Source organism: Streptomyces sp. NPDC017202 (assembly GCF_044331705.1).
GTDB lineage: Bacteria > Actinomycetota > Actinomycetes > Streptomycetales > Streptomycetaceae > Streptomyces.
Genome location: NZ_JBIRNP010000002.1, coordinates 328,624 through 381,693, shown reverse-complemented (window position 1 = coordinate 381,693; position 53,070 = coordinate 328,624). Strand labels below are relative to the sequence as shown.

At 72.1% G+C, this 53,070-nt stretch carries 47 protein-coding genes and 2 pseudogenes (1 of these 49 only partly in view); 28 read left to right on the top strand and 21 right to left on the bottom strand.

Going from position 1 to position 53,070, the window contains the following annotated elements; all coding sequences use genetic code 11:
- Positions 1-451 precede the first annotated feature (451 nt).
- Together ACH4N1_RS05955 and ACH4N1_RS05950 are read left to right on the top strand one after the other, a co-directional pair.
- Complete coding sequence (locus ACH4N1_RS05955) at positions 452-1,078, top strand: PadR family transcriptional regulator (protein ID WP_398094790.1); 627 nt, start codon at positions 452-454, stop codon at positions 1,076-1,078.
- A 20-nt stretch (positions 1,079-1,098) separates the two neighbouring features.
- Positions 1,099-2,064 carry a hypothetical protein gene (locus ACH4N1_RS05950; RefSeq protein ID WP_398095259.1) on the top strand — a complete coding sequence of 322 codons (966 nt, stop codon included), beginning with the start codon at positions 1,099-1,101 and terminating at the stop codon, positions 2,062-2,064.
- 132 nt (positions 2,065-2,196) lie between these two features.
- On the opposite strand, the gene ACH4N1_RS05945 is transcribed toward ACH4N1_RS05950, so the two are convergent.
- Positions 2,197-2,610, bottom strand: a complete 414-nt coding sequence (locus ACH4N1_RS05945; protein WP_398094788.1) for an ATP-binding protein — start codon at positions 2,608-2,610, stop codon at positions 2,197-2,199.
- 181 nt (positions 2,611-2,791) lie between these two features.
- Between ACH4N1_RS05945 and ACH4N1_RS05940 the strand changes: the two genes are divergently transcribed.
- Together ACH4N1_RS05940 and ACH4N1_RS05935 are read left to right on the top strand one after the other, a co-directional pair.
- Positions 2,792-3,649, top strand: a complete 858-nt coding sequence (locus tag ACH4N1_RS05940; RefSeq protein ID WP_398094786.1) for a helix-turn-helix domain-containing protein — start codon at positions 2,792-2,794, stop codon at positions 3,647-3,649.
- A gap of 8 nt (positions 3,650-3,657) precedes the next feature.
- A complete protein-coding gene (locus ACH4N1_RS05935; protein ID WP_398094784.1) occupies positions 3,658-3,846 on the top strand; it encodes a DUF397 domain-containing protein in 189 nt (62 codons plus the stop codon).
- Here the strand turns inward: ACH4N1_RS05935 and ACH4N1_RS05930 are convergent.
- Positions 3,843-4,637 carry an MOSC domain-containing protein gene (locus tag ACH4N1_RS05930; protein WP_398094782.1) on the bottom strand — a complete coding sequence of 265 codons (795 nt, stop codon included), beginning with the start codon at positions 4,635-4,637 and terminating at the stop codon, positions 3,843-3,845. The genes ACH4N1_RS05935 and ACH4N1_RS05930 overlap by 4 nt on opposite strands.
- A 165-nt stretch (positions 4,638-4,802) precedes the next feature.
- On the opposite strand from ACH4N1_RS05930, the gene ACH4N1_RS05925 reads away from it, so the two are divergent.
- Positions 4,803-5,558, top strand: coding sequence for a DUF4142 domain-containing protein (locus tag ACH4N1_RS05925; RefSeq protein ID WP_366059134.1), 756 nt, complete (start codon positions 4,803-4,805; stop codon positions 5,556-5,558).
- 23 nt (positions 5,559-5,581) lie between these two features.
- Here the strand turns inward: ACH4N1_RS05925 and ACH4N1_RS05920 are convergent, their stop codons facing one another.
- A complete protein-coding gene (locus ACH4N1_RS05920) occupies positions 5,582-7,288 on the bottom strand; it encodes a glycoside hydrolase family 13 protein (RefSeq protein ID WP_398094779.1) in 1,707 nt (568 codons plus the stop codon).
- 289 nt (positions 7,289-7,577) lie between these two features.
- On the opposite strand from ACH4N1_RS05920, the gene ACH4N1_RS05915 reads away from it, so the two are divergent.
- Positions 7,578-8,552, top strand: a complete 975-nt coding sequence (locus ACH4N1_RS05915; RefSeq protein ID WP_398094777.1) for an LAETG motif-containing sortase-dependent surface protein — start codon at positions 7,578-7,580, stop codon at positions 8,550-8,552.
- A 140-nt stretch (positions 8,553-8,692) separates the two neighbouring features.
- On the opposite strand, the gene ACH4N1_RS05910 is transcribed toward ACH4N1_RS05915, so the two are convergent.
- Both ACH4N1_RS05910 and ACH4N1_RS05905 read right to left on the bottom strand, forming a co-directional pair.
- On the bottom strand, positions 8,693-10,225 hold the full coding sequence (locus tag ACH4N1_RS05910) for an ATP-binding protein (RefSeq protein ID WP_398094775.1): 1,533 nt from the start codon (positions 10,223-10,225) through the stop codon (positions 8,693-8,695).
- 117 nt (positions 10,226-10,342) lie between these two features.
- Positions 10,343-11,305: a nucleoside hydrolase gene (locus tag ACH4N1_RS05905; RefSeq protein WP_398094773.1), complete on the bottom strand. Its 963-nt coding sequence runs from the start codon at positions 11,303-11,305 to the stop codon at positions 10,343-10,345.
- A 254-nt stretch (positions 11,306-11,559) separates the two neighbouring features.
- Between ACH4N1_RS05905 and ACH4N1_RS05900 the strand changes: the two genes are divergently transcribed.
- On the top strand, positions 11,560-12,330 hold the full coding sequence (locus ACH4N1_RS05900; RefSeq protein ID WP_398094772.1) for a hypothetical protein: 771 nt from the start codon (positions 11,560-11,562) through the stop codon (positions 12,328-12,330).
- Between the two features lie 90 nt (positions 12,331-12,420).
- On the opposite strand, the gene ACH4N1_RS05895 is transcribed toward ACH4N1_RS05900, so the two are convergent.
- From ACH4N1_RS05895 to ACH4N1_RS05875, 5 genes are all read right to left on the bottom strand, one after another.
- Positions 12,421-13,152 carry a GAF and ANTAR domain-containing protein gene (locus ACH4N1_RS05895; protein WP_398094771.1) on the bottom strand — a complete coding sequence of 244 codons (732 nt, stop codon included), beginning with the start codon at positions 13,150-13,152 and terminating at the stop codon, positions 12,421-12,423.
- Between the two features lie 106 nt (positions 13,153-13,258).
- Positions 13,259-13,546 carry a hypothetical protein gene (locus ACH4N1_RS05890; RefSeq protein ID WP_398094770.1) on the bottom strand — a complete coding sequence of 96 codons (288 nt, stop codon included), beginning with the start codon at positions 13,544-13,546 and terminating at the stop codon, positions 13,259-13,261.
- Between the two features lie 181 nt (positions 13,547-13,727).
- The gene (locus ACH4N1_RS05885; protein ID WP_398095256.1) at positions 13,728-15,080 is read right to left on the bottom strand and encodes a helix-turn-helix domain-containing protein; all 1,353 of its coding nucleotides are present in this window, start codon (positions 15,078-15,080) and stop codon (positions 13,728-13,730) included.
- 489 nt (positions 15,081-15,569) lie between these two features.
- Positions 15,570-16,856 carry a hypothetical protein gene (locus ACH4N1_RS05880; protein ID WP_398094768.1) on the bottom strand — a complete coding sequence of 429 codons (1,287 nt, stop codon included), beginning with the start codon at positions 16,854-16,856 and terminating at the stop codon, positions 15,570-15,572.
- Positions 16,857-16,919: 63 nt separating this feature from the next.
- Positions 16,920-18,221: a PP2C family protein-serine/threonine phosphatase gene (locus ACH4N1_RS05875; RefSeq protein WP_398094767.1), complete on the bottom strand. Its 1,302-nt coding sequence runs from the start codon at positions 18,219-18,221 to the stop codon at positions 16,920-16,922.
- Between the two features lie 146 nt (positions 18,222-18,367).
- Here ACH4N1_RS05875 and ACH4N1_RS05870 point away from each other — a divergent pair, with 146 nt between their 5' ends.
- On the top strand, positions 18,368-18,826 hold the full coding sequence (locus ACH4N1_RS05870) for a transglutaminaseTgpA domain-containing protein (protein ID WP_398094766.1): 459 nt from the start codon (positions 18,368-18,370) through the stop codon (positions 18,824-18,826).
- Positions 18,827-18,929: 103 nt separating this feature from the next.
- Here ACH4N1_RS05870 and ACH4N1_RS05865 read toward each other — a convergent pair whose 3' ends face one another.
- The gene (locus tag ACH4N1_RS05865) at positions 18,930-19,592 is read right to left on the bottom strand and encodes an SH3 domain-containing protein (RefSeq protein ID WP_398094765.1); all 663 of its coding nucleotides are present in this window, start codon (positions 19,590-19,592) and stop codon (positions 18,930-18,932) included.
- A gap of 177 nt (positions 19,593-19,769) precedes the next feature.
- On the opposite strand from ACH4N1_RS05865, the pseudogene ACH4N1_RS05860 reads away from it, so the two are divergent.
- A pseudogene (locus ACH4N1_RS05860) lies at positions 19,770-20,672 on the top strand (hypothetical protein); the annotation flags it as partial.
- Here the strand turns inward: ACH4N1_RS05860 and ACH4N1_RS05855 are convergent.
- Positions 20,587-22,008: a PLP-dependent aminotransferase family protein gene (locus tag ACH4N1_RS05855; protein ID WP_398094763.1), complete on the bottom strand. Its 1,422-nt coding sequence runs from the start codon at positions 22,006-22,008 to the stop codon at positions 20,587-20,589. The pseudogene ACH4N1_RS05860 and the gene ACH4N1_RS05855 sit on opposite strands and share 86 nt — an antisense overlap.
- Positions 22,009-22,135: 127 nt before the next feature.
- Here ACH4N1_RS05855 and ACH4N1_RS05850 point away from each other — a divergent pair, with 127 nt between their 5' ends.
- The 3 genes from ACH4N1_RS05850 to ACH4N1_RS05840 all read left to right on the top strand — a co-directional run bounded on the left by ACH4N1_RS05850 (position 22,136) and on the right by ACH4N1_RS05840 (position 24,371).
- Positions 22,136-22,966, top strand: coding sequence for an alpha/beta fold hydrolase (locus ACH4N1_RS05850; RefSeq protein WP_398094761.1), 831 nt, complete (start codon positions 22,136-22,138; stop codon positions 22,964-22,966).
- 93 nt (positions 22,967-23,059) lie between these two features.
- Positions 23,060-23,410 carry a hypothetical protein gene (locus ACH4N1_RS05845; RefSeq protein WP_398094759.1) on the top strand — a complete coding sequence of 117 codons (351 nt, stop codon included), beginning with the start codon at positions 23,060-23,062 and terminating at the stop codon, positions 23,408-23,410.
- 1 nt (position 23,411) lies between these two features.
- Positions 23,412-24,371, top strand: a complete 960-nt coding sequence (locus ACH4N1_RS05840) for an endonuclease/exonuclease/phosphatase family protein (protein ID WP_398094757.1) — start codon at positions 23,412-23,414, stop codon at positions 24,369-24,371.
- A gap of 218 nt (positions 24,372-24,589) precedes the next feature.
- On the opposite strand, the gene ACH4N1_RS05835 is transcribed toward ACH4N1_RS05840, so the two are convergent.
- On the bottom strand, positions 24,590-26,674 hold the full coding sequence (locus ACH4N1_RS05835; protein WP_398094755.1) for a PhoX family protein: 2,085 nt from the start codon (positions 26,672-26,674) through the stop codon (positions 24,590-24,592).
- Positions 26,675-26,926: 252 nt separating this feature from the next.
- Between ACH4N1_RS05835 and ACH4N1_RS05830 the strand changes: the two genes are divergently transcribed.
- The 5 genes from ACH4N1_RS05830 (at position 26,927) to ACH4N1_RS05810 (ending at position 32,916) form a co-directional block, all read left to right on the top strand.
- Positions 26,927-28,816 (top strand): VWA domain-containing protein, encoded by a 1,890-nt coding sequence (locus ACH4N1_RS05830; protein ID WP_398094754.1) that lies wholly within the window; start codon positions 26,927-26,929, stop codon positions 28,814-28,816.
- A 119-nt stretch (positions 28,817-28,935) separates the two neighbouring features.
- Positions 28,936-30,666, top strand: a complete 1,731-nt coding sequence (metG, locus tag ACH4N1_RS05825; RefSeq protein ID WP_398094752.1) for a methionine--tRNA ligase — start codon at positions 28,936-28,938, stop codon at positions 30,664-30,666.
- 240 nt (positions 30,667-30,906) lie between these two features.
- The gene (locus ACH4N1_RS05820) at positions 30,907-31,824 is read left to right on the top strand and encodes a hypothetical protein (protein WP_398094750.1); all 918 of its coding nucleotides are present in this window, start codon (positions 30,907-30,909) and stop codon (positions 31,822-31,824) included.
- Between the two features lie 148 nt (positions 31,825-31,972).
- Positions 31,973-32,461, top strand: a complete 489-nt coding sequence (locus ACH4N1_RS05815; RefSeq protein WP_398094748.1) for a hypothetical protein — start codon at positions 31,973-31,975, stop codon at positions 32,459-32,461.
- Positions 32,462-32,550: 89 nt separating this feature from the next.
- Positions 32,551-32,916, top strand: coding sequence for a PH domain-containing protein (locus tag ACH4N1_RS05810; RefSeq protein WP_392242038.1), 366 nt, complete (start codon positions 32,551-32,553; stop codon positions 32,914-32,916).
- A 13-nt stretch (positions 32,917-32,929) separates the two neighbouring features.
- Here the strand turns inward: ACH4N1_RS05810 and ACH4N1_RS05805 are convergent, their stop codons facing one another.
- Both ACH4N1_RS05805 and ACH4N1_RS05800 read right to left on the bottom strand, forming a co-directional pair.
- Entirely contained in the window at positions 32,930-33,139 is a 210-nt protein-coding gene (locus ACH4N1_RS05805) for a DUF397 domain-containing protein (protein WP_398094746.1), read from the bottom strand.
- Positions 33,136-34,011, bottom strand: a complete 876-nt coding sequence (locus ACH4N1_RS05800) for a helix-turn-helix domain-containing protein (RefSeq protein ID WP_398094744.1) — start codon at positions 34,009-34,011, stop codon at positions 33,136-33,138. The genes ACH4N1_RS05805 and ACH4N1_RS05800 overlap by 4 nt, the downstream gene beginning before the upstream one ends.
- Before the next feature lie 154 nt (positions 34,012-34,165).
- Between ACH4N1_RS05800 and ACH4N1_RS05795 the strand changes: the two genes are divergently transcribed.
- The 6 genes and pseudogenes from ACH4N1_RS05795 (at position 34,166) to ACH4N1_RS05770 (ending at position 39,097) form a co-directional block, all read left to right on the top strand.
- The gene (locus tag ACH4N1_RS05795; RefSeq protein WP_398094742.1) at positions 34,166-34,597 is read left to right on the top strand and encodes an ATP-binding protein; all 432 of its coding nucleotides are present in this window, start codon (positions 34,166-34,168) and stop codon (positions 34,595-34,597) included.
- A 291-nt stretch (positions 34,598-34,888) separates the two neighbouring features.
- Positions 34,889-35,835, top strand: a pseudogene (locus tag ACH4N1_RS05790) (helix-turn-helix domain-containing protein).
- Between the two features lie 89 nt (positions 35,836-35,924).
- On the top strand, positions 35,925-36,272 hold the full coding sequence (locus tag ACH4N1_RS05785; RefSeq protein ID WP_398094741.1) for a hypothetical protein: 348 nt from the start codon (positions 35,925-35,927) through the stop codon (positions 36,270-36,272).
- A complete protein-coding gene (locus ACH4N1_RS05780) occupies positions 36,269-36,526 on the top strand; it encodes a hypothetical protein (protein WP_398094740.1) in 258 nt (85 codons plus the stop codon). Before ACH4N1_RS05785 ends, ACH4N1_RS05780 begins: the two co-directional genes overlap by 4 nt.
- 5 nt (positions 36,527-36,531) lie before the next feature.
- A complete protein-coding gene (locus tag ACH4N1_RS05775) occupies positions 36,532-36,873 on the top strand; it encodes a hypothetical protein (protein ID WP_398094739.1) in 342 nt (113 codons plus the stop codon).
- Between the two features lie 262 nt (positions 36,874-37,135).
- Positions 37,136-39,097, top strand: a complete 1,962-nt coding sequence (locus ACH4N1_RS05770) for a pentapeptide repeat-containing protein (protein ID WP_398094737.1) — start codon at positions 37,136-37,138, stop codon at positions 39,095-39,097.
- A gap of 152 nt (positions 39,098-39,249) precedes the next feature.
- Here ACH4N1_RS05770 and ACH4N1_RS05765 read toward each other — a convergent pair whose 3' ends face one another.
- The 3 genes from ACH4N1_RS05765 to aspS all read right to left on the bottom strand — a co-directional run bounded on the left by ACH4N1_RS05765 (position 39,250) and on the right by aspS (position 43,291).
- Entirely contained in the window at positions 39,250-40,593 is a 1,344-nt protein-coding gene (locus ACH4N1_RS05765) for a polysaccharide lyase family 1 protein (RefSeq protein WP_398094735.1), read from the bottom strand.
- Positions 40,594-40,790: 197 nt separating this feature from the next.
- Positions 40,791-41,219, bottom strand: a complete 429-nt coding sequence (locus ACH4N1_RS05760; RefSeq protein WP_398094734.1) for a hypothetical protein — start codon at positions 41,217-41,219, stop codon at positions 40,791-40,793.
- Between the two features lie 308 nt (positions 41,220-41,527).
- The gene (aspS, locus tag ACH4N1_RS05755) at positions 41,528-43,291 is read right to left on the bottom strand and encodes an aspartate--tRNA ligase (protein WP_398094733.1); all 1,764 of its coding nucleotides are present in this window, start codon (positions 43,289-43,291) and stop codon (positions 41,528-41,530) included.
- A gap of 144 nt (positions 43,292-43,435) precedes the next feature.
- Between aspS and ACH4N1_RS05750 the strand changes: the two genes are divergently transcribed.
- Positions 43,436-45,640, top strand: coding sequence for a SpoIIE family protein phosphatase (locus ACH4N1_RS05750; protein ID WP_398094732.1), 2,205 nt, complete (start codon positions 43,436-43,438; stop codon positions 45,638-45,640).
- Here ACH4N1_RS05750 and ACH4N1_RS05745 read toward each other — a convergent pair.
- Positions 45,544-46,656 (bottom strand): AI-2E family transporter, encoded by a 1,113-nt coding sequence (locus ACH4N1_RS05745; protein ID WP_398095254.1) that lies wholly within the window; start codon positions 46,654-46,656, stop codon positions 45,544-45,546. The two genes, ACH4N1_RS05750 and ACH4N1_RS05745, sit on opposite strands and share 97 nt — an antisense overlap.
- A gap of 191 nt (positions 46,657-46,847) precedes the next feature.
- Here ACH4N1_RS05745 and ACH4N1_RS05740 point away from each other — a divergent pair, with 191 nt between their 5' ends.
- Positions 46,848-47,783 (top strand): Bro-N domain-containing protein, encoded by a 936-nt coding sequence (locus tag ACH4N1_RS05740; RefSeq protein ID WP_398094730.1) that lies wholly within the window; start codon positions 46,848-46,850, stop codon positions 47,781-47,783.
- A 75-nt stretch (positions 47,784-47,858) separates the two neighbouring features.
- Here the strand turns inward: ACH4N1_RS05740 and ACH4N1_RS05735 are convergent, their stop codons facing one another.
- Together ACH4N1_RS05735 and ACH4N1_RS05730 are read right to left on the bottom strand one after the other, a co-directional pair.
- Positions 47,859-48,836, bottom strand: a complete 978-nt coding sequence (locus ACH4N1_RS05735) for a pirin family protein (protein WP_398094729.1) — start codon at positions 48,834-48,836, stop codon at positions 47,859-47,861.
- A gap of 184 nt (positions 48,837-49,020) precedes the next feature.
- Positions 49,021-49,488: an SseB family protein gene (locus ACH4N1_RS05730; protein WP_363087637.1), complete on the bottom strand. Its 468-nt coding sequence runs from the start codon at positions 49,486-49,488 to the stop codon at positions 49,021-49,023.
- 178 nt (positions 49,489-49,666) lie between these two features.
- Between ACH4N1_RS05730 and ACH4N1_RS05725 the strand changes: the two genes are divergently transcribed.
- The 3 genes from ACH4N1_RS05725 to ACH4N1_RS05715 all read left to right on the top strand — a co-directional run.
- Positions 49,667-51,493, top strand: coding sequence for an acyl-CoA dehydrogenase (locus tag ACH4N1_RS05725; RefSeq protein WP_398094728.1), 1,827 nt, complete (start codon positions 49,667-49,669; stop codon positions 51,491-51,493).
- Between the two features lie 165 nt (positions 51,494-51,658).
- A complete protein-coding gene (locus tag ACH4N1_RS05720; RefSeq protein ID WP_398094727.1) occupies positions 51,659-52,957 on the top strand; it encodes a M18 family aminopeptidase in 1,299 nt (432 codons plus the stop codon).
- Between the two features lie 102 nt (positions 52,958-53,059).
- Positions 53,060-53,070 carry the 5' end (the start) of a DUF6458 family protein gene (locus ACH4N1_RS05715; protein ID WP_366062451.1) on the top strand. Its footprint extends 241 nt past the window's final position, so the window shows 11 of its 252 coding nt (coding positions 1-11); the start codon lies at positions 53,060-53,062; its stop codon lies beyond the right edge, outside the window.

Here is a 53,070-nt window from a genome sequence, read left to right as displayed (position 1 = left end):
CGTCACCGCCATCAACCGCAGCACCGGCGACCTCTACCTCTACACCAGCAAGAGCAACAGCCTCAACAGCGGCACAACGATCGGCCACGGCTGGGGAAGCCAGCAGCACTTGATCTGACCCGGCCAGGCCCGGGGACCCGGCCCCAGGAGCTCACCGTCAGACCGGTCACGGCACCACCACCGTCACCGCAGCCCGCTCGGCGGAGGCCCGAAGGCCTCCGCCGAGTTCTTGTGTCCCGCATCGCCGACGCGCCGGGGCTACGTGGTGGACCGGTACCACTGACCGGACCCGGACGTGAGCGGTCACGCGGAACACCGGGCCGGCTTCCGGCCGCTCGTCCGAATCCGGCGGTACCGGCCTCCGAGCCGCCGGGTCCTCCGGCACGGTTCCGGCGCGACTCCGGCTCCTACAGGCGGTTCAATAGTTTATTTAGACTGATAGAGTTCGACTATGCCACGTCGCGCTCTCGACAACCCGATCGTCCTGGCCGTGCTGGGTCTCCTGCTCGAACAGCCCTCGCATCCACACCAGATGCTTGCCGAACTGCGAGAACGCAGCGAGAACCATGCCGCCGCGATCACGCGGGGCACGCTCTACAACACCGTTGCCGTCCTGACCGAAGCGGGATGGGTCGCCCCACAGAGTCGGCAGCGCTCGGGAAACCGTCCGGAGAGGACCGTCTACGCCCTCACGGAGGAGGGCCACGACGAACTCGTACGACGGCTGGACTCCCAGATCCGCAACCCGGAGCGCGAGTTCTCGCAGTTTCTGGGAGCTGTCACCTACCTCGGTGCCCTCGGGACGAGCGGCGCGGTGGCGGCCCTGATCGAGCGCGCCCAGCGCCTCGGGCAGCGCACGGCCGCCGACGAAGAACGCCTTGCGGAGGCACTGGCGGCCGGCGTACCCCGCCTGCACGTCATCGAAGCCGAATACGCGTTGTGCCTCGCTCGCGCCGAGGTGGCATGGATCGGCTCGGTCATCGACGACCTCCGTACCGGCTCCCTGACGTGGCCGACCGACACGGCGACAACCTCCGCACCCCCTGCGACGCCGGACCAGAAGGAGTCGAACGCGTGACACCGACAGCGCATGACGGCATGCTCTTCGGGATCTACCCGGGCGGAGTCGCCGGTGACGACACCGGGGGCCTGGCCGGTGGCCCGCCCGACGACCCGGCCCTCGTGTCGAGTGCGCTCGACCGCCTCCAGGGCCGACCGGGCCGCCCGTTCCTGGTACGCGCCTACACGGGCTTCGACGACACCACCCGCCTCGGCGAGCCGCACGCGACCGCGGCGCCGACCACCGCGGCCCAATACGCTGTCCGGGGGCGCCGCTTGGACCTGGTGGCGCAATACCGGTCCACAGCCGGAGACGTCGACGGCTTCTGCGACTTCCTGCGCGAGCTGGTCGAGCAGTACGGCGCGATCACGAGCACATTGCAGGTGACGGAGGAGCCCAACGTCACCTCGAACCCGACGCTGGACGGCTACTACCCGGCGGTGCGCGAGGCGATCGTCCGCGGGGTTTCCACCGCCAAAACGCGAGCACGTGAACTCGGTCACGCGGACCTCCGGGTCGGATTCAACACCACTCCGCTCTTCGGGCCGGCCACCTCCTTCATCACCGATCTGACCGACCTCGGGGGAGAAGACTTCGTCACCGATCTGGACTACGTGGGCCTGGACTTCTTCCCCGACGTCTTCCAGCCCGTCGACGCGTCCGAACTCGCGGACGCCGTCGAGGGGCTGCTGCGTCATCACCGTGACTCGGTGCTGACGCCCTCGGGCCTGGGACACCTGCCGCTGCACATCACCGAGCACGGTTGGCCCACCGGCCCCGAGCGCCCCCCGCACCGGCAGGCCGACGTCGTCGAGACCGTGGTGAAGGTGATCGCCGCCCGGTCGAAGCAACTCCACCTGAGCGGCTACACGCATTTCGCCCTGCGAGATGCCGACAGCACCCGAACGGGACTGTTCCATCAATTCGGGCTCACCACCGACGACTACTCCCCCAAGCCCGCCTTCGACACCATGAAGATGCTCGTCGAACGCTTCAGCATCTGAAAGGAACGACGAGTGGGGCAGGCCGACTTCGCCGCCCTCCCGCAATGCGGGATCCTTCTGGAAGATCCGGTGCATGGCCTCGTGCGACGAGCCGACCATCGGCTCTCCTTTCTGTGCGATCAGCTCAACGAGCTATGCCGCCGGCACGTCACACCACACGTACTTGCCCCGGTGCCCGAACCGGGACAGCGGGTGCCAGCCCCACACCTCCGCCAGCGCCCGCACCAGCGCCGTGCCCCGGCCGTTCTCGGCGTCCGCCAGGTCCGCCACCTCGCGCGGCGGGTCGGGCGGCTCCGGGTCCGCGTCCCACACCCCCACCCGCAGCACACCGTCCGCCCAGCGGACGCGCAGCGCCGCCGGACCCTTCGTGTGCAGGACGGCGTTGGAGACCAGCTCCGAGGCGATCAGCTCCGCGGTGTCCACCCTGCCGATCAGCCCGTGCACGGTCAGGATCAGACGCAGCGTGCGGCGACAGACCGGGACGGCTCTGACGTCGTTGGGGATATGAAGGGAGTACTCCCACGTGTCGGGGGTGCTTTCGGGCATGCGTCAACTCCGTCTGAGACAGGGGTGGGTGAGGGCGCGGTGGCAGTGCCGCAGCCGTCCGGGCAGGACGGCGCGGTGCGCTTCCGCAACGTGTTCAACGCATCACTGACGGTAGGGCCACAATTTGGGACCGCGCAAGCCGTTGCGTAATCTGCTCCCCGAACGAGTCAAGGAGGACGTCGTGGCCCGCAGAACGTACGTGACTGCTCGCCAGGCCCGACTGGGCGCCGAGCTGCGAAAGCTTCGCGAAGCCGCCGGGTTGAAAGGACGTGAGGCCGCCGCGCTTCTCGGCACGGACTCCGCGCAGATGAGCCAGATCGAGTTCGGTACCGCAGGCGTCAGCGAGGCACGCGTTCGGCGGCTTGCGGCTCACTACTCGTGCACGGACGCCGATCTCGTCGAAGCACTGGTGGCCATGGCCACGGACCGGACGCACGGTTGGTGGGAGGAGTACAGGGGCAAGTTGCCCACTCCGTTTCTCGACATCGCCGAACTGGAGCATCACGCGGCGCACCGGCTCGATCTGGAGTTTCTGAATATCCCGGGCCTTCTCCAGACCGAGGACTACGCCCACGCGGTGTTCTCGTACCGAGTCCCAGAACTCCCGGAAGATGACACGGAAATGCGTGTGGAGCACCGCATGCGACGAAGGGCGGTCATCGCGGAGGGGCCCGCGCCCATCCCGTACGAAGCGGTAATCCACGAGGCAGCACTGCGCATCAGGGTCGGCGACCGCGCCGCCACACGTGTTCAGCTCACGCGCGTCCTGGAACTGTCGGAGGCCGACAACGTCACCGTCCGCGTCATCCCCTTCGACCTGGACGGTTTCGCCGGGGCGTGGAGCACGATGATGTACGCGGGCGGCGCCGTCCCCAAACTGGACACGGTCGTGCGCGATGTCACGACCAACGGCACGGCCTTCGTGGACTCCGAGGCACAACTCGGCGCTTTTCGAACGCTCTTCCGTAAAATCGAGGCAGTGTCACTCGATCCCGATCGTTCGCGTGACTTCATCCATCGACTTGCGAGGGAACTGTGAGGCACCCCGTGACCGCTCCGGACAACTGGCAGAAGTCGTCCTACTCCGGCGGCGGAGACGGCTCCAACTGCCTCGAACTCGCCGCCACCCCCACCACCCTCCACCTCCGCGAGAGCGACGCCCCCACCACGGTCCTCACCACCTCCCCCGCCCCCCTCACCCACCTCCTCGACGCCATACGCACCCGGGTCCTTTAACCCTCCACGGCCTCCAGGACCCGCACCGCGTCGCCCACCGTCACCTTCCCCTCCCGCACCACCCTGAAGTACGCCCCGAAGACCGTGCCGCCGCCGTCCTCCGCGCGGCGGTGGTCCGCCAGGGTGCGCAGGGGTTCCGGGCCGGCCCGGCGGCCCGTCTCCTGGTCGACCATCGTGATCGCGCAGCGGACCGTCAGCTCGGTGAGGGCCAGTTCGGTGTCGCCGATCAGGAGGCGGGCGGCGGTGTCCTCCGTGTGCGGGGTGTCCCAGCCGTCCACGACGAGGTTGGGGCGGAAGCGGTTCATGGGGAGCGGGGCGACGCCGCGCCCGGCCAGGTGCCGGTTCAGCAGGTCCAGGCTCGCGCGCGAGACCACGTGCAGGCGGTTGTCGTTGGCCGCGGTGCCGCCGGGGGCCGTACGCACACGCAGCAGCCGGCTCGGGCGGCCGAGGACCCCGGTCACCCACGCGGCCGCCTCCTCGCCCTGGTCGACGGCGCCGTACGGCTGCCCCGGCACCTTCGTGACCTCCTCGCCCTCCCCGGTCACCCGCAGGGCGGCCTGGCCGGGGGCACGCAGGGTCAACCCGGCGCCCTCCTCCACGAGCCGGGGGGTGATCAGCGCCATCCGGGGGTCGCCCCCCTGCCAGCGCGGTCCGCCCGTCTCGTCGGTGATCACGTACGCCCGGTCGTGCGGCAGCCCGTCGGGCGTGATCAGCACCTCGGACACCGTGATGCCGGCGCAGCTCTTCACCGGGTAGTACGTCAGTCCGGTCACCTTCGCCTGTCCTGGCACGGCAACTCCCTCCCCCGTCAGCCGATACGACAAGTTTTGCCGGAAGCGGTGAGTTCCGGCGGGCGTTCGTCCGTACTCCTTTGTGTTGGACCCCGCCGGGCGTGAACGAGCACGGGCGGTGTTCCCGATCAGGCAGGAGGAACGGTGCGCTTTTCGCGGAACGCGATGGGAACTGCCTTCGTGGGCGGCGCCCTGAGCTTGACCCTCGCGGCTCTGGCCTATCCGTCGATGCTGGGGCTGGACACGGTGTCCACCTCGAACGACCGGATCATCGCCAACACCCAGTGGGGGCCCCTGACGGAGGGCGACCGGGACTTCGTGGTCAAGGTACGGGCGGCCGGGCTCTGGGAGTACCCCCTCGGCGTGATCGGGCTGCAGAAGGGGCAGAGTCCGGCGGTCAAGACGGCCAGCGAGCACCTGATCGACGGTCACGCCGCCCTGGACACGACCTGCCGCAAGATGGCGCCCATGCTGAACATCACCCTGCCCAACGTGGCCAGTCCGCAGCAGGTGGCGTTCGTCAACCAGATCAACGCCAAGACGGGCAAGGACTTCGACACCGACTTCGCGAACATCCTGCGCATGACGCACGGTTCGATCTTCAACACCATCGCGAAGGTCCGTTCCACCACCAAGAACACCCTCATCCGGGCGCTGGCCGACCAGGCCAACGACACCGTCCTGGACCACATCACGGTGATGGAGAAGACCGGCCTGGTCGACTTCGAGCAGACCCTCTTCCAGCAGACCACCCCGCCGAAGCTCCCCTCGTCGGACCTGACCCCGCCGCCGCCGCCCGCGGGCCAGCCGATGGTCGTGCTCACCCCGCCGCCCACCGCCACGGCCACCCCCGTGGACATCGACGCCGCGGCGGCGGGAGCCGGGGTCGCTCCGGCGCCCGCCCCCACGCCGACGGGGTGAGCCCGGCCGGCCTCAGGCGTCGGCTACGCCAGCCAGACCGTGGTGTCCGGGCCGATCCGGCCGTCGCCGGACGGCGGGGCGCTGCTCAGCAGCACCTCGCCCGGCGGGCACGGCACCGGCGCGTCCGACAGGTTGGTGACGCACCGCCAGCCGGCCGAGCGGGCGAAGTCCAGCACGCCGGGCGGGGTGTCCTCCGCCCAGGTGAGGCCCTCGCCGTCCAGCAGCTTGCGGCGCAGGCGCAGGGCGGTGCGGTACAGCTCCAGGGTCGAGCCGTCCGTGCCGTCCTGGGCCTGGACGGCGTACCGCGCGAAGGACTCCGGCTGCGGCAGCCACGCGCCGCCCGCGCCGAAGCCGTACGAGGGGCCCGTGGTCGTCCACGGCAGCGGCACCCGGCAGCCGTCGCGGCCCTTGCGGACCCGGCCCGTCTGCTCCCACAGCGGGTCCTGGAGGACCTCCACGGGCAGGTCGGCGACCTCGGGCAGGCCGAGTTCCTCCCCCTGGTAGACGTACGACGACCCCGGCAGCGCCAGCATCAGCAGCGTGGCCGCGCGGGCGCGGCGCAGACCGGCCTCCTCGTCGACGTGCGGGGCGCGGCCGCCGGACAGCAGCCAGGCGTTCTCGTCCGTGCCCGGCGGGAGCATCAGGCGCGAGGCGTGGCGGACCACGTCGTGGTTGGAGAGCACCCAGGTCGCGGAGGCGCCGACCGCGCGGGCGGTGGCGAGCGAGGACGTGATGACCTCGCGGATCGCCGCCGCGTCCCAGGGGGTCTGCAGGTACTCGAAGTTGAAGGCCTGGTTCAGTTCGTCGGGGCGGGCGTACAGCGCGCGGCGGGTGCCCGGCACCCAGGCCTCGGCGACCGCCGTGCGGGGCGGGGAGTAGGAGTCCAGGACGCGGCGCCAGTCGCGGTAGATGTCGTGGACCTCGTCGCGGTCGTAGAAGGGGTGGCTGCCGGGGGTGAGGGTCACGAGCACGTCCTCGGCGGCCGCCCCCGCGGCACCGAGGTCGCGGAGCGGCTCGCTCAGGTCCTTGGCCAGGGCGTGGGCCACGTCCACGCGGAAGCCGTCGACGCCCCGGTCCGACCAGAAGCGCAGGGTGGTGCGGAAGTCCTCGCGGACCTCGTCGTGGTCCCAGTTGAGGTCGGGCTGCTCGCGGGCGAAGAGATGCAGGTACCACTGGCCGTCCGGGACGCGCTGCCAGGCGCTGCCACCGAACACCGACTGCCAGTCGGTGGGCGGGAGTTCGCCGTGCGCGCCGCGCCCGTCGCGGAAGACGTAGCGCTCGCGGGCCGGGGAGCCGGGACCGGCGGCCAGCGCCTCCCGGAACCAGACGTGCAGGTGCGAGGTGTGGTTGGGGACGATGTCGACGATCACCTTCAGCCCGAGGCGGTGGGCCTCGGCGGCCAGCGCGTCGAAGTCGGCCAGGGAGCCCAGGCGCGGGTCGACGTCCCGGGGGTCGATGACGTCGTAGCCGCCGTCGGCCAGCTCGGACGGGTAGAACGGGCTGAGCCAGAGCGCGTCGACGCCGAGCGCGCCGAGGTGCGGGAGGCGGCCGGTGATCCCCCTCAGGTCGCCGAGGCCGTCGCCGTCGGCGTCGGCGAAGCTGCGCGGATAGACCTGGTAGACGACGGCCTGGCGCCACCAGTGGGGGTCGTGGGCGGAGAAGTCGGGGACGGGCGGCTGGTCTGTCCCGGGTGCGGGGGTCGTCCCGGGTGCGGGCGCGGAGTCGGTCACGCCCACAAGTCTGTCCACTTTGCCGGGAAGGCGAACATCCGCACCTTGCGGAGTGGATCATTCCGTACGTGGGGGAGATGTGACGAAACTTGAACTGACCTGTGTTTGCCGCAGGTTGACAGGCCTCCGCCTCGCGACCCACGATGAGCGCACACCGTGGCGCATGTGACCGATGGGCCCGGTGTTTCTTCCGAACTCTTCTGGACCGCCGAGCTGCGCCGTCACCCGGGCATCGCCGTGCCGCGACGCCGCCGTGACGGGCACTCGCACTCGCCAAGATGGGAATCGCATGTCCATAGCGAGACGTGTTTCCGTGCGCCGCCTGCTGGGGACGGGCGCCGCGTCACTCGCCCTGTGCACCGCGTCCGTCGCCGCCGCCTCCGGGGCCTGGGCCGGCACCGGGACGCCCGGCGGCGACGGCTGGAAGTCCGGCGGCCAGTACCAGCCGGGCACCGGGGCGGGCACGGAGACGGAGACCGACCGCTGCCAGTTCTCGCTCGACGGCACGCACTTCTACGACTCCGTCAAGGTCGACGACCAGAACCTGAAGCCGAGCGGCGACGGCAAGGTCCACCTCACCGTGCGGGCCGCCGACAAGGCCACCACCTGCACCGCCTCGCTCGCCTCCTACCTGGCCCACGGCCCGGACTTCCGGACCTCGGGCGAGCAGGTCTTCGTCGACTTCGACACCGTGACGCTCCAGCCCGGCGCGACCGGCACCCTCGACATCGCCGTGCCCGACGCGGGCTGCTACGCGCAGATCGACCTCTACCGGGGCGCCGTGAAGTTCGACGGCAGGCTCGACGCGAAGGACGGCTTCGACCACGGCGACCTGCCCAAGGGCCCGGACCGCCCGGTCATCAAGGACAAGCTGATCGCGGCCTGGAACGGGGGCACGAAGTACTGCGCCCCGTCCGAGGAGCCGCCCGCCGAGCAGCCGCCCGCCGAGGAACCGCCGGCCGAACAGCCGCCCGCCGAGCAGCCCCCGGCCTCCCCGTCCACGGAGGCGCCGCCGTCGACGCCGTCCACCGGGACGCCCCCGGAGACCACCCCCGCGTCGACCCCGTCGCCCTCCGCGCCGGAGCCGTCCGCCTCGGAGTCCACCCCGGCCGCGGCCCCCACCCCGAACGGCGGTGGCGGCGACCTCGCCGAAACCGGCGCCGACAGCAACACCCCCGTCATCGCGGGCGGCGCGGCGGCCCTGCTCCTGGGCGGCGCGGCGATCGTCGTGGCGACCCGCCGCCGCAAGGGCAACCAGGCCTGACCCTGCCGCGAACCGCGGTGAACGATCTCGCGAACCGGCCGCCCCGACGTCTCCAAGGCGCGGGGCGGCCGGTTTTTCCTCCCGTCGCCCGTCGATCGGCACGGTTCTCGCAGAGGGCTCCCTGAGCCCGGCCTCGCCCGTCAGGGCAGCACAGCCGTCGGCATCGCACGACCGTAGAGTTCGTCAAGCCCGATCAGCAGGGCATGGCCTCGCTCCGCTTCGGCCCTCAGCGCGTCGCTGAATCCCGCGGCGCTGAAACAGGCCAGCCCACATCGCGTGGTGTCCATGCCTCGTCCCGTCAGGAGATCCCTCGCCCGGCGGAGCCGCTCCAGGTGGTTCAGACCCATGACGGTCCCCCACTTCGCCTCACCGAGCAGGGTGACGGCGGCCCTGGTCCCCCCGGATCCCGGTTCGACCGCGGCCACGTCGACCTGGATCTGCCGGCGTTCCCTCGGGTCGGTCACCACCCCGTGTCCGACCTCCCCCAGTGACGTGCCGAGCAGAGAACGCCCCGGCCCGAGCACGTACTCCCGGCACACCGCCTCGAAGTGCGGACCGGCCACCTGGGCCGCGAAGCGCTCGGACGACTGCGCCCACACCTCTGCGGCCTGTCCGCTCTCCAGCCGTGCCCAGGCCGGGCGCATGACGGCCTCATAGAAGTTGATCAGCGGCTCGGTGATGCGGTACTGGGATTTCCCGGCCCGGAAAACGTCCGTCTCCCGCACCAACAGGTGACTGTCCTCCAGGACATTGAGCGGATGAGAGATGTCCACGGACTTGCGCCCTATGTAACCGGCGATGCCACCTCGCGTCGTGTTGCCCTGCGCCACAGCGGCGAGCACCGAGTGGTAGAGCGCGGTGTCACGGATGTCCGCCTCCTCGGCAAGCAGATACCGCGCTTCCCGGAACAGCGGACTGAACGGCGCGAGGACGGTGCGGCAGACCCAGTCGTCGAAGTCACCCATGCTCACCGGCACGTCGTCCGCCAGGAACTGACGACGGTATGCGGGAGTGCCTCCGAGGACGGCGTGCAGCCGTGCGGCGAGCGCGGGGTCGTCGCCGACGCTCCAGAAGTCCGCGGCGGCCCGGTACCCGAAGGGCCGTACGACCAGTTCCAGCTGCGCCCTGCCACGCAGAGGAGCGGTACTGGCCAGCAGCCCGCCCATGACGGACATGGCCGAACCGCACAGGAGCAACCGCATACGGCTCTCCTCCACCTGGTGCCGGTCGATCTCGCGCTGGATGAGTGAAGGCAGTTCCGGAGCCACCTTCACCAGGTACGGAAACTCGTCGATGACCACGAGCAGCGGGGCGTCCGTCGTCGCCCCACCGGCTGCCCGGCGTTGGGGGGCGGCGACCCCGAAGAGATAGGAGACCGCATCGTCCCAGGTGGCGAAGGAGAAGGACACGGGAGAGCCGGTGAACTCGGCCAGCGCGGAGCTGAACTGTCGCAGGGACTCGGCCTCCGTCGCCGCCGTGGCACCGAAGTAGAAACCGCCGTACTGCTCGACAAGAGCCCGGAGCAGATACGTCTTGCCCATGCGGCGTCGGCCGCTGACGATCCCGAGCATGGCGTGCGGGACCGGACGTCCCGCGAAGGCGGCCAGCGCGTCCCACTCGGTACCGCGGTCGAACACACGCGACGGCTTGTCCCGCCAATACGGAAAGGGCAAGGAGACTCCTTAGGACTACACTCCTAAGGAGTGTAGTCCTAAGAATTCCTCCACGTTTACCCTTTTGCCCTTTTGCTCTTTTGTTCCCTTTCTCGGCACGCGAGGGTCAGCACACCTCTAAGCCCCCTCGACGACCGTCAGCCACAGCTTCACGTACCGCTCCGCGTCCACCTCCAGCCCCACGTCCACCAGGGACTGTTCGCGCGGGCCGTGGTGGATCTCGGACTCGCCGGGGCGGGGGCGGCGGTCCACAACGGTCTGGCCCCGGGTGGGACCCGGGGCCAGGCTCACCTCGACGGGGAGCGGCTCGGTGGTCAGGCCGCCGGGGTCGACGACCGCGCAGACCGCGCCCGCGTCGCCGAGACCGCCCGTGGGGGTGGGGTCGCCCGAGGTGGCCGGATCGCGGTGGGCGAGGAGTTCGCCCGCCAGGCGCAGGCGGGGCTCCGCACCGGCCCGGAGCCGCTGGACGTCGGCGGCCGGCACCAGGACCCTCTTGAAGACGTCCAGGCCGTACATCGTGATCGGGACCCCGGCCGTGAGCAGGATCGCGGCCGCCTCCGGGTCGTGCCACACGTTGAACTCCGCGACCGCCGTCGCGTTGCCGGCCGCGACCGCCCCGCCCATGAACACGATCCGCTCGATGTTGCCCACCACCTCGGGGTGCGTGCGCAGCAGCAGGGCGATGTTCGTCAGGGGCGCCATGGGGATCAGGGTCACCGGCCTCGGCGAGGCGAGGATCTCGCGGCGCAGCAGCGTCACCGCGTCCACGTCGACCGGGCGGCGGGTGGGCGCGGGCAGCCCGAGGTCTCCCATCCCGTCCGCCCCGTGCACGTGCCGTGCCGTGCGCACCGGCTCGATCAGCGGGCGCTCGGCCCCCCGCGCCACCGGGATGTCCCCGGCTCCGGCCTGCTCCAGCACGGTCAGGGTGTTGCGGACGACGCCGTCCACATCGGTGTTCCCGGCCACACAGGTGATCGCCCGCACGTCCAGCCCCGGATGCCGTACGGCGAACAGCAGGGCCAGGGCGTCGTCGACCCCGGTGTCACAGTCGATGATCACCGGAATGGGCTGACCGGTCACGGCGGTGCTCCTCTGCGTCCTGAATACGGGGCGACTACGTCCGTCGACCCTACGCAGGGGACCACAGTTCGGTCCCGCGAGCCGGTGGTTAACCCGGACGGACCGCCGCGCTGGTCGGCCGGCGGTGGCGGTGGTGCCGTGGGAGGGAGCACCCCCGCGGTGCCGGGACGGACGCCCCCGCGCCCCCGTACCCCCGCGCCCCGCCCGCGGAACCCGATCCGGTGCGCACCGGCCACTCCAGGAGGCACCCCCCGATGACCCGCCGTACCCTCCTCGCCTCCGTCCTCGCCGTCACCGCCCTGGTCACCGTCGCCTCCTGCGCCACCCTCGGACTGGAGCACCCGCCGACCGCCCGGCCCGCCCTGCCCACCGTCGAGAAGTCCGGCCCGGACCGGCCCAGCGCGCCGGCCGCCTCCCCCGTGCTCACCGACGCGCAGGCGCACGCCGCGCTCATCACGGGCACCGACCTCGGCGAACCCTGGACCCCGACGCGCGGCGCCGCCACCTGGCGGGACGGCGTGCTCAAGGCCACCACCCCCACCGCCGACTGCCAGAAACTCCTCGACGGCCTCTACAGCGACGAACTGCTCGGCGCCCCGCCCCGCGCGGTCGTCGCCCTCGACGACGCCGACACCGGCGCCCAGCTCCGCTACCAGGTCAGCGACCGGCGGCCCGCCGACGTGGACCGCACCCTCGCCTGGCTGAAGACCCTGCCGCAGAAGTGCGCCCGCTTCACCGCCAAGGCACCGGACGGCACGGTCCTCGACGCCACCGTCACCGAGCAGCCGCTGCCCGAGGTGGGCGACGTCCGCCAGGGCCTGCGCGTCACCCTCACCGACTGGGACACCGACGGCGACCCCGTCGCGCTCGCCCTCGACGTCGCCGTCGTCCGCGCCGGCCGGGACGCCTTCGCCCTCACCAACGGCGGCCTCACCGACGTCCCCAACGAGGCGACCCAGGCCGCCGTCCAGCTGGGCGTGCAACGCCTCACGGAGGTGCGGAAGCAGGGGCGGGTCCAGGTGTGAGGGGCGGGGCCGGGACCGGCGGGCCCCGCCTCGGTCCGGTCCTCCTCAGTCCGGTCCTCCTCAGTCCGGTCCTCCTCAGTCCGGCCCTCCTCAGTCCGGCCCTCCTCGGTCCGGGTCGAAGCGGGTCGTGCCGGCCACGACCTCCCGGGCCACGTCCATGACCATGCGGCCCTCGGCGAAGGCGTGGGCCCGCAGGAGGGCGAGGGCCTCGTCGGGGTGGACCCCCCGCTGGGCCATGACCATGCCGACCGCCTGGTGCACGCCGTCGTGGCCGGTGGCCAGCGGGCTCAGCCAGACGCCGTCGCCGTACCGGCCGGCGTCCTCGTCGTGGGGCAGGGCCGTGAGGGCCACCGTCAGCGCGTCCGCCACCAGCCGCGCCGTACGGACCTCGTCGGCGGCCAGCTCGCCGGGGACGTCCCGGTAGAGGTCCAGGGTGCCCACGCACACCGCCGGGTCGCCCAGGGGCAGCGCGTACACCGCCCGGACCCCGGCGGCCGCCGCCTGCTGCGCGAAGACCGGCCAGCGCGAGGCGTCCCGGCCCGCCGTGAGGTCGGAGGCGAACACCGGCGCGCCGGTCTCCGCCGCCCGCAGGCAGGGGCCGTCGCCCAGTGTGGCCTGCACCTCCATCAGGTGCGCGGCCCGCTCGCCGCTCGCGCTCACGGGTACGGGCATCCCCTCGCCGCGCAGTGACACGCTCGCGCCGATCACCGGCAGCAGCCGTACCGCCGCGGCGCACAACCGCTCCGGCACGTCCCGGGGTTCGGCGCCGCCCACTTCCTGGGCGATCACCTCCGCCGCCCGTTCCCGGTTCCGGTCGGGCACGGTGATCACCTCCGCCCGCGCGTACGGCTCAGGACTCCCCGTAGCCCGCCGGGTACCGCCCTCACCGGCGCCGGAAACCGGCCCGGCCCAGGCCTTCTCGTACGGGTCACGCGGGCTGCCGCACCCGCGTGACCGTCACCGCGTCGGGGACCGGCGGCCAGGCCGCCTCCGAGCCGCGGGCGCCCTCCGGGTGCCGGACGCCGGTGACGGCGACCCACGTGCCGGCGGGCGGCGCGTCCGCGCCGTGGACCTCGGCCTTGCCGGTGGTGGCGTCGGCCGCGCAGCAGGCGACGGCGAGCAGCGCGGTGCCGCCGAGCACGGCGTGCACGAGCGCCCGTACGACGGTCCGCAGACCGTCGGCCACCGTCCGCCGTTCCCGCACGCCGTCGGCCACCGTCCCTTGTTCCCGCACGCCCGTCCCGCCGCCGTCCGCCGCACTCCGTCGCGGGCACGCCGGCGACGCCGCCCGTGCGGGACCCCGGCTTCGGCGGGGAGCGGCCGGTGAGGGCCGGGGACCGGTGAGGGGCCCGCCGACGGGGCCCGCCACAGCGGGTGAAGGGCCGCCGCGGGGCCCGCTACAGCGGCGGCTGGGCCGGTGCCGGCCCCAGGGTCGTGGTGCCGGGGGCCGTACGGTGGCCGAGGCCCGTGCGGTAGGCGTCCAAGGCGGCCTCCACCCGGCCGGTACGGCGCAGCAGGTCTCCGAGGAGACGGCACAGGTCGGCGAGGTCACCGGCGGCGCCCGCGCGTTCCAGCAGGCTCAGGGCGCGGACGTAGTGCTCCTCGGCGGCGTCGGTGTCGCGGGCGTCCTCGGCGATGATGCCGAGCAGGCGGTGCGCACCGGCCGCGTGCACGGCGCCGCGCTCCGAGGACAGGTCGCCGAGCACCCCGTGCAGCAGGGCGGCGGCCTCCTCGGACTTCCCGCGGCGGTGCAGGACGTCGGCCAGCTCGACGGCGACCTGGCTGATGTAGAGGGCGGCGCGCTGGGCCGAGAGCATGGCCTGCGCCTGCTTCAACTCATCTTCGGCCCGCTCCAGTTGGTTGTTCTGGGCGTAGACGTAGCCGCGCATCCAGTGGCAGTTGGCGAGTTCGGTGCGCAGCTGGAGCTGGCGGTACAGCTCGGCGGCCTTGGCCAGGGAGGCGTCGGCCTCGGCGAGACGGCCCTCGGCGAGGAGGGTGCGGGCCACCGAGCGGTGCATCCGGGCGACGAGGGCGGGATCGCCGGCCTGCGGCGCGAGCGCCAGGGCGAACTCGGCGGCCTGGGCGGCGCGGGCCTGGGCGCCCATGTCCATGTAGGGGCCGATGACGGAGGCGTAGAGCAGCAGCAGCGCGTCGGGGTCGTGCAGACCGCCGCGGTTCAGCTCGTCGAGGGTGGACTCCAGCAGGTAGACGGCGTAACGGAGTTCACCCGTCAGGTAGTGGGCGACGGCCCGGCCGCGCAGGGCGGGGACGCGGGCCGGGAGCGGCGCGTGCGCCAGGCAGCGCTCCGCCCGCTCGAAGTGTCCGCGGGCCGCCTCCAGCTCGCCGGTGTCGATCCCGCACTCCCCGAGCCCCAGCAGGGCGGTGGCCTGCTCCTCGACGAGGCCGTGCTGCTCGGCCTCCGCGAGCAGTTCCGTGAACTGCCGTGCCGCCTGCTGCGCCTCCCCGGTGGCCAGGGCGCGCTGGGCCTCGGTGAGCCGCAGCCGCAGACCGGTGACGAGCCGGGCGGAGCGGCCGGTGGCCAGCTCCTCGACGTCGACGCCGAGCCGCTCCGCGATGTGCCTGAGCGCCTCGTCGGAGGGCCGCACCCGGCCGGCCTCCAGCGTCGAGACATAGGCGGGGGTGTAGGTCGGCTCGGCCAACTGGCGCTGAGTGAGCCCCTGTTCGACCCGCAGCCGCTGCACCCGGCGTCCGATGACCTCCGGTTCGTCCCGCTCACCTACGGCCCGAATCACCCTCAACTACCCCTGACCCTCTTGCCGTTCGGCTTGCGCAGCCCCTAGGTTAAACGGCGTGTTAAGCATGCTTAATACACGGTTGACGTGACGGCCGCTGCCGTTCCCGCTTTTTGCCCACCGTCCCGTCCACCGCCGCTTTTCGCCCTCAGCCGCCGACGACGTTGCGAGGTTGCCGTGCAGGAACGCACATCCGCACCCTACGGGCGCCCCTCATGGCGATACGCCAGAGCCGTCGCGGCGGCCGTCATAGCCGTGGCGGCCCTCGTCACCGCCGCCAACGCGGTCCCGGCCCGCACCGCGGACACCCCCCAGCTGTCGACCGGCGTGGAGCGCGCCGGCGAGTAGGGGGCGCGGACCCGGACCGGCGGCCCCCGACTCCCGCAGGCGGGCGGGGCCGACGAGGTTCCACAGGTCGCGGCGGAGGACCGGGTCCCGGCGCCCGCAGGCACGCGGGCCCGGCGCCCGCAGGCGGGCGGACCGGTCCTACCCCTGCGTCTGGAGCTGGCGGAGCTGCTCGCGGACGTGGTCCAGGGCGCCCTGCCGGCGGCCCGGTACCCGGCCGCGCAGCTCCGCGAGCGCCGGGCCGAGGTCGCGGGCCCGGTCCCGGTCCGTGACGCGCCCCCACTGGTGGTGGGCCCGGTCCACGGCCGCCTCCACCGGCGCCGCGTCGGCGGGCTGCCCCGCGGCCAGCCGCGCCGCCGCGACCGCCATCCAGGTACGGCAACTGCGCTCGGCGTCCCCCGCGAACATCGCCAGATCGGCCCGCACCTCGGACCAGTGCAGCGCCTGCTCCGACCCGGCCCCGTGCGCGACGAGCGCGGCCTGCTCCAGGCGGGCGGCGAGAGCGTCGGCGGCGGAGTGGTCTCCGGCCTGGACGGCCGCCGTGATGCGGGCGTGGGGGTCGTCCGCCGGCCCGTCCGGCGTGTGCGGACGAGGGCCTTCCAGGGCCGGCAGCGGGAGTCCGGGGGCGCCGCCCCCGGGGGCGGCGGGGAGGGAAGGGGCGGCGGGGGCGACCCCACCGGGGACCCCCGCCCCCGGACCCGGCACGGGGCCCGCACCCGGCACTGGACCAGCACCCGTACCCGGCACTGGACCCGCACCCGTACCCGGCACGGGACCCGCGCCCGGCCCCGCAGGCGAACCCGTCCCCCACAGCACCAGGTCCCCCACCTCCCCCTCTCCGGCGATCCTCGCCAACGCCGTCTGGTGCAGCTGCTCCGGCCCCGGCCGCCCCCCGCTCCGCAGCACGGTGGCGATCGCCTTCATGTAGGTGGGCGCGGCCACCTTCCGCCGCCCCGCCGGAGGCGCGACCCTCCCGTACGCGGCGACCCCCGCCCCGCACTCCAGCCCCCGTCCCCGCAGCCATCCCCAGGTCTCGGCGTCCGCGTGCAGGTCGAGCAGCAGCGTCGTCGTCCCGGGCGCCCGCAACCGCAGCTCCTCACGGAACCAGTGCCAGGGGAAGCCGGTGTAGCGCACGGTCGACGGCGTCGTACGGGCCAGCGCCAGATGCGGCAGCCGCTGCTTGCGGTCGAGCTGGAGCTGCCCGGCGACGAACACGGTCAGCGGTCCGGGCGCCGCCGCGGCGGCCCGCAGCCGGGTCAGCACGGCCTGCGGCTCCAGCGGATCGGCGAGTTCGACGACGTTCGCCGTGTCGGTGCCGGCCAGGACGGCGGGCGGCACGGCCGCCAGCACGGGAAGCACGGATGCCGCGTCCACCAGGCACCCCTTGCCCACGGGTGAGGCCGCGAGCAGCAGCACGGTTCCGGGCATGGTCCCTCCCCCTGTCGATCACGTACGTCAGCACCGTAACCGCTGCTGCTGCAAACGGGGGCCTCAGGTCTGCAAACGTCCCCCTACGGGGCCTTCGTCTGCGTCCGTGCCCCGCCCGTCCCGCCCGTCCCGCCCGTCCGGCCCGCCCCCCGTGCCCCGCCCGTCCCGCCCGTCCGGCCCGCCCTGCGTGCTCCCCGCGCCCCGCGGCCGTACCGCGAAGATCGTCGTGTCGTCGATGAGACGGCCGCCGCAGTGCCGCAGCGTGCGGTCGCGGACGTAGGCGACCAGGCGGCCGGGGGCGGCGGTGCGCGGATCGCGGGCGAGGCCGTCGGCGACGTCGTCGGCGAGGGGGTAGAAGGCACCGGCGCGGTCCCGCGCCTCGGTGACGCCGTCGGTGACGAGCAGCAGCGTCTCCTCGGGGGCGACGGCGGCGCGCAGCACCGGCGGAGGGCCGCCGCGGGCGAGTTCGGCGAGGCCGAGGGGGAGTCCGCCGCCGTGCGGCAGCGGCCGTACGCCGCCGCGGCCGACGGCGAGCGGCGCCTCGTGACCGAACACGACCACGTCGACCACCCCGTGCTCCCCCTCGGGGAAGGCCAGCAGGACGGCCGTGGCGAACCGGTCCCCGTCGGCGCGGCCGAGGGCGACGGTGTGGGCGCGGTGGCGCCGCATCCGGGTCTCCAGCCGGTCGGCGACCGTCGCCAGGTCCGCCTCGTGGTAGGCGGCCTCCCGGAAGGTGCCGAGGAGGGCGGCCGCCGCCTCCACCGCGCCCAGCCCCTTGCCCTGGACGTCGCCGAGGAGGACGCGGGTGCCGTGCGGTCCGGGCTGGATGTCGTAGAAGTCGCCGCCCACGCGCGCGTCGGCGTCGGCGGCGAGGTAGACCGCGGCGTGGTCGAGGCCGCCCCAGCCGGGCGGCAGCGGCCGCAGCACCGTACGGCGGGTCGTGTCGGCGATGTTCCGCATGTGCAGCATCCGCCGCTCGCCGCGCACCCGGAGCGCGGCGGCCAGGACCGAGAGAGCCCCGCCGACCAGGACGAGGACGAAATCGCCCGCACCCTCCCGGTACTCGGCGGGCCAGGCGGAGTCCGCGCCGACGTAGGTGACGAGCGCCAGGACGGCGAAGAGGGCCGTCGTCCGCACCCCGCACAGGACGGCGGCCAGCGCGGCGACGAACACGCACCAGGAGACGACGCGGAACTCCCCGCTGGTGGTCAGGTCGACGACGGCGATGACGACCAGCGTCAGCAGCGGCACCAGCCAGGTGACGCTGTGGCCGCGGAACTGCAGCAGCTTCTGCCGCTCCAGCACGTCCCGGCGCCCGGCGCGCGGGTGGCGGGCGAGCAGCCCCTGGCCCCCTCGGTCGCTCACCGCCCCAGCGAAACACGCCCGCGCGGGCGCCGCACCCCGGCCCGCACCCCGGCCCGCACCGCGCGGGAGGCGCCTCCCACCGACTTGCCGCCGCCCCCGCCCAGGTGTGCCCTGGAAGCGGGGGACCAGCAGAGAGGAGTGCTCCCATGGCTCATGCGGCACCCACACCGGGCATGCGCACGCCGGCCCTGACCGGGCCCCGGGCGGGCGGCCTGCCCGACGTCTTCGACGAACGGACCCACGCGGTCGCGAAGTGGGCGGTTCCCGTCGCGCTCGGGCTGGTCTACGGCTACTGGGCCGCGGCGAACCGGCGCAGCGGCGGGCCGATCACCGGCTGGAACGTCCTGTTCGGCCTCGTGACCGCGCTCGTGTTCATCGCGCTGTACGTCGGCGTCCGCGCCGTGGCCCCGAGGCTGCGCCGCGAAGTGCACGCCCTGCTGTGGGCGGCGTTCGCCGGGTGCGCGACCGGATTCCTCGTCAACCAGAGCGGATCGAGCACGCTGTACTCGGCGGGCGTCTCGATCGCGGTCGCGGCGGGCTTCTTCGCGGTGATGTTCTACCGCTACTACACGCACGAGGACGCGGAGGGGCACCGCATCGGATAGCCACCCGACCGGACGGCAACCCGATCGGACAGCCACCCGTCCCCTGCCGCACGTGGGCCCCGGCGGTTCTCGCCGGGGCCCACGTCTTCCCTCATCCCTCCACTCACCGGACGAGCGGGACCCACACCCACTCCTCCGGCGAGGCTCCGGTGGTGCCTCCGGCGGCGCTTCCCCCGTCGCTTCCGGTGGCGCTCCCCTCGACGCTCCCCGTGGCACTGAAGCTCCACGAGCCCGAGAAGCTGAAGCTGAAGCCGACGGAGCCGGATCCGGTGACGCTCCACGGCTCGTCGTCCCAGGCGTCGTTCCAGTTGGCCCAGTCGTCGTCCTTCCAGCGCGGGCAGGGGTCGGCGCAGTCGGGCACCCGCTCGCCGCCGGTGGACACGAAGGCGGCACTGGCCCAGGCCCGCGCACCGGCCAGCCAGTACCAGTGCGCGTCGCCGTTGACGCTCTGCCCCAGCACCCGGCACTCCACCAGGTCCCGGCTGCCCGGCGCGAGCGTGCCGGCGGAGGGCGCGTGCGTGGTGGGTGCCTGCCGCAGGGTCAGGTCGGTGCGGGAGGTGACGGTGCCTCGGACGGCACCGGAACCGCTGTGGCGTGTCGCCGGGACGTCGGTGGAGGCCGACGGAGCCGCCGCCGCCGTGGTGCCGAGCGCCGCCACGGCGAAGGTGCCACCGCTGAGCAGGGCCACGGTCAGAGTCCGCAGGGCGGGTGTCCGCGGGGCGGTCGTCCGCAGGGCGGTCGTCCGCAAGGCCGGAGTGATGCGCATGATCGCCTCCTTCTCCCCAGATCCATGAGACACCCGTTCGGGTGATCGCTCCACCGGAGGGCGGAATCCCCAGGTCCGGCCGAGGGCCACCCGAGCGGCCGTACCCGTCCCGCGGCGGCCCACCCGAGTGGCCGCCCCCTGCTCGCGCGTCCGGCGCGCACGGCCTTGCCTGGAGGCGTGTCCCGACGTCTGCGGACCGCCGTGTCGGCCGCCCTCATCGCGCTGTCCTGCCTCCTGATGCCCTTCGGCGCACTGGCGGCCTGGGCGGCGTACGGCCTCACGGACACCGGCCGGTACGTCACCGCCATGGCGCCGCTCGCCGCCGACCCGGCCGTACGGGACGCCGTGGTCGACACGGTCGGCGACGGCATCCTGCGCAGGGCGGCCGCCGAACGCGGCCCGCTGCGACCCGAGATGACCCCCTTCGTGCACGACGCGCTGCGCTCCTTCACCCGCACCCGCGCCTACCGCACCGCGTGGGACGCGGGCAACGAGGCCGCGCACAGCGCCGTGATGTCGGCCCTGCACGACGACCGCGACCGCGACGTCACCGTCGACCTGGCCCCGGTCGCCGCCCGCGTCCGCGACCGGCTGGCCGCCGACCACGTGGCGTTCGCCGACCGGGTCCCGCTCGCGCACACCCGCGTCGCACTGCTCCCGGCCGATGAGCTGGCCACCCTCCGGAAGGGCTACCGCGTGCTCGACCTCGCCGGTTTCTGGCTGCCCCTCGCCGCCGTCACCCTCGCCGTGACCGGCATCGCCGTCGCTGCCTGCCGCCGCCGCGCCCTCACCGCGGCGGCGCTGGGCACGGCGCTGGGCGGCGCGTTCCTCGGCCTCGCGATCGCCGTCGCCCGCCACCTCACCCTCACGGACCTGGCCGACGGGGCCGGCCGTCCCGCCGCGGCCGCCGTGTACGACGCCCTCACCGCCACCCTGCGCACCGCGTCCTGGTTCCTGCTGGGCGTGGGTCTGACGGTGGCGGCGGGGGCGTGGCTCACGCGGTACGTGCGGGTGGGACGCCTGGTCCGCCGACGCCGGGTGACGGCTGCGGCGGCCCCGACGGCCGGGGCGGCTCCGACGGCCGGGGCGGCTCCGACGGCTCCGCTGCGATCCGGGCCAGTAGCCGCAGCGCCCGCTCCAGCTCCCCCTCCGCCGCGGACGCCAGGCCGAGTCTGACCGCGTCCGGGGTGCGGTGCGGGTCGACGGTGAAGGCGGTGCCGGGGGTGACGGCGATGCCGTGCGCGGCGGCGGCGGCCGTGAAGGTGTCCGCCCGCCACGGCGCGGGCAGCTCCCACCAGGCGAAGTAGGCGTGCGGATCGGTCCGTACGGCGAACGCGCCCAGGTGGGCCGCGAGGATCCGCTGGCGCCGGGCGGCGTCCGCCCGCTTCGCCGCCACCAGCCGTTCCACCGTCCCGTCCCCGGCCCACCGCACGGCCGCCTCCAGCGCGAACCGCCCCGCGCTCCACCCCCCGGACCGCACGGCGGCGGCCACCGCGTCCACCCGGTCCGGCGGTACGACGAGGAAACCGGCCGTCAGTCCCGGCGCGACCCGCTTGGACAGGCCGTCGACGACGTGGGTCAGAGCGGGCGCGTGGGCGGCGATCGGGGTGGCGTCCGGACGGAGGAAGGACCAGACGCGGTCCTCGACGACGGGCAGCGCCAACTCCACGGCTGCAAGGGCGAGTTCCCGCCCGCGGCGCTCGCTCGTGGTCAGCGAGGTCGGGTTGTGCAGGACCGGCTGGACGTACAGGGCGGCGAGGGGAGCGGCCCGGTGTGCGGCGCGCAGGGCGTCCGGCCGCAGCCCCTCGCCGTCGCCGCCGATCGGCACGAGCACGATCCCCAGCCGGGCGGCGATCTCCTTGACCAGCGGATACGTCAGCTCCTCCACGCCGACGCGGCCGCCCGGCCGGACCAGGGAGGCGAGCGCGGCGGCGACGGCCTGGCGGGCGTTGCCCGTGAACAGGAGCCGTGCGGGCTCGGGACGCCAGCCGGGGACGGTGAGCAGCCGGGCCGCCGCGGCACGGGCGGCGGCGGTGCCGTCGGCCGCGGCGGTGCGCATCGCCTCGGTCAGCGCGTCGGCCCGCAGCAGCGGCGCGAGACCGGCCGCGAGCAGCTCGGACTGGCCGGGCGCGGTCGGGTAGTTGAGTTCCAGGTTGACCGGCGCGGCCGTGGCCGGTTCGACCAGGGCGCGTCCCTGGGGGGCGGGCGGCGCGGCCCGCACGAAGGTGCCCCGGCCGACCTCGCCCACCACCAGCCCGCGCCGCACGAGTTCGCCGTAGACCCGCCCGGCCGTCGAGGGGGCGATCCGGTGCGTGCGCGCGAACCGCCGCTGCGGCGGCAGCCGCTGGCCCGGCGCCAGCCGTCCGCACGCGATGTCGTCGGCGAGGCGGTCGGCGATCGCCCGGTAGTCGCTCACGGCCACTCCCACTCCTCGGCCCCGCCCCTCGCCCCCCGCCCCGGCCCTCTCGGCCTCGGCCCTCAACATTGCACCGAGAGCAAAGATCTTATTGCACCGAGGAGTTGGGCGAACCTAGGGTCGACGCATGGCACCCTTCCTCGCATACGAGGACAAAGGCACGGATACCGCCGGCCGTATCCCCCTGGTCCTCGTCCACGGCCACCCCTTCGACCGCACGATGTGGGCCCCGCAACTGGAGTTCTTCGCCCCCACCCGCCGCGTCATCGCCCCCGACCTGCGCGGTTACGGCGCCTCCCCGGTCACCCCCGGCACCACGCTCCTCTCCCGCTTCGCCGAGGACGTCGAGGACCTCCTCGACGACCTGGGGGTGGACGCCTTCGTCCTCGCCGGCCTGTCGATGGGCGGCCAGATCGCGATGGAGTGCCGGGCCCGCCTCGGCGACCGGGTCCGGGGCCTGGTCCTCGCCGACACCTTCGCCGAACCCGAGACCCCCGCCGGCCGGACCGCCCGCAACGCCCTCGCCGACCGCCTCCTCACCGAGGGCATGCGCGGCTACGCCGACGAGGTCCTCCCGAAGATGGTCGCCCCGCACGCCCCGGCCGCCGTCAAGGCCCACGTCCACCGCATGATGACGTCCGCGCCCCCCGAGGGCGCCGCGGCGGCCCTGCGCGGCCGGGCCGAACGGCCCGACTACCGCCCGCTGCTCCGCCGCGTCACCGCCCCCGCCCTCGTCGTCGTCGGCGCGGACGACGAGTTCACCCCCGTCCGCGACGCGGAGACCCTGCACGCCCTCCTCCCCGACTCGGCCCTGCGGGTGATCGACGGCTGCGGCCACCTGCCGAACCTGGAGCGCCCGGCCGAGTTCGACGCGGCGCTGGCGGAGTTCCTGGCGCGGGTGGACGGGGCCGGACCGCGGGTGGACGGGGCCGGACCCGGCGGCCGGCACGGCGGGTGACACGCCCGGCGGGTGACACGCCCGGCGGGTGACACGCCCGGCGGGACGGCAAACCCTTGGCCCGCCGGCCGTCCCCGCCTCTACCGTCGTCCCATGAGCAGCACCACGACAACGACCCTCTGGCGGCCCACCGGCCCGGAGGAACTGGCCCTGGTCGAGGCCTCCGGGTGGCGGGGGTGGCCGCCGCGCCTGCCCGAACAGCCGATCTTCTACCCCGTGCTGAACGAGGACTACGCGATCCGCATCGCCCGCGACTGGAACGTCCCCGCCTCCGGCGTCGGTTACGTGACACGGTTCGAGGTGGAGAGCGACTTCCTCGCCCGCTATCCGGTGCGGCGGGCCGGCGGAGCGACCATCCTCGAACTCTGGGTACCGGCGGAGGAGATGGACGATTTCAACGCGCACATCGTCGGGACCATCGACGTCGTACGGGAGTTCCGCTGACGTGCGGCCACGGCACGGGCGGGCCTTCGGGGCGTGGTGCGCCGGGCTGCTGCTGGCCGGGGTGAGCGCCGTCGTCGCGTGCCGCGCGGCCGGCACCGACCTGCGCACGCCGGTCCCCCAGCTGCTCGCCTTCCTGCCCTGGCTGCTCGTCCCCACCGGGGTCGCCGTGCTGCTGTCCCTGCTCGCCCGCTGGTGGCCGGGGCCGGTATGGGGCGTCGTCGTGCTGGGGCTGCTCGCCTGGTTCATCGAGCCGTACGGCAAGGCCGACCGGCCCGAGGGGCCCGCCGTCGCACGGCTGCGGGTGCTCGCCTCCAACGTGGAGTTCGGCCGGGCGACGGACGCCCTCGTCACCGCCGTACGCCGGGAGGAACCGGACGTGGTGTTCGTCTCGGAGTGCGAGTACGGCTGTCAGGCCACCGTGCGCCGGGAACTCGGGACGGCGTTCCCGTACCGGCGGGCCGTCGAGGGGGACACCTCCGTCGGGTCCGTCGTCCTCAGCCGGTTCCCGCTGACGCCCGCCCCCGCCGTACCGGGCCGGATGGGCATGCCCGGTGCCGTCGCCGACGTCGACGGGCGGCCCGTACGGCTCCAGCTCGCACACCCCGAGCCGCCGCTGCCCCGGCAGGTCAGCCTGTGGAAGCGCGAGCTGGGGCGGCTGCGGGACTTCGCCGACGACCACCGCGACGACGGGCCGCTGATCCTCGCCGGGGACTTCAACGCCACCCAGGACCACGCCGCGTTCCGCCGGATCCTCGACACCGGACTGCGCGACGCCGCCCGGCTCGCGGGCAGCCCCCGGGAACCTACCTGGCCCAGCCGCACCACCCCCGTCCTCGGCGCCCAGATCGACCACGTCCTCGTCTCCGGCGAGTTCTCCGCGACCCGCGCCCGCTTCCTCGACCTCCCCGGCACCGACCACCGCTCCCTGCTCGTCGACGTCACCCTCCACCGGACCGGGTGAGCCGGGGCGGGGGCCGCGGGAGCTACAGGGGCCGCGGGGGCCGTGAACGCGACGACGGCGGCCCGGGTCCGCGTCGAGCACGGAACCGGACCGCCGTCGGAGGCGGGGATCACCCACGTCGCCCGGCGACCGGGCGAGCCGCCGGAAGGCCTGCGCGAGGAGGCGGCGGCGAGGCCTGTCGCCTCACCGCACCACCACCCGCAGCTCCCGCTTCCGTCTCAGACGCCGATGTCCTCGCCGTCCTCGCGCCACACCGACACGACCGCCGGGCGGACGATCTTGCCGGGCCCGTCGGGCCAGGTGCTCTTCGGGTTCTCCACGGAGGCGCCGTCCAGCTCGCCCGGGTGCTGCACGGCGACCAGCACACGCCGCTCCTGGATGAGCGGACCGCAGGTCTCGGCGCCCGAGGGCACCGTCAGGAACTGCTTCAGCTCACCGCGCCGCGAACCGCGGGTGGCGACCCCGAACAGCCCGTCGTGCGAACCGAGCTGCGAGCCGTCCGTGGAGATCCACAGGTTGCCGTAGGAGTCGAAGGCCACGTTGTCCGGGCAGGAGATCGGGCTGACGGCGTCCTTCGGGAAGCCCGCGAAGTACGTCGCCGGGTCCGCCGGGTCACCGGCCACCAGGAACAGCGACCAGGCGAACCGCGTCGACTCCGGACGGTTCCAGCGCTCGGTCAGCTCCAGGACGTGCCCGTGCTTGTTGGCGTTGCGCGGGTTGGCCTCGTCCGCCTTGGCGTTGGAGCCGACCCCGCGGTTGCTGTTGTTGGTCAGGGCCACGTACACCTTGCCGGTGACCGGGTTCGGCTCGATGTCCTCGGGGCGGTCCATCTTCGTCGCGCCGACCTTGTCACCGGCGAGGCGGGTGAAGACGAACACCTCCTCGGCGGTCATGCCCTCGACGTGCGAGACGGCGCCCTTCGCGGTCGCGGTCGCCAGCGGGATCCACTCGCCGGCGCCGTCGAACTCGCCGTCGGCGGGGAGCTTGCCCGTGCCGTCGATCTCGATCGCGGGGGAGTCGCCGGTGAGCCTGGCGACGTACAGCGTGCCCTCGTCCAGCAGGGAGAGGTTGTGCTCGCGCACGGACCGGCCGCTGCCGTGCCGCATCCGCTTGCTGCCGACGAACTTGTAGAAGTAGTCGAAGCGCTCGTCGTCACCGGAGTAGACGACCGGACGGCCGTCGTGCGTGAGCCGGACGGTCGCGGCCTCGTGCTTGAACCGTCCCAGCGCGGTGTGCTTGCGCGGCGTGGACGACGGGTCGTACGGGTCGAACTCGACGACGTAGCCGAACCGGTGCACCTCGTTCGGCTCCTGGGCGACGTCGAAGCGCTTGTCGAAGCGCTCCCACTTGCGCTCGGTGGCCCCGGTCCCGATCCCGTAGCGCTTGTCGGTCGCGCGGCCGCTGTTGGCGAAGTACTGGTTGAAGTTCTCCTCGCCGTGCAGCGTCGTGCCCCACGGGGTGGTGCCGCCCGAGCAGTTGTTGAGCGTGCCGTACACCTTGGTGCCGGTCGGGTCGGCGGAGGTCTTCAGCAGGTCGGACCCGGCGGCGGGCCCGGTCAGCCGGAACTCGGTGGTGGCGGTGACCCGCCGGTTCAGGTGGTGCCGGGGAACGGCGACGAGCTTGCCGGTCCTGCGGTCGCCCTCGACCACGACGGCGGACAGGCCGTGCGCGGCCCAGGCCACTTCGACCTGCTGCCGGGTCGGGTTGGCGGCGTCGTAGCCGCGGAACATGAGCACCTCGTCGGTGTACTCGTGGTTCGCGACCAGCAGCTGCCGGTTCCGCTCGCCCGGCAGCGGCAGCAGCGCCAGGAAGTCGTTGTTGTACCCGAACTGACCCGCCTGGGCGGCCGCCGTCTGGTTCTCCGGGTCGAAGGCCGGCGCCCCGCGCAGGATGGGCTCACCCCAGCGGATGACGACGTTCTGGTCGTACCCGTCCGGTACGACGACGGCGTCGACGGTGTTCGGCGCGACGCTGCCGTAGCGCAGCCCGCGCGCGCCGGACGGCTTCGACGGCTTCGAGGGCTTCGACGGCTTCCCGTGGCCGGGAGTGGCCGCGGTGGCCGGACGCGCCCCGGCGACACCGGCCGCCCCGGCGGCGCCCGCCACCGTGACGACGGCGGCGGCGCGCATCATCGAGCGGCGGCTGAGGGCCCCCGCGATGACGTCACCGACGTACTCGTTGTCGCTGGTGTTGGGCACCTCGTGGAAGCAGGCGTCACCACACCGGAAACGACAGGTCATGGCGGAGCGTCCGCCCGGATGCGACGGGGACGGTGTTCCGATGAGCGGCAGCAGCTTGCGCACCTTTGATCTCCCTTGCGTGCCCTTGGTATGGGCGTGACGGTAGGGGCACGTATGTGCGGAGGCGCTGACGCTGAGTGAACGACGGGTGAATCCCCGGCTGCCACCGGGGTGTTCACGGGGCCGGGAGGCGGTGTTGACACACCCGCCGGACGCCCACTCACCCCTGCCGAAGATCACCCCCGGAGGCCGCTAACCTTACGTGTCCGTCCTGGCCAGGGATTGACGGAACAACTCACGCGAAGGGTTGCGCACATGGGCATTCTCACTCTCCTGCGGAACGCATTCGGCCGTTCACGCAAGGGGCGCACCGCCGAGGCGGAGGGTGCGGCACGGATTCCTTCGCAGCCGGAACCCGCGAACCACCCCGAGCCGCAGCCGACCACCACGACCGAAGCGACCACGACCGAGTCGGCGGCCCCCGCCCCGGTCGTCCCCGCCCCCACGCCCGAGCCGGTGGCCCAGGTCCCCGAGCCCCGCACGGCGGCGGAAGAACACGAACTGGTCGCGGCGGCCTTCGACAACGTCACGGTCCCGGACCTGGCAACCCCCCCGAAGACGACCACCGAAGCCCCCCCGGCCTCGGAAAAGCCCGAGCCCCCGGAGGAGCCGGCCGCAAAGACCGAAACCCCGGAGGAGCAGCCCGCCCCGGAGGAGCCCGCCGCCGCGGAGGAGCCCACGGCCACGGAAGAGCCCTCGACCACGGAGGAGAGGGTGACCGAGCCGGCGTCGGAGACGGTGACCGAGCCGGTCACGGAACCGGTGGCCGAGAAGGACGAACCGGCTGTCCCGGAACCGGTCGCGGAGCCGGTGGCCGAGAAGGACGAGCCGGCTGTCGCGGAGCCGGTCGCGGAAGCGACTGCACCTGCGGTCGAGGAGCCCGCCACCGAGGAACCGGCCGAGGACGTGGCCGAGCCTGCCACCGAGGACCAGGCCCCGGAGACGACGGAGCCTGCGGAGGTGGCTCAGGAGCCCGAGGCCAAGGCGGAGGCGGAGGTCACCCCCGAGGCGGAGCCCGAGGCCAAGGCGGAAGCCGAGGTCACCCCCGAGCCCGAGACCGAGACGAAGCCCGAGCCCGAGCCCGAGCCCGAAGCTGAGGCCGAGCCCAAGGTTGAGGCGGAGGCGGAGCCCACGGCCGAGGCGGAGCCCGAGCCTGAAGCGAAGCCCGAGGCTGAGGCACAGTCCGAAGCCGAGGCAGAGTCCGAGGCGGAGGCGAAGGCAGAGGTCGAGGCCGAGGCAGAGCCCGAGTCCGAGGCTGAGGCGAAGGCAGAGGCCACACCCGAGCCGGAGGCCGAGAGCGACACGGCTGAGGCCGAGCCCGCGGCCGCCGACGGCGAGGACGCCCCACAGGGGCCACCCGCACACGACATCGAGACCCGCACGGGTGGTGCGGGTGGGAACGACCCCGCCGAAGGCGAAGCCGAGGCGGAGGCCCCCGAGGCGGAAACCCCCGAACCGGCGGAGCCAACCGCGGAGCCGACCGTCCCGCCCCACCTCACCACCGCCCACCGCGCAGCCGCGGCCACCCTCGCCAAGCTGGACCTGGCCGCCGCCGAGGCGGACGTCTACCTCGTCCTGGACCGCTCCGCGTCCATGCGCCCGTACTACAAGGACGGCTCCGTCCAGGCCCTGGCCGACCAGACCCTGGCCCTCGCCGCCCACCTCACCGGGGACCCGGCCCCCACCGTCCACGTGGTCTTCTTCTCGACCGAGCTGGACGGCACCGCCGACCTGGCCCTCACCGACCCCGAGAGCAGGATCGACGACCTGCACGCGGGGCTGGGCCGCATGGGCCGTACCAGCTACCACGTCGCCGTGGAGGCCGTCGTGGCGCACCACGACAAGCTCCACGAGGAGCGCCACGGGAAGCGCGAGTCGTCCCGCCGCCCCGCGCTGGTGGTCTTCCAGACGGACGGCGCCCCGGACGCCAAGACCCCCGCCACCCAGTCCCTCGCGGACGCGGCGGAGAGCCACCCCACCCTCTTCTTCTCCTTCGTCGCCTTCGGTGAGCACGACAACAAGGCGTTCGACTACCTCCGCAAGCTGAAGACCGGCAACACGGCGTTCTTCCACGCGGGCCCCACTCCGCTGGAGCTCACGGACCAGGAGCTGTACGAGGGCGTACTGGCGACCTGGCGCCCGTAGGCCTCGCGAACACCTTCCGTACGCCGCCCGCTTCCCACCCCGTAAAACGGGAGGCGGGCGGCGTACCCGTGTCGGCTACGATTTGAGTTCCGTACATAGCAACCTGGGAGCAGCCCCCGATGGCTCGACACCTCATCACCAGCGCCCTTCCGTACATCAACGGAATCAAGCACCTGGGCAACATGGTGGGGTCCATGCTCCCGGCGGACGTGTACTCCCGGTACCTCCGCCAGCGCGGCCACGACGTCCTGTACATCTGCGCGACGGACGAGCACGGCACGCCGGCCGAGCTGGCGGCGAAGGAGCAGGGCCTGCCGGTGGCGCAGTTCTGCGCGCAGGCGCACGACGCCCAGAAGGCGGTCTACGACGGCTTCGCGCTGGCCTTCGACCACTTCGGCCGCAGTTCCTCGCAGCAGAACGTCGAGATCACCCAGCACTTCGCCCGCCGCCTGCACGAGAACGGCTTCATCGAGGAGCGGGCGATCCGGCAGGTGTACTCGCCCGCCGACGGCCGTTTCCTCCCGGACCGCTACGTGGAGGGCACCTGCCCCCACTGCGGCTACGACAAGGCCCGCGGCGACCAGTGCGAGAACTGCACGCGCGTCCTGGACCCCACCGACCTGATCGACCCCCGCTCGGCGATCTCCGGCTCCACGGACCTGGAGGTCCGCGAGACCAAGCACCTCTTCCTCCTCCAGTCGAAGCTCCAGCACGAGGTGGAGGAGTGGGTGTCGCGGCACGAGGCGCACTGGCCCCAGCTGGCCTCCTCCATCGCCCGCAAGTGGCTGACGGAGGGCCTGCACGACCGCGCGATCACCCGCGACCTGGACTGGGGCGTCCCGGTCCCGGCCGACACCTGGCCGGACCTGGCAGCCGAGGGCAAGGTCTTCTACGTCTGGTTCGACGCCCCGATCGAGTACATCGCGGCGACGAAGGAGTGGGCGGACGCGGCACCCGAGGGAGAGGTCCGCGACTGGAAGTCGTGGTGGTACGAGGCCGACACGAGCGAGAACCCCGTCCGCTACACGGAGTTCATGGCGAAGGACAACGTCCCGTTCCACACGGTGATGTTCCCCGCGACCGAGCTGGGCGTGCGCGAGCCGTGGAAGATGGTCGACTACGTCAAGGCCTTCAACTGGCTGACGTACTACGGCGGCAAGTTCTCCACGTCCCAGAAGCGCGGCGTCTTCACCGACCAGGCGCTGGACGTCCTGCCCGCCGACTACTGGCGCTACTTCCTCATCGCCAACGCCCCCGAGTCGGACGACTCGTCCTTCACATGGGAGCACTTCACGGCCACGGTCAACAAGGACCTCGCCGACACCCTCGGCAACTTCGTCAACCGTGTGCTGTCGTTCTCCAAGAAGCGCTTCGGCGAGGAGGTCCCGGCGGGCAGTGCGCCCGGCGAGGCCGAGGAGAGGCTCGGTACGGAGATCGCGCGTCTCCTCACCGAGTACGAGGAGCAGATGGAGGCGCTCCAGTTCCGCAAGGCGGCCGCCGCGCTGCGCGCGCTGTGGTCGGCGGGCAACTCCTACCTGGAGGAGAAGGCCCCCTGGCTGGAGATCAAGACCGACAAGGACGCCGCGGCCCTGACGCTGCGCACGGCGATGAACCTGATCCACCTGTACGCGGTGGTCTCGGAGCCGTTCATCCCGGCGACGGCGAAGGTCATGCGCGAGGCGTTCTCCCTCCCCTCCGACACGGCGACCTGGGTCACCGAGGCGGAGGCGAGGGCCCTGACCGCGGTCCCGGCCGGCACCCCCTTCGCGGTCCCTCCGGTCCTCTTCGCGAAGCTCACGGACGAGGACCTGGAGACGTACAAGGAGCGCTTCGGCGGCCAGGAGGGATGACCTCGTCGACGGCGTAGTACGTCACGACGCCGACGATCCACCACGTCGACGACGCCCCGGGCCACGCCCGCACGACCGTCGTCCGGCCCGCTCACCCACCGGCACCGCCGACGGGTGAGCGGGCCCGGTCGTTCACCGGCAGCGACGAGCATGGCCGTTGAACGTTTCTTCGCCCCTCGAAAGGGTGAACACCTCCACATCGGCCGGATATCCACCCATCAGCGCATCTACGTTGCGCACATGGTCACATCAACCCACGAGGCCGCACACCGGATCTTCCAGGACCATCCGGAAGCCCTCGATCTCGTCTTCGAGACGCTGGGGGTCCCTCCCCCGGCCAAGGAGGACTACACGGCCCTAACCCCCGACGCCACGGAGATCCGACCGCTGGAGCGCCGTGTCGACACGGTGCTGAAGGTCGAGCCGCCCGAGGGGGAGAGCTATCTGCTCGCCATCGAGTCCCAGACCAAGCAGGACCCGGACAAGGCGGCGAGCTGGTCCTACTACGTGGCGTACCTGAGCGCGAAGTACGCCATGCCGGTGCTGTTGGTCGTGGTCTGCCGGGACCGGCCCACGGCGAACTGGGCCGCGGGCCCCTTCCCGTGCGCCGTGGGCACCTGGACGACGCAGGTCACGCATCCCTTCGTGCTGGGACCGGACACCGTCCCGGAGATCACCGACGAGTCGACGGTGGCCCGGCAGCCGGCACTGGCGGTGCTCTCCGCGATCGTTCACAGCGAGAGCCGTAGGGCCCCCGCCATACTGGAAACGCTGGCCCGCGGATTCCAGTCGCTCGGCCGGGGCCCCACGAAGTACTGGTGCGAGGCGACCGAAGTCGGTCTGGAGAACACTCCAGTCAGAGTGAAATGGAGAGAGCTGATGTCGAAGGTCATCACCTACTTCCCGGGGCACGGGACGCTGTTCGAGGAGACGTACCTGGAGGGCAAGGCGGAGGGCCTGACCGAGGATCGTGCCTCGCTCGTCCTGCGCGTGCTCGACAAGCGGGGCGTCGACGTCCCGGAGGGCACGCGCGAGCGCATCACCTCCTGCACCGACCTCGACACCCTCACCCTCTGGTTCGACCGGTCCCTCACCGCGACCACGGCCGACGACCTGTTCGCCGACACCCCCGGGAACGACTCGCCTCCAGCCTCCTGACCGCAGGACGGTGGCACGGGGAGAGGGACCGGCCGCGTCCCTCTCCCTCAGCCGGGATCGGATGCCGGGCAGGACAGGGAACGGCGGGACAGGTGGAGGGGTGGTCCCCCGCTTCGGCATGTTCCCGCTAAGCCGTATGGTTTCCGCCATGGCAGTTCCCGAGGTCGTTCCGATCGCCTACCAGCCGAAGCACCGCACCGAGTCCATCGGGCGGTACGCGGACGGCCAGTTCCTCGCGTCGGTCACGTACGCCTTCCCGCAGGGCTTCCGTCCCGACGACGGCTGGGAGGAGCACAAGCGCCTCTACACCGTGCTGCACACCTTCGACGCCGAGGGCCGCTACCGGGACTCGGACATCTGGTGCGCCGGCACCTGGGCGCAGCAGCAGCGCGCCCCCCACGGCGACGACTCGCCGCTCACCCGCGCCCGCGTCCGCCTGGCCGGCCTCCTGCGCAGCCTGCCCCGCCGCTCCTACACGGACATAGCCGTCCGCCCCTTCCAGGTCACCCACGAGGACGTCCTGTTCGGCCTGGTGGTCCGCAAGGACGAGGACGGCGACGAGGACGAGGACTGGGCGGAGCTGTACCCGGACCGGCTCGGCTTCGGCGCACCGTGGAACGGCACGTACGACACCTGACGGCAGCCCCGCCCGACGCGGCCGCGCAACTGTTCGGCCTCCCGGCGGCGTCCTCCCCTGCGACACCGACGACACAGCGGGGGACCTTCATGGCTCTGTTCGGCAATGCCCACACCATCGACTCCGGGACGGCCCAGCAGGACTACGCGCGGCTGCTGGGTCAGGGGGAGCAGGTGCACGCCGCGTACCTGCTGATCCGGGACACCATCCTGTTCACCGACCGGCGGCTGCTGCTGGTCGACAAGCAGGGCATCACCGGGAAGAAGGTGGAGTACCACTCCGTCCCCTACCGCAGCATCACGCACTTCGCGGTGGAGACCGCCGGCACCTTCGACCTCGACGCCGAGCTGAAGATCTGGGTGTCGGGCACGGCGACGCCGATCCAGAAGACGTTCACCAAGGGCGTGGACATCTACGAGGTGCAGGCGATCCTGACGCAGTTCGTGGCGGGGTAGCCGGGCCCGACCGTCAGCGCGCCGAGGCGTACGCCACGAAGTCCGACCAGACGGCGGGGGAGAGCGCCAGACGGGGGCCTTCGACTTGCTTGGAGTCGCGAACGTGGACGGTGCCAGGGGTGACGGCAAGCTCGACGCAGGAGTTGCCGTCCGTACCGCCGCTGTAGCTGCTCTTGAACCAAGCCAGTTCGGAGGCGTCCCCGGCGGATGCCTTGCGGATCATGTCTCTCCCAGCAATTGCTCGATGAAGGTCAACGACTCCCGCGGTGAGAGAGCCTGCGCCCGGATGGTGCCATACCGCAACTCAAGGATGCGCAGTTGCTTGGGATCGGTGATCGGCCGCCCACTGAACGCCCCGTCGGAACGCCCCACCGCCGTACCGTCCGGAAACTTCAACAGCTCGATCCTGCCGTCCAGCCCTGGGTGGGCTTCGGTGTTGGTCGGCATCACCTGAAGTGTGACGTTGTGCAACCGCCCCACCCCCAGAAGGTGTTCGAGCTGCTGTCGCCACTCCATTGTGCCCCCAACCTGCCGACGCAGCGGTGCCTCTTCCAGTACGAAGTGGATCGACGGGGCTGGATCGCGTTCGAATACCGACTGGCGGGCCAAACGAGCCGCAACCATGCGGTCCACGTCATCCGGAGAGTACGGGGGCTGCGCCGCCTGGATCAGGGCCCGCGCGTGCTCGGGCGTCTGCAGCAGCCCGGCAATGATGTTGCATTCGTACACCCCGATCTCGACCGCCTTGGCCTCCAGCTTCCCCAGCTCCCGAACCTTCTTCGGATACCGGACCTTCTTCACGTCCTCCCAGGCCGCCGCGAGGAGTCCGCCCGCGCCCAGCACCTCGTCGGCCTTGTCCAGGTACTCCTGGCGGGGGATCCGCTTGCCGCCCTCGACCTTGTAGACGAGGTCCTCCCCGTACCCGACCGCGACCGCGAAGTCGGCGGCCCGCATCCCCACCGACTCCCGCCGCAGCCTCAACTGCCGTCCCACCGTGGCGAGAACGGCCACGCCCCACTCGTCGTCCGGGTCCACCTCCCACCCGGGCTCGTCCGCCTCGGTCCGGAGCCGTACCGCCTCGCCGTCCACCGACATACCGCACCCCTCTGTCGTACCGCCGTGCCGTGACGCCCCTACCCGTAGGCCCGTTTCCGACGGTCCGGACAACGGCCGACAAGCTCCGGACAGTCACCCTACGTATCGGATCTGTCACTGTTCACGGTAAGCACGCGCGGCCACGCTCGGTCACGTGAACAGCGAAAAGTCCACCCAACTCCTCCCACCCGCCGACCACTTCAGCGTGCTCCTGTCACCCACGCCCCGCGGTGCCCGCCTCGCCCGGCTCCTCGCCACGGACTGGATGCGCGACCGGGACCTGCCCCACCGCGTCGCCGAGGCCGCCGAGCACCTCGTCGCCGAACTCGCCACGAACGCGGCCACCCACGGCCGGCTCCCCGGACGCGACTTCCGCCTCGCCCTCCTGGCCCGTGGCACGACCCTCCGCATCGAGGTCACGGACACCCGCGGGGACGACCTCCCGCACCGCCGACGGCCCACCCCCGACGCCGAGTCCGGCCGCGGCCTGCTCCTCGTCGAGGCCCTCGCCGACCGCTGGGGCGTGAAGCTGGGACCGGTCCCCCGCAAGACCGTATGGGCCGAACTCGATCTACCGCCACTCTGACCAGCGGAAACGGCATAGGCACCGGAACCCGATCGCGTGGGTTCCGGTGCCGTCGGCCGTCTTTTCCAAGGACCACGGGAGAGAAAGAAACCCCACCAAGCCCCACCCCTCCCGCCCACGGCGCAGGCTCACTCGCGCGAGTGAACATCACCAACTGGACTGGATTCGTGACGGGTTGCCTGCCCTACGCTCAGCGCAGCACGGCACACCACCCCAGACACGCAAACGGCCCTCGCGGGGACTGGCATCCCACTGCGAGGGCCTGACCACCAAGGAAGCAAGCCCTTCCCGATGGACACCCAAAACCCTAGCGTGCGCCCGCACGCCCAGTCCCGTATCGCCGGGAAAAACCACCCCTCCAGGCACGCCCACGCCAAGGACCATCCCGGTGGCGTCACCCACGACAACACCCGCCACGCCACCCGCTTCACGGTGATCGGCAACCACCTCGCCCAGCACCCGGACCTCTCCCTGCTGGCGATCGGACTGGCCTGCCACATCCAGTCCCTCCCGACCGGCGCCCCCATCGGCATCAAGACCCTCGCCGCCCGCTTCCCCGAAGGCCCGACCCGGATCGCCGCCGCCCTGCGCGAGCTGGAGGCCCACGGCTACCTGCGCCGCACCCGCGAACGCACCCCGGCCGGCCGGATCGTCACCCGCACGGTCTCCTGCAACCAGCCAGGCCGACGCGACGACCCGTCCGGAACGGGCGAGGCGACCGAGCCCCCGGCCCGCCGCGCGGCCGCCGCCCCGCAGCAGAAACCCCCGCGCCGCGCGGCCCTCCCCGCCGTACCGAAACCCTCGTACACCTCCCCCGACCTCCTCCGCACGGCCACCGACGTCCTCGCCGGCCTGCGCCGCGAGGACCCCCGCCTGCTGCTCTCCCCACCGACGCCGAGCACCTCGCCCCCGGCGTCGCCGCCTGGCTGGAGCGGGACCTGACCCCCACCGCCGTACGGAAGGCCCTGGCCGACGGCCTGCCCCTGGAACCCCTGGTCCGGCCCGCCGCCTTCCTGGCCCACCGCCTGACGGTCAAACTGCCGCCCCTCCCGCCGTACCGAGCCCCCGAGCCGCCACCGCCCATCTGGCACCCCATGCGCAACTGCGACACCTGCGACCTCGGCTACCGAGGCCCCGACCCGCACCACTGCCAGGGCTGCGCCTCAGCGGGTGTCGGTTCCGGTGTCCCCGACACCGGAACCGACGAGCCGTCCCTCGTTGAACAGGGCCGACCGTGACAGGCCGCTCGCGGCCTGCCCGGTTCCCGGTCCGGCTCCTCCGTGGCCCCGTCCGGATACCCTGGCCAGGGCACCCTGTGGAGGACACCATGAGTACTCAGGCCGATCGCGGACACGAGTTGATCCCGCGTCCCGAGCAGACTCCTGACGCCCTGCGCACGGCTCTCGCCGTGGTCGATCCGGGGCGCCTGGAGGAGATGCAGGCCACAAAGGACGACGCCTTCGCCAAAGCCGTGGAGTGGCAGTCCCTGAGCCCCGTGCGGAGCTGGGTCCTCACCTGGGCCCGAGACATCGAGATCGCCCGGCGTCCTGCTCTGTCCTCCCGCTTCGCGCAGGCACAGAGCAGGCTGGAGCACGAGAATCCCGCCATCGCCGAGGAGGCTCTGCGGGAGCTGAGCGCCGTCCTGGACGAAGCCATGAAAGCAGTGCGCGGTTGAGCTGGAAGTGGGAGTACGCCTTCGGTGCGGAGGAAACCGCCCGCACCGCACCCGCCGACTTCCTCGCCGGTGTGAAGAGGAGGGCGGACGAGCTGGTCAGAGCCGCCGAAGCCGCCCACATTCACGGCCGGGCCCACGAGGGCATCGACCCGAAGGGGGGCGACGTCATCGTCCCCGGCGGCATGTTCAGATACCAGGTCGTCGTACGCGACGAACGTGTCTACATCGTCCAGATCACCTACCTGGGGTACTGAAATCGATGACAACCCTCCTACGGGACACGCCGCAGAGCATCGCCGACCCGATCATCGAACTCGTCGCACAAAGCCTGGGCAAGCACCCGGCCGCACACCTGTGGAGGAAACTGGTGGCCGTGGACCTCTCCTTCTACAAGTCACCCATCTCCGAGGAAATCCGCGACGAGGGCCGGACTCAGCGCGCCGCCGAGGACATCCTGGACGTCCTGGAGGTGCGCGGCATCGACGTCCCCGAAGCGGTCCGGGAACGCGTCACCGGCTGCGGCGACCCCGACATCCTGCGCCACTGGCACCGGCGTGCCGTCACGGCCCCGACGGCCGAAGACATCTTTACCGACGAGTAGCCCCAGGCCGTGGCGGAGAGCCTGCCCGGTGCACGCCGGGCGGGCCCGTGAAGGGAACCCTGGCCGTACCCGGCCGGGTCGGCCCGCGCGGCCCGCGCGGCCCGCTTCGAAATTCCGGGGACTCGCGCGGTCCACCGCGGGCATACTCCACGGGCGACCGGCGGGGGCCGGTTCGTGGCGGGGACAGCGGGGACGGCGGGGGGCCAGCGCAGTGGATTTCACGTCCTGGGGGGACTGGATACGCGTGTGCCTGGGTGCGGCGGTGTCGTACCCGTTGCTCATGGCGGGCTGGTGGGTGGCCGCGCGGGCGGCCGCCTTCGGTGATCCGCACCGGCATGCCGGCCGCCGTGTCGCCTTCGTGCCGCGCCGTGCCGTCCGGCCACGGACGGAGGACCTCCGCCGACGGCTGCGAGCCGCGCTGGCACTGCGTCGGCACCAGGGCGTGGTGAGTCCGGTCCCGGCCGACGAACTGCTGCGGCGCCTGGTGGAGGCGGACCGCTCGGCGCGTGTGCTGGCGGCCGGCCGCCGGATGTGGTGTCTAGCCGTCCCGTTCACGCTGCTCGCGGGCGCCGTCCTGCTCGGGACGTGGCTCCTCGTGGTCGAGTACGTCATGGCAGGCCCCTTCGCCGAGATCAACGGCCCCTACGCCTACCTGGGCAAGATCTTCGGCACGGACGGCTGGTACATCCCGAACAGCGAGACCTGCTCCTCCTGGTCCGTGCTGAGCGGGTGCGACCCGGACGTGAGGCCGTGGTGGTACGGCACGGAGTCGGGACTGCTGTTCGGGCTCGCGCCCGCGTCCCTCGTCGCCGCATGGCGCATACGGCGGGCGGCTTCACGGAGTTTCGCCCTCTGGGCGCGACAGGAACCACCCTTCCTCGCCTGCCTGGACGTGCTGACGGCCTGCCGCGACGCCCTGCGGCCGGCGCCGCCGGAGGCGACCGTGCTCGACGAGCGCATGGCCGTACTCGCCGCCGCCCTGAGTGACTTCGCCCGGAAGAGCCTTCCTCTCGCGCAGGACCGGCGCGCCGAGCTGGAGGCGCACACCGCGCGCGTGACGGAGACCCTGAGGGAGGCGACGGGCCGGTACCTGCGCGACGGGGCCACGGCCCTGCCCGCCCTCGTCGGTCTGCTGGCCACCCTCCAGGACCGGCTGCACACCTCCCGGTGGTTCGTCCTGCTCGACCCCGCCCAGCTCACCACCGCGCCCGGCCCGGCTCCGGGACCGGCTCCGGCAGCTGCTGCCCCGGCGACCGCGCCCTCGGCCGACGCGGGCCGCTGGCAGCGTTACATGTGGGTGGCCACCGCGATGCCGGTGGTACCGGCCCTGCTGGCCCTCATCTTCACCGCGATGACCATCAGCCAGGCCAACCAGAACCTCGGCCTCTCCGAACGCGGCCAGGTGGCGTCCACGTACAACGAGACAGTCGCCAACCTGGGGGACGATTCCATCAACGTGAGGGTCAGCAGCATCTACGCGCTGCAACGCATCATGCGGGAGTCGCGCAGCGAACAGCCGGCGATCGTCAGCGTATTGAGCACCTACATCAGGGACCACGCGAAGATGCCCGGCGCGGCGGCGGCGGAACGCCTGCGCAAGAACGACAAGACACGTGCTCCCGACGACGTCCAGGCCGCCCTCGAGGTACTGGGGGGACGCGCGGAGGACCTGGAGGGCGAACCGAAGATCGATCTGCGCGACACCTTCCTGGTGGGCGCCACCTTCTACGGGACGTTCGACAACGCGGACCTGAGGGGCGCCGACCTCACCCGGGCCGACCTCCAGGGCGCCCGCTTCGAACTCGCCTGGTTCGACAACGCCCGTATGAACGACGCCTACCTGAGCAACGGAGATTTCGAGGACGCCGACTTCCTGGAAACGGACATGACCGGTGCCTGGCTGGACGGCGCGATACTCCACGACGCAGACCTGACACAGGCGAAACTCGTCAGCGTCCACGGGAATTACGAAGGCTCGTTCGCACAGTTCACCGACGCCGATCTGACGGCCGCCGACCTGACGAACGCGGACCTGAGAGGGGTGAACCTGGTACACGCCGATCTCGGGCAGGGGGTGGCTCAGGGCCTGCCTGCCGCGACCGTCACCGATACGGTCCTCATCGACGCCGACCTCACCGACGCCCTCCTCGACGGTGTCGACACCGACGCCGCCCTGTGGAAGGAAGCGGACCTGGCGAAGAAGGCGTCGGCCCAGGGCGGCTGACACACCGAGGCCGGGAAGACCGGCGAACGACCCGCGTGAACCGCTGTCCGCTGTCCGCTGTCCGCTGTCCGCTGTCCGCTGTCCGCTGTCCGCCGCATGGGTACGCGAGGGCCGGGGGCTCGTGGTCTCCCGGCCCTCGCGTGTCTCGGGTGCTACTTGAGCACGCCCGCCCCCGTCGTCGTGGCCAGCGACGTCGGCAGGCCGGCCGCCGAGGTCTCCAGGCCCGTCGTGAGGGTCGGGGTCCAGTTGACCGTGGTCTTCAGGTCCTTGGAGGAGGCGGCGTTGTAGGCGGCGACGAGGTCGGTCACCGTGCCGTTGACCAGGTTGCCGGAGCCCTTGACCGAGCCGGTGCCGTCGCCGCTGAGGAGCTTGGCGGCCTTCGCGCCGGACGGGAGCTTCCAGTAGTTGTTCTCGGCGACGACCTGGGCCTTGGCGCGGGAGTTGATGCTGTACTGCGGCGCGTAGCCGTTGAGGGTCGTGACGTCGTAGTAGTTGTTGTAGATGTGGATCTGGCCGATGCGGGCCAGCGGGGCGCGCTGGACGATGCCCTTCCACACGTTGTGGTGGATGGAGACGCGCAGCTTGCCGACGCTGTCGGTGTCGCTGCTGCCGATCAGCATCGTCTTGTCGTGGTTGGTGAACTGGTTGTGCGAGACGGTCACCAGGTCGGAGCCCTTGGTGATGTCGAGGGAGCCGTCGTGGATCTGGTACTCGCGGCCGAAGTACTTCGGGTTGGCGCTGTCGAAGTGCGGCCCGTCGGTGAACGTGTTGTGGTCCGCCCACACGTGGGTCGCCCCGCGCAGGGTCACCGAGTCGTAGTTGGAGTTCCAGTTGCCGTCGTCGCCGTCGGTCGGGTCCCACTGCGGGAAGCAGTCCTCGGTGGCGGCGAAGGCCAGGTTGCGGACGATGACGTTGTCCACGTTCTGCACCTGGAGCATGCCGCCCGTGATGCCGGCCCCGGTGCCCGGCACCCCGACGATGGTGGTGTTGGCCGGCACCTTGAAGGTGACGTTGAGGGCCTGCTTCTTCTGGGCGGCGGCCCGGGCGCTCTCCTGGGTGCCGGAGGGCAGCTTGGAGCGGCCGTAGGTGGCCGGGTCGTAGGCCTTGAGGTAGGCCGACAGCGAGTAGCCGGTGCCGGCCGCGTAGTCGGCGCAGGTCAGCTTCTTGCCGGAGTCATTGGTGTTGGCGTCGATGGTGCCGCTGACCTTGATGATCCGGGGCGTGGTGTCGGTCGCGGAACCGAGCGCCTTCACAAGCTGGGCGCGGGTGGAGACGGTGAAGGTGTGAGCGGCGTCGGCCTTCGCACCACCGGTGGTGCCCGTCCCGGACGACGCCCAGCCGTCCTTGGCTGCGAGCGTCTGGTGGTACAGGTCGACGGTCCCGGCGTTGGCGTTCATCACGACGACACCGGCGCCGACACCCGCGGCCACGACGGCGGCGGAGAGCACCAGGGCACGGCGCGAGCGGAGGGACCGGCGGTGGGAGACAGCAGCCACGGTGGATCCTTACGGGGGAGGAGCGGGGTTACGCCCTGTCAGTGGTCGCCGCCCGGTGAAGAGTTGCCGCGTGACGGAAAGTTTTTTCTCCGCCCGCCGAAACCGTCCTCCGGAGCCGCCCATCGAGGCCGCCCATCGGGGCCACTCCCCGGAACCACCCGTCCGAGCCACCCGTCCGAGCCGTCCCGCGCTCGCGTTCAGCCCGCCGCCGGTGCCGTCGGCCCCGGTCCCGGCGCCGGTGTCACGCCCGGCGCCGTCGCCGCCGTCTTCCCGGCCGGCCCCGCCCCCGCCCTGCGCAGATGGTCCAGCCCCTGCCGCGCCGTCCGCGTCACCTCCGCGTACTCCGCCGCCGTGCGGGCCTCCGCCAGTCGCGCCCGTGCCTCGCGGTGGCACTCCGCCGCCCTGGTCAGTGCCCGTGCCGTGTCCTCACCGGCGCCCGCCCAGGCCCGCGCGTCCGGCGGGCCCAGGCCCGCGCCGAGGCGTACGAGCCACTGGTTGGCCTCCGCCTCCGCGTCCAGTCCGGACGGGGGACGGGGCCGCCGCGAGCGGCGCCGGGCGGCCGTCCCGGCGACCGCGGCGACCCCTCCTACGAGCAGCGCCACCGACAACACGACCATGAACCCCATGCCTGCGTTCCTCCCTCACCTCACCGCGCGCACCCGCCCGTGCCTCCCATGAGACGCCGCCCCGCTGTGGACGGGCTCCGGGGTTCCTGTGGGGCGCCGGTGAGGTCTCCGCAAGAGGCCGGCCCGCCACCAGGGGCGGCAGCCGTCACTCCCCGGAAAAGCGGAAGTGGGGGGGGGCCCCCCCGGCGGGGGGGGCCCCCCCCGGGCCCCCCCCCCCGGCGGGGGGGGGGGGGGGCCCCGCCGGGGCGCCCACCCCCCCCCCGCCCCCCCCCCCCCCCGCGGCCCCCCCCCCACTTCCGTCACACCGGCTACTTCGGCTGCGGCTTGCGCACCGTCAGGTGCAGCTCACGCAGCCGGGCCTCCTCCAGCTCCGTCGGCGCGCCCATCATCAGGTCCTGGGCGTTGCCGTTGAGCGGGAAGGCGATCGTCTCGCGGATGTTCGGCTCGTCCGCGAGCAGCATGACGATGCGGTCGACACCGGGGGCGATGCCGCCGTGCGGCGGGGCGCCGAAGCGGAAGGCGCGCAGCATGCCGGCGAACTTCTCCTCGACGGTCTCCCGGTCGTAGCCGGCGATCTCGAAGGCCTTGAGCATGATCTCCGGCTCGTGGTTGCGGATCGCGCCGGAGGACAGCTCGACGCCGTTGCAGACGATGTCGTACTGCCAGCCCAGGATGTCCAGCGGGTCCTGGGTCTCCAGGGCCTCCAGGCCGCCCTGCGGCATCGAGAAGGGGTTGTGCGAGAAGTCGATCGCGCCGGTGTCCTCGTCCTTCTCGTACATCGGGAAGTCGACGATCCAGCAGAAGCGGAAGACGTTCTCCTCGAAGTGGCCGGCCCGCTTGGCGGCCTCGACCCGCACGGCGCCCATGATCTTGGAGACCTCGTCGAACTCGCCCGCCCCGAAGAACACGGCGTGCCCGGCGGCGAGGGAGAGCCGCTTGGTCAGCTCGGCCACGTCGTCCTCGGTGAGGAACTTCGCGATCGGGCCCGTCAGCGAGCCGTCCTCCGTCACGCGCACCCAGGCCAGGCCCTTGGCGCCCAGCGTGACGGCGTAGTCGCCGAGCTGGTCGAAGAACTTGCGGGGCTGCGCCGCGACGTCCGGCACCGGCAGGGCGCGCACGTGCTTGCCGGCGAAGGCCTTGAACTCGGAGCCCTCGAAGATGTCGGTGATGTCCACCAGCTCCAGCCGGGCCCGCAGGTCCGGCTTGTCCGAGCCGTACTTCAGCATCGCCTCCCGGAACGGGATGCGCGGGAACGGGGACGTCACGTGCCGGCCGTTGCCGAACTCCTCGAACAGTTCCGTCATGAGCTTCTCGATCGGCTGGAAGACGTCCTCCTGCTCGACGAAGGACATCTCCACGTCGAGCTGGTAGAACTCGCCCGGCGAACGGTCCGCACGGGCGTCCTCGTCCCGGAAGCAGGGCGCGATCTGGAAGTACCGGTCGAAGCCGGAGATCATCAGCAGCTGCTTGAACTGCTGCGGGGCCTGCGGCAGGGCGTAGAACTTGCCCGGGTTCAGACGGGAGGGGACGACGAAGTCACGGGCGCCCTCGGGCGAGGTCGCGGACAGGATCGGCGTCGCCATCTCGTTGAAGCCCAGCGCCGTCATCTTGTGACGGATCGCCGAGATGACGGCCGTACGCAGCATGATGTTGCGGTGCATGCGCTCGCGGCGCAGGTCGAGGAAGCGGTACTCCAGGCGCCGCTCCTCGTTGACCCCGTCCTCGGCGTTGATCGTGAAGGGCAGCGGCTGGGCCGCGCCGAGCAGCTCGACCTCACCGACCTCGACCTCGACCTCACCGGTGGGCAGGTCCGCGTTGACGTTCTCGGCGCCGCGGGAGACGACCTTGCCGTCGATGCGGACCGTCGACTCCTTGGTCAGCTTGTCGAGGGTCTCGTACGCGGGCGTGCCCGGTCGGGCGACGAGCTGCGTGATGCCGTAGTGATCGCGCAGATCGATGAAGAGGATGCCGCCCAGGTCGCGCCGATTGTGCAGCCAGCCGCTCAGCCGGACGTCGGTGCCGACGTCAGAGGCGCGGAGCTCGCCGCAGGTGTGGGACCTGTACCGATGCATCGTCGTTCATCCAGTCTTCGCGGATCGGGGGCATGTTTCACGTGAAACAACCCCCAGGGTACCGGGCGCCCCATGATCGGCTCCCACCATTACGGGCCCGGCGATCGGTGGCAATCATCGATCGCATGTTCTTAAAGTGGGGCAATGCACACTGGCGAGCCTCTGCCCGCCGTGGGGGAGGTCCTGGTTTCCCTCGCGACCGGCCTGTGGCACTGGGACACCGCCACGGGGCTGGTCACGGTCGATGCCGAGGCGGCCCGGCTGCTCGGGCTGCCCGCCGAGGGCACCGTCCTCACGGAGGCCCAGGCCAGGGCCCGGCTGCACCCCGTCGACTGGAACGAGATCACCGGCGTGGTCCAGCTGGCCGTCGCCGAGGGCACCCTCGCCGAGGTCCGCATCCGGATCATGGACGAGCGCGGGCGGATCGTCCGGGTCGTCCGCAGCCGCTCCAAGCCCTCCTTCGACCCGGCCAAGAAGGCGTACGAGCTGATCGGCACCCTCCAGGAGGTCACCGAGCCCTCGCCGGGCACCCCGGCGGGCCGCAGCGCGGTCACCGGTGACTGGCGGCGCTCCCGCGAGGCGTTCCTGCTGGACGCGGGCCGGGCACTGGCGGAGGCCCGGTCCACCCAAGAGGTGCTGCGGGTCGCGGCCGGTCTGTCGATGCCGGGCTTCTCGCCGGATGGGCTCGCCGTGTTCGGCGTGGAGGGCGACCGCCTGACGATCATCGGGCACCACGGACAACGGGACGGCGATCAGGCCCCCTTCACCCAGATGTCGCTCCAGACGGACTACCCGGCGGCGGAGGTCGTCCGCACCGGCAAGGCCGTCTACGTCTCCTCGCCCGAGCAGTACAAGTCCCGCTACCCCCTCACCTGGCCCCTCGCCGAGCAGTTCGGCCGCCATTCCTGGGCGTACCTGCCGCTGACGGTGGCCGGTCGCACCATGGGCGCCTGGATGGCCGCCTTCGCCTACCCCGTCGCGTTCACCCCCGACGAGCGGTCCGTGCTCACCACCGTGGCCCGCATGCTCGCCCAGGCCCTCACCCGGGCCGGGGCCGCCGAGACCCAGCGGGAGCTGACGGACGGGCTGCAGCGCTCCATGCTGCCCAGCCTCGGCACCGAGATCCCCGGCATGACCCTCGCCGCCCGCTACATACCGACCGGCGGCGGCCTCCAGGTCGGCGGCGACTGGTACGACCTGATCCCGCTGCCCAGCAAACGGTTCGCGCTGATCATCGGGGACGTGCAGGGCCACGACGTGCGGGCGGCGAGCCTCATGGGCCAGCTCCGCATCGCCCTGCGGGCCTACGCGGCCGAGGGCCACGGCCCCGACGCCGTCCTCTCCCGCGCCTCCCGCTTCCTCTACGGCCTCACCCGCACCGACGACGCCGACACCGGCTCCGACCTGCGCTTCGCGACCTGCCTCTACGTCGAGGTCGACCCCGTCACCGGCGTCCTGACCACCGCCCGCGCCGGGCACCTGGACCCGGCGATCCGGATGGCCGACGGCACCGTCATGGTCCGCGCCACGGCCGGTGGGCTGCCCCTCGGCATCGACCCGGACGCCGACTACCCCGTCAGCCGTCTCGGCCTGGAGCCCGGCGAGGCGCTCATGCTGTGCACCGACGGGCTGCTGGAGACCGGCGGGCACGACCTCGACACCGGCTGGCGACGCGTCCGGAGGACCCTGGAGACGCACGAGGGCGACCTGGAGGAACTGGCGGACGCGCTGGTGCAGGCGGTGCACGGGCCGTCGTCGCACCACACCACCGGTCCGCTGGCCGACCGCCGCGAGGACGACATCGCCCTCCTGCTCGTCTGCCGCCGGGGCGGCGGGGGCTGCGGCGGTCCGAGCGCCGCCGCACCGGCCCGCCCGGCCCTGCGGCGCTCCATGCTGACGATCGCCCAGGCCGAACCCGAGCGGATCTCCGAGGCCCGCGGGCAGCTGCGCGACCTGCTGCACGACTGGCCCAGCGACGACCAGGTCGACTCGGCCGTCCTGCTCGTCTCCGAGCTGCTGACGAACGTCCTCGTGCACACCGACGACGACGCGCTGCTGATGGCGGAGGTGGCCGGCGACCCCGGCGGACGCCGGATGCGGATCGAGGTCACCGACACCAGCGACTCCCTGCCCCACAAGCGCCGGCCCGGTGAGCTGGCCTCGTCCGGCCGCGGCCTGGTCCTGACCGAACTGCTCGCCGACGCGTGGGGGGTGTCCCCGCGCGGCGAGGGCAAGACCATCTGGTTCGAGCTCTACGAGCCGGTGGCGGGCGGTGCGGACGGCGAGTCCGGCGACGACGGCGCCGCGGGACCGCCCGGTGAGGTCCCCGGGGAACCGGGGACGGCGTAACGCTGCCGCAGCTCGTACAGCACCCCGAACGCCGCCGCCGTCAGCGGCACGGCGAGCAGCATGCCGAGGATCCCGGCGACCGACGCCCCCGCGGTGATCGCGAGCATCACCACCGCCGGGTGCATCTGCACGGTCCGGCTCTGGATCACCGGCTGCAGCACGTGCCCCTCCAGCACCTGCACGGCGAGCACCACCCCGAGCGCCCACAGCGCGATGACGAACCCCCGGTCGGCGAGCGCGACCAGCACGGCGACGGCCCCCGAGACGAACGCGCCCAGATAGGGGACGTACGCACCGACGAAGACGAGCGCCCCCAGCCCGACCGCACCGGGCACGTCGAGGACCAGCAGCCCGACGGTGATGCACACGGCGTCGATGAACGCGATGAGCGAGGTCCCCCGCATGAACCCCTCGACGGCATGGAAGGCCCGCCGCGCCATCGCCTCCAGGCCCTCGGCGGTGCCCTCCGGGGCGGCGGCCCGCAGCGTGGACACGACCCGGTCGGAGTCCCGCAGGAAGAAGAAGACGAGCAGCAGCGCCAGTACGGCCATGGCGAGGCTCTCGCCCACCACGCTCACCCCGCTGATCACCCCGGAGGCGGCCGTCCCGCCGAACTTCGTCGCCAGCTCGCGGGCGTTGGAGGCCATGTCGTCGAGCGAGGTCCCGGCGGCCCCGAAGTGCTCGGCGATCCCCCGCGCCGCGTCCTTCAGCGAGGCGACGATCTGGTCCCCGCTGTCCACGAGCGCGGCGACGACGATGTACACGGCCCCTCCCACCACGGCCAGAACCGCCAGGCACGTGACCCCCGCGGCCACGGAGCGGTTGACCCCCGCCCTGACCAGCCGCCGGTGGAACGGCCCCAGCAACGCCGTCCCCAGCAACGCGAGCAGCACCGGCACGACCGCCGTGCGGAACTCCGCGCACAGCCGGATCCCGACGTACACGACCCCCGAGACCAGCAGGATCACCACACACCAGGCGGCGAGACGGCGGACGGGGACGGGAAGCGACGACAGCACCCGTCCAGCCGACCACGCGCTCCGCGGGCTGTCCTGCGCGGACGGACCGGACGGGTGAGTGACGCCTCGTCATGCGGTCGTGCCGCTCGGCAGGATCGATGCGTCAGTACACAAAGGAGTGAAGATACCCATTCCGTAGACCGGTTACACCTTCCTCTCCCTACCGTCCGAGACGGAGGTGATGCTCGATGTACGAGCAGAACGACATGCCGTCCACCGAGGCGACGGCACAACAGGACGCGATCGACGTCAACGACTTCGTGTTCGCGGCGACGGGAGCGCGGGTACGGAGGCTGACGACGCCGGACGGGGAGCACTGGTTCGTGGCGGCGGACCTGGCCACGGAACTGGGGTACGTGAACACGCGGCAGGCGCTCGACTGGCATGTTGCACGAGATCGGCAAACCACCCTCAACGATCTTGCTCGAAGCGTCTATGGAGTAGACACCTCGAGCAAGATTGCAGGTCACGGGCTCAAGAAGTCCATGAAGATGGTGAACCTCAACGGTCTCATCGCGCTCGTCAACGGCTGCACCAAACCCGAGTGCGAGCCCTTCAAGACCTGGGTGTGCGAGGTCATCGCGACCGTACAGCGCGACGGCTCCTACTCCCTGGAACCGGCCGCCGTGCAGCCCGCTCCCACCGGCGGTACCGCGTACGTCATGCCCCAGCAGGTCGCCGACGCGATCGTGCGACTCGAAGAACGCAACATCCGGGCGGACGAGATGCTGCTGGCGTTCCAGGAGGAACGAAACGATCTGCTCCGCCGGCTCACCGACAGCCAGAACGTGATGGCCGACGCGTTGCGGGACATCGCCGAGGTTCTCCGCAACCCCGTCGACCGTCCCGACACCTCCCCGGCACCGAAGCCGACCCCCCAGCAGCTCCTCGCCAGGTGGAAGGCGAAGAACCTGGTCGTCACCGACGACGTCCACTCCGTCGCCGCCTACCTGGCGCCGGCCCTGGTGCACGGCGCGGCCTGTTACAGCGTGGAGCAGATCGCCCTGCGTACGGGCCTGACCCAGGACCGCGTCCAGGACTGCCTGCGGTTGCTGCTCAAGCGCGGATGCGTACGGCAGACGGGATGCTCCCCGGACGGGGTACCCGTGTACGAGCTGCCGTAGCCGGACCGCATGGCAAGGCCCGAAGTCGCAAATCCACGTTGCGGCTTCGGGCCGTGCCGTACCTTAGCCGGAGTTTCAGGCCTGCGGGCCGCTCTCCGACATTCCGTGCACCGCCGGGACGGTGCCCAGGCGGCCCTTCTGGAAGTCCTCGAACGCCTGCTGGAGTTCGTCGCGGGTGTTCATGACGAACGGGCCGTAGTGGGCCATCGGCTCGCGGATCGGCTGCCCGCCGAGGAGGACGACCTCCAGGTCCGGGGTGTGGGAGTCCTGCTTCTCGTCCGCGCGGACGGTCAGCGAGGAGCCGGCGCCGAAGACGGCCGTCTGCCCGAGGTGGACCGGGCGGCGCTCCGCGCCGACCGAGCCCCGGCCGGCCATGACGTAGGCGAGGCCGTTGAAGTCCTCGCGCCAGGGCAGGGTGATCTCCGCACCCGGCGCCAGCGTCGCGTGGACCATGGTGATCGGGGTGTGGGTGATGCCGGGCCCGGCGTGGCCGTCCAGCTCACCGGCGATGACACGCAGCAGGGCACCGCCGTCGGGGGAGGTGAGCAGCTGGACGCTGCCGCCGCGGATGTCCTGGTAGCGCGGGGCCATCATCTTGTCCTTGGCCGGGAGGTTCACCCACAGCTGGAGGCCGTGGAAGAGCCCGCCGGACATCACCAGGGACTCCGGCGGCGCCTCGATGTGGAGCAGGCCGGAACCGGCCGTCATCCACTGGGTGTCGCCGTTGGTGATGGTGCCGCCGCCGCCCTGGCTGTCCTGGTGGTCGAAGATCCCGTCGATGATGTAGGTGACGGTCTCGAAGCCGCGGTGGGGGTGCCACGGGGTGCCCTTCGGCTCTCCGGGCGCGTACTCCACCTCACCCATCTGGTCCATCATGATGAACGGGTCGAGGTGACGGTAGTTGATCCCCGCGAAGGCCCGGCGCACCGGGAAGCCCTCGCCCTCGAAACCGCTGGGCGCGGTGGTGACGGTGAGCACGGGACGCGCCACGGCGTCGGCCTGCGCGGTCACACGGGGCAGGGTCAGCGGGTTCTCGACGGTCACTGCGGGCATGTCCGTACCTCCTTGGGCGGCGTACGCCCCAGTTTAGTTGAGCGTTGAACTTTCTGCCACCCAGAACGACGAGAGCCCGGAGGAGATTCCCTCCGGGCCCGTGTCATCTGGGCGGCCGGCATCCGTCACCGGGGCGCGGGAGCACCCCCGCCTCCGGCCGGACGGTGAGCCGTCAGCCGTGCGTTCAGCCGTACATCCGGCGCATCGCGAAGTCGACCATCTGCTCGACGGCCTTCGCGTCGAAGACCATCCGGTGCTCGCCCTCCATGTCGAGGACGAAGCCGTAGCCGGTGGGCAGCAGGTCCAGCACCTCGGCACCGGTGATGACGAAGTACTTCGACTCCTTGCCCGCGTACCGGCGCAGCTCCTTGAGCGTGGTGAACATCGGGATCACCGGCTGCTGAGTGTTGTGCAGGGCGAGGAACCCGGGGTTGTCGCCGCGCGGGCAGTAGACCTTCGAGGTGGCGAAGACCTGCTGGAAGTCCTCGGCGGCCAGCTGCCCGGTGGTGAAGGCCCGCACCGCGTCCGCGAGCGAGGGCGGGGACGGCTCGGGGTACAGAGGCGGCTGCTGACCGTATCCGCCGGGCTGCTGCGGCTGGGCGTACTGCTGCTGCGCGGCGCCACCGTCCATGGGCTGGCCGTATCCATACATGGGCGCAAGCGTACCGAGGGGGGAACCCGGCGTCCGCGGGTAGACCCTTCTCACACTTGGCCGAGTGGGGGTTGCACCTTATTACCGACGGGTAGCATCATCGGAGCTACTTGTCAGTACGTGAACTAGCGCGAGGATCAAGTGCCTCGCCGATCTCTCTCTACGGAGCGCAGTCGCCATGGGGCACTACAAGTCGAATCTCCGCGACATCGAGTTCAACCTCTTCGAAGTACTCGGGCGCGACAAGCTGTACGGCACCGGCCCCTTCGAGGAGATGGACACCGAGACCGCGAAAAGCATCCTCGAAGAACTGACCCGCCTCTCGGAGAACGAGCTGGCCGAGTCCTTCGCGGACGCCGACCGCAACCCGCCGGTCTTCGACCCGGAGACCAACACCGCGCCGGTCCCCGCGTCCTTCAAGAAGAGCTACCAGGCCTTCATGGACTCCGAGTACTGGCGCCTCGGCCTGCCCGAGGAGATCGGCGGCACCACCACGCCCCGCTCCCTGATCTGGGCCTACGCGGAGCTGGTGCTCGGCGCCAACCCGGCCGTGTGGATGTACTCCTCGGGCCCCGCCTTCGCCGGCATCCTCTTCGAGGAGGGCAACGAGGTCCAGAAGCACATCGCGAAGATCGCCGTCGACAAGCAGTGGGGCTCCACCATGGTGCTCACCGAGCCGGACGCCGGCTCGGACGTCGGCGCCGGCCGCACCAGGGCGGTCCAGCAGGAGGACGGCTCCTGGCACATCGAGGGCGTGAAGCGCTTCATCACCTCCGGTGAGCACGACATGTCGGAGAACATCCTCCACTACGTCCTCGCCCGCCCCGAGGGCGCCGGCCCCGGCACCAAGGGCCTGTCCCTCTTCCTCGTCCCGAAGTACGAGTTCGACTTCGAGACCGGCGAGCTGGGCGAGCGCAACGGCGTGTACGCGACCAACGTCGAGCACAAGATGGGCCTCAAGGCCTCCAACACCTGCGAGATGACCTTCGGCGACCGCCACCCCGCCAAGGGCTGGCTGATCGGTGACAAGCACGACGGCATCCGCCAGATGTTCCGCATCATCGAGTTCGCCCGCATGATGGTCGGCACGAAGGCCATCTCCACGCTCTCGACGGGCTACCTGAACGCGCTGGAGTACGCCAAGGAGCGCGTCCAGGGCCCCGACCTGGCGAACTTCATGGACAAGACCGCGCCCAAGGTCACCATCACCCACCACCCCGACGTGCGCCGCTCGCTCATGACGCAGAAGGCGTACGCCGAGGGCATGCGCGCCCTGGTGCTGCACACCGCCGCGATCCAGGACGAGATCCAGGTCAAGGAGGCGGCCGGCGAGGACGCCGCCGCCCTGGAGGCCCTGAACGACCTGCTCCTGCCGATCGTCAAGGGCTACGGCTCCGAGAAGGGCTACGAGCAGCTCGCCCAGTCGCTCCAGACCTTCGGCGGCTCCGGGTTCCTCCAGGAGTACCCGATCGAGCAGTACATCCGCGACGCCAAGATCGACACCCTCTACGAGGGCACCACCGCGATCCAGGGCCAGGACTTCTTCTTCCGGAAGATCGTCCGCAACCAGGGCGCCGCGCTGAACTCCCTCGCCGAGGACATCAAGAAGTTCCTGGAGCTCGGCACGGGCGGCGAGGAGCTGGCGGGCGCCCGCGAGCACCTGGCCAAGGCCGCCGTCGAGCTGGAGGCCATCGTCGGCCTGATGCTGACCGACCTCGCGGCCACCGAGCAGGACGTCAAGAACATCTACAAGGTGGGCCTGAACACCACCCGCCTGCTGATGGCCTCCGGTGACGTCGTCGTGGGCTACCTGCTGCTCAAGGGCGCCGCGATCGCCGCCGAGAAGCTGGAGACCGCCTCCGCCAAGGACGTGGCCTTCTACACCGGCAAGATCGCCGCGGCGAAGTTCTTCGCGGCCAACGTCCTGCCGGGCGTCACCCTGGCCCGCAAGATCGCCACCGGCGTCGAGCTGGACCTGATGGAGCTGGACGAGGCCGCCTTCTAGACCCCCGGCACACGCACCGGCACACGCCGGTGCGCATGCCCGCGGGCACCGTCCGGACCGGCGCTCGTCCGCTTCGGCACGGTTGCCCGAACTCCACACCGTCCACACGAAGGCCCGCTCCCCATCACCGGGAGCGGGCCTTCGTCCGTCGTTAAGGTGAACCCCATGAGCGAACCCTCCCGCTTCGACCGCGGCCACACCGACGACCTCATGTCCTTCCTGACGGCGAGCCCCTCGCCGTACCACGCCGTGGCGACCGCCGCCGAACGGCTGGAGAAGGCAGGGTTCCGCCAGGTCGCCGAGACGGACGCCTGGGAAGGGACGAGCGGCGGGAAGTACGTGCTCCGCGGGGGCGCGATCGTGGCCTGGTACGTCCCCGAGGGCGCCGCGCCGCACACCCCCTTCCGGATCATCGGCGCACACACCGACTCGCCCAACCTCCGCGTCAAGCCGCTGCCCGACACCGGTGCGCACGGCTGGCGCCAGGTCGCCGTGGAGATCTACGGCGGGCCGCTGCTCAACTCCTGGCTCGACCGCGACCTGGGCCTGGCCGGCCGCCTCACCCTGCGCGACGGCTCGACCCGCCTGGTCGACGTCGGCCGGCCGCTGCTGCGGGTGCCGCAGCTCGCGATCCACCTCGACCGGGCGGTCAACACCGACGGCCTCAAGCTGGACAAGCAGCGGCACCTCCAGCCCGTCTGGGGCCTCGGCGGCGACGTCCGCGACGGCGATCTGATCGCCTTCCTGGAAGAGGAGTCCGGCCTGGCCGCGGGCGAGGTCGCCGGCTGGGACCTGATGGTGCACTCCGTCGAACCGCCCGCCTACCTCGGCCGCGACGAGGAGCTGCTCGCCGGCCCCCGCATGGACAACCTGCTGTCCGTGCACGCGGGAACGGCGGCCCTGGCGGCCGTCGCGACGAACGGCGCGGATCTGCCGTACATCCCGGTGCTCGCCGCCTTCGACCACGAGGAGAACGGCTCGCAGTCGGACACCGGGGCGGACGGGCCGCTGCTGGGCACGGTGCTGGAGCGTTCGGTGTTCGCGCGCGGCGGGTCGTACGAGGACCGGGCACGGGCCTTCGCGGGCACCGTCTGCCTGTCCTCGGACACCGGGCACGCGGTCCACCCCAACTACGCGGAGCGGCACGACCCGACGCACCACCCGCGCGTCAACGGCGGGCCGATCCTCAAGGTCAACGTCAACAACCGCTACGCCACGGACGGTTCGGGCCGGGCCGTCTTCGCCGCCGCCTGCGAGAAGGCGGGCGTGCCCTTCCAGTCGTTCGTCTCCAACAACTCCATGCCGTGCGGCACCACCATCGGCCCCATCACCGCGGCCCGGCACGGCATCCGCACCGTCGACATCGGCGTGGCCATCCTGTCCATGCACAGCGCACGGGAGTTGAGCGGAGCGGACGACCCGTACCTGCTGGCCAACGCGCTCGTGGCGTTCCTGGAGGGTTAGCCAACGGTCGGCCAAGGATGTGCTCTCGCATGGGAGTTGCCCGCCGGGGTACCCGGTTGCCGTGACCGGAACGACCGGTACACCGAGCAGGGAGGCGACATCATGGGCCTCGG

Bases quoted from the DNA above. Each gene is read 5' to 3' on its own strand.
- ACH4N1_RS05865 (WP_398094765.1), bottom strand. From the start codon at position 19,592: ATGCGCATCACTCCGGCCTTGCGGACGACCGCCCTGCGGACGACCGCC.
- ACH4N1_RS05800 (WP_398094744.1), bottom strand. From the start codon at position 34,011: ATGTCGGTGGACGGCGAGGCGGTACGGCTCCGGACCGAGGCGGACGAG.
- ACH4N1_RS05870 (WP_398094766.1), top strand. From the start codon at position 18,368: ATGGCTCATGCGGCACCCACACCGGGCATGCGCACGCCGGCCCTGACC.
- ACH4N1_RS05740 (WP_398094730.1), top strand. From the start codon at position 46,848: ATGTACGAGCAGAACGACATGCCGTCCACCGAGGCGACGGCACAACAG.
- ACH4N1_RS05735 (WP_398094729.1), bottom strand. From the start codon at position 48,836: ATGCCCGCAGTGACCGTCGAGAACCCGCTGACCCTGCCCCGTGTGACC.
- aspS (WP_398094733.1), bottom strand. From the start codon at position 43,291: ATGCATCGGTACAGGTCCCACACCTGCGGCGAGCTCCGCGCCTCTGAC.
- ACH4N1_RS05820 (WP_398094750.1), top strand. From the start codon at position 30,907: ATGGTCACATCAACCCACGAGGCCGCACACCGGATCTTCCAGGACCAT.
- ACH4N1_RS05900 (WP_398094772.1), top strand. From the start codon at position 11,560: ATGACCCGCCGTACCCTCCTCGCCTCCGTCCTCGCCGTCACCGCCCTG.
- ACH4N1_RS05805 (WP_398094746.1), bottom strand. From the start codon at position 33,139: ATGATCCGCAAGGCATCCGCCGGGGACGCCTCCGAACTGGCTTGGTTC.
- ACH4N1_RS05750 (WP_398094732.1), top strand. From the start codon at position 43,436: ATGCACACTGGCGAGCCTCTGCCCGCCGTGGGGGAGGTCCTGGTTTCC.
- metG (WP_398094752.1), top strand. From the start codon at position 28,936: ATGGCTCGACACCTCATCACCAGCGCCCTTCCGTACATCAACGGAATC.
- ACH4N1_RS05830 (WP_398094754.1), top strand. From the start codon at position 26,927: ATGGGCATTCTCACTCTCCTGCGGAACGCATTCGGCCGTTCACGCAAG.
- ACH4N1_RS05730 (WP_363087637.1), bottom strand. From the start codon at position 49,488: ATGTATGGATACGGCCAGCCCATGGACGGTGGCGCCGCGCAGCAGCAG.
- ACH4N1_RS05950 (WP_398095259.1), top strand. From the start codon at position 1,099: ATGCTCTTCGGGATCTACCCGGGCGGAGTCGCCGGTGACGACACCGGG.
- ACH4N1_RS05785 (WP_398094741.1), top strand. From the start codon at position 35,925: ATGAGTACTCAGGCCGATCGCGGACACGAGTTGATCCCGCGTCCCGAG.
- ACH4N1_RS05720 (WP_398094727.1), top strand. From the start codon at position 51,659: ATGAGCGAACCCTCCCGCTTCGACCGCGGCCACACCGACGACCTCATG.
- ACH4N1_RS05725 (WP_398094728.1), top strand. From the start codon at position 49,667: ATGGGGCACTACAAGTCGAATCTCCGCGACATCGAGTTCAACCTCTTC.
- ACH4N1_RS05915 (WP_398094777.1), top strand. From the start codon at position 7,578: ATGTCCATAGCGAGACGTGTTTCCGTGCGCCGCCTGCTGGGGACGGGC.
- ACH4N1_RS05815 (WP_398094748.1), top strand. From the start codon at position 31,973: ATGGCAGTTCCCGAGGTCGTTCCGATCGCCTACCAGCCGAAGCACCGC.
- ACH4N1_RS05850 (WP_398094761.1), top strand. From the start codon at position 22,136: ATGGCACCCTTCCTCGCATACGAGGACAAAGGCACGGATACCGCCGGC.
- ACH4N1_RS05955 (WP_398094790.1), top strand. From the start codon at position 452: ATGCCACGTCGCGCTCTCGACAACCCGATCGTCCTGGCCGTGCTGGGT.
- ACH4N1_RS05925 (WP_366059134.1), top strand. From the start codon at position 4,803: ATGGGAACTGCCTTCGTGGGCGGCGCCCTGAGCTTGACCCTCGCGGCT.
- ACH4N1_RS05775 (WP_398094739.1), top strand. From the start codon at position 36,532: ATGACAACCCTCCTACGGGACACGCCGCAGAGCATCGCCGACCCGATC.
- ACH4N1_RS05760 (WP_398094734.1), bottom strand. From the start codon at position 41,219: ATGGGGTTCATGGTCGTGTTGTCGGTGGCGCTGCTCGTAGGAGGGGTC.
- ACH4N1_RS05880 (WP_398094768.1), bottom strand. From the start codon at position 16,856: ATGCCCGGAACCGTGCTGCTGCTCGCGGCCTCACCCGTGGGCAAGGGG.
- ACH4N1_RS05810 (WP_392242038.1), top strand. From the start codon at position 32,551: ATGGCTCTGTTCGGCAATGCCCACACCATCGACTCCGGGACGGCCCAG.
- ACH4N1_RS05945 (WP_398094788.1), bottom strand. From the start codon at position 2,610: ATGCCCGAAAGCACCCCCGACACGTGGGAGTACTCCCTTCATATCCCC.
- ACH4N1_RS05845 (WP_398094759.1), top strand. From the start codon at position 23,060: ATGAGCAGCACCACGACAACGACCCTCTGGCGGCCCACCGGCCCGGAG.